Here is a 56,714-nt window from a genome sequence, read left to right as displayed (position 1 = left end):
TTTAGCGCATGTGGCGCGTTGAATCGAACCGGTTCGACACCATCTATCCTCTGCGTAACGCGACAAGCCCACAACCTGGCCGAATGGCCAACGCGAGCCTTCCACCGGTCAGCGGCGCCTGAAAATCACACTCGAAATCATGGCTTTACTGAACATCCTCAATTACCCGGACAAGCGGCTGCACAAGATTGCCAAGCCGGTCGAAGCGGTCAACGACCGCATCCGCCGCCTCGTCAAGGACATGGCCGAGACCATGTACGCGGCGCCCGGCGTCGGCCTCGCTGCAACCCAGGTGGACGTGCATGAACGCGTGATCGTGATCGACGTATCGGACGACCACAACGAACTGCTCGCCTTCATCAATCCTGAGATCGTCTGGTCGAGCGACGAAAAGAAGCTCTCGGAAGAGGGTTGTCTCTCGGTGCCGGGCATTTACGACAATGTCGAGCGCGCGGAGAAAGTGCGCGTCCGGGCGCTCAACGAGAAGGGCGAAACTTTCGAAATGGACTGCGAAGGCCTGCTCGCGGTGTGCATCCAGCACGAAATGGATCATCTGATGGGCCGCGTGTTCGTCGAGTATCTGTCGTCGCTGAAGCAGACGCGCATCAAGAGCAAGATGAAGAAGCTCGCCCACGCCATGTAATGCGCGTTCACCTCGCCTACCGCCCCCGTTCATGAGTCATTCGTTGCGCGTCATCTTTGCCGGTACGCCGGAGTTCGCCGCGGCCGCGCTGGCCGCGATCCACAGCGCCGGGTTCATGGTGCCGCTCGTGCTGACTCAGCCGGACCGGCCCGCCGGCCGCGGCATGAAGTTGCAGGCGAGTCCGGTCAAGCGCTATGCGCAGGAGCATGGGCTCGCCGTTGCCCAGCCGCCGTCGCTGCGTCGCGCCGGCAAATATCCTACTGAAGCCGCCGCCGCGATCGAGCAACTGCGCGCCACGCCGCACGATGTCATGGTGGTGGCCGCGTATGGGCTTATCCTGCCGCAGGAAGTGCTCGATATCCCGCCGCTCGGCTGCATCAACATTCACGCCTCGTTGTTGCCGCGCTGGCGCGGCGCGGCGCCGATTCATCGCGCGATCGAAGCGGGCGACGCCGAAACCGGCATCACGCTGATGCAGATGGACGTTGGCCTCGACACCGGCGCGATGATCTCCGAAGCGCGCACGGCAATTTCCGGCGACGACACCACGGCCACATTGCACGACCGGCTCGCACAAGACGGCGCGAAGCTGATCGTCGAGGCGCTGGTCGAACTGGAGCGGACCGGCAAGCTGGCCTCGACGCCGCAACCGGCGGACGGCGTCACCTACGCGGAAAAGATCGGCAAGCACGAAGCCGCGCTCGACTGGCGCCGCCCGGCGGCCGTGCTCGCGCGCCAGGTGCGGGCGTTCGACCCGTTCCCCGGCGGCGTCGGCACGCTGGAAGACGGCACGTCGATCAAGATCTGGGCCGCGGTTCCCATTGATGCGAAAACCAACGGCGCACCCGGCACGATCACCGACATCTCTGCCGAAGGCGTGGTTGTAGCGTGTGGCGAAGGCGCGTTGCGCCTCACGCAACTGCAAAAACCCGGCGGCAAACGCCTGCCGGTGCGCGAATTCCTGGCCGGCTCGACGCTGGCTGTGGGACAACGCTTTCAACTTCCCGAAGCAAACTAACACCGTTGCGCATGACCTGAACATCGTCCGTTCGGCCGATGTTCAAGACCCCGCTAGACGATCCTGCCGCGCGTTAGAATCCTCCATGCAATAGCCTGGATTTCAAGGATTCCCATGTTTGGCATCACCCATTTCGAGTTTTTCGTTGTTGCGGTCTTTCTCCTGAACGTGACGCCCGGTCCCGACACGGCGTATATCGTTGGGCGCAGCGTCGCCCAAGGCCGCGGCGCGGGGCTCATGTCGGCGCTCGGCATCTCGGCAGGTTGCTGCGTTCACTCGCTGGCCTGCGCGTTCGGTTTGACCGCAGTGCTGGCCGCGTCGGCCACCGCATTTACCGTCATCAAGTTTGTCGGCGCTATTTATCTGATTTATCTTGGCGTGCGCCTCATATTCGCCAAACCGGCCGCCGACCAGGCAGCGGGCGAAGCGCGCGCGGCCGGTGCGCCCAAGTCGCTGCGGCAGCTTTTCCTGCAAGGCTTCTGGACCAACGTGCTGAACCCCAAGGTGGTGCTGTTCTTCGTATCGTTCTTCCCGCAATTCGTGACGGCCGGCAGCGACCACAAAGCGCTCGCCTTCCTCACGCTGGGCGCGGTGTTCGTCGTGATGAGCATGGTCTGGAACAGCTTTGTCGCGTGGGTCGCGGGCAGCGTGACGCGGCGTTTCTCCGGGCAGCCGTTGGTGAAGCAGTGGCTGGATCGGGGCGTCGGCAGCGCTTTTGTTGGTTTGGGTATCAAACTCGCCACCGCATCAAGATGATTGAATTTTCCTTGTGCGCCCATATCTAACAATTCGCTTACAATCAGGCGCCGCGATTCTCGCGGTGCAGATATGAACCCCGCGTCAGGGGCAAGGAGTTGCAGACATGTTCAATTGGGTCAAAACCGCGATGTTGATGGCCGCGATCACGGCCCTTTTCATCGTGATCGGCGGGATGATCGGCGGGTCGCGCGGCATGACGATCGCGCTCGTGATCGCCCTTGGGATGAATTTCTTCTCGTACTGGTTCTCAGACAAGATGGTGCTGCGCATGTACAACGCGCAGGAAGTCGACGAAACCAGTGCGCCGCAGTTCTATCGCATGGTGCGTGAGCTTTCGACGCGTGCAGGCCTGCCCATGCCGCGCGTCTACCTGATCAATGAAGACGCGCCGAACGCGTTTGCCACCGGCCGCAATCCGGAGCACGCGGCGGTTGCTGCCACCACGGGCATTCTGCGCGTGCTTTCCGAGCGCGAAATGCGCGGCGTCATGGCGCACGAGCTCGCGCACGTGAAGCATCGCGACATTCTGATTTCGACCATCTCGGCCACCATGGCCGGCGCCATTTCCGCGCTGGCGAACTTCGCGATGTTCTTCGGCAGCCGCGACGAAAACGGCCGGCCCACGAATCCGATCGCGGGCATTGCCGTCGCGCTGCTCGCGCCGATCGCCGGTGCGCTGATTCAGATGGCGATTTCGCGTGCGCGTGAGTTCGAAGCCGACCGTGGCGGCGCGCAGATTTCCGGCGACCCGCAAGCGCTCGCTTCGGCGCTCGACAAGATCCATCGTTACGCGAGCGGGATTCCGTTTCCCACCGCCGAGCAGCATCCGGCCACCGCGCAAATGATGATCATGAATCCGCTCAGCGGTGGCGGCATAGCCAGCCTGTTCAGCACCCATCCCGCGACCGAAGAACGCGTGGCTCGGCTCATGGAAATGGCGCGCACTGGACGTTTCGACTGATTTCAGGCAGACCGGATGGGCCAGGATCAGGCACAAACCCCGGTATCCCTGCTGCTCAAAACTTAGGCGTTGCACCCGCCTTTGCACCGCTTTACCCCGTTTTACCGGTATCCGGGCGGTATCCTGGGATCCTCGGATGACCCAGGATACCGGATCCGGCGTATCATTCGTGGACGGCACGAACGAGACGCAGAGGACGGGGGATGATCGACAGCGAACCCACACAAACGGAACAGGCGGCGCGCAATGCGCCGAAGGGCAAGATTCCGTTCAACGACAAAACCCTGCGGCTCATCTACAGCCTCCCGTTCGACCAGCGACCGGTGGGCGTCACGGAGAGCGGTGAGATCATCACCGAGGCGGTGCCCGCGTCCATGAACGACTACTTCGTCAGGGACGCAACCCTCCCCGGATTCAGCCTGCGCATCCAGCGTTCCGGCACCCGTTCCTTCGTCGCTGAGAAAAAACTTGGTGCGCGACCGTGCCGCTACAAATGCGGGGAATACCCGAGCACGTCCCTGACCGACGCGCGCGCCAAAGCGAAGGCGGCGCTGAACATCATGGGGTCCGGCCGGGATCCAAACCTCGAGATCAGAAAGGCCAAGATCGCGACGGCGAAAGAGCAGACGGGGCAGCGGCTCACCTTCTACCGCATGATGCAGCGGGACGCCGAACGGCGCGCTGCGGGCGCCGAGGGCAAGCGTGACACCCCGAACACCGCGCGCGATCGTCTGAACACCCTCAAGGTCGTGAAGCGTCACCGGATCGCTGCGATGCCGGTGGGCGAGGTCAACGCCAGCCACCTCGACACGTTGATCTCAACCATCCGCAAGAAGCACCCGACGACGGCGATCAAAGTCTGGCGTTACGCACGGGCGGCGTGGACCCGCCTGGCGGCGGACGAAGCGCCCGACGTCAACCCGTTCGATGAGTTTTTGAAGAGCCATGAAACAAGCCTGCCGCGACCGAACCGCGTCACGCGGGTGCTACCGCTGAACGAGGAGCGCGGCCGGGAGTGGCTGCGGCGCATCGCGGCACAACGTTTCCCCGAGACGGCGTTGAAGACGGGGCACCCGTGGACGCGCGGCGTGATGGCGGATTACATCCTTTGCACCCTGTGCTGGGGCGCCCGGAAAATGGAAGGGATGGCCCTCAAGTGGACCGACATCGACTTCGACCGAAAGATCGTGACCTTCCGGGGAACCAAAAACAAGACCGACCACTTGTTCCCCCTCACCCGAGGTGTTGAGGCAATCCTCCGCCGGCGACAGGTCGAGAACGCGAAGCCACGAGGACGGGACGTCGAACTGGCGAAGAAGGGGGCGATCATACCGGTATCGGAGTACGTGTTTCCCACCGAGCGGCGCACCGCCAAGACCGGGCACATCACCGCGGTTGATTCGCTCATGAAGCACGCCAGCAACGAAGGCGAGGTGCGCTGCACCCTTCACGACCTGCGCAGAACAATGGCCGGCGAGGTGGCCTTGGACGTGTTGAGCGGGGACCAGACGGGCCGCGGCGACTTCCGGCTGGTCAAGCTTGCCCTCAACCACGCCGAGGCCAACACCGACATCACGACGACGTATTTGATCGAACACAAGCTCCGCGTGCTGGCGCCGATCTACCAGGCGCACGAGCGACGGATCCTCGACATCGCGGGCATTCCCGTTCCGGGTGTCGCGGCACCGGCGGACGACGTCGACGCGCAGGTCGCCGAGGCGGTGGAGCAGGTAGGAAGCCTGACGGCGAAGGATCCGGCGGCGCGCGCTCGGGCGAAGGCAAGACTCGAAGCGTTGCTGGCGAGCCTCGACCTTGAAGAAGCCGCAGACGAAGATGTCGAGGCACCCAGCGAGGACGCGTGACCCGCCCGACCCGGGTGCTCTGCACCGGGTCTGCCCATCCTCGGGCATCATGCCGGCGTTGTTTCAATAAGCCATCGACGTTCATTTAACGTTCCATTGAAAAAATAAGACGCTCTTATTTGAACAAGCGTGGCATAATCGTGCCCGCTCAACAATAAAAGGGAACGCAACATGGAACGGCATCGGGAAGCGCTACTTCGCCAGGCTTTGGACCAGGTCTGGCTGACCGGCAGCGTCTGCATACGCTGGGACGAGTTCTACCTCTGGACCGGCGTCCAGCGAATCGCCAAGAAGCCATGGCGCGAAGTCCATCGGCTTTGGGAAGAGCTTTGTACGGAGTGGGGCTACAAGACGCTCCCCCTGGAAATCGTCTCGAAGGATCACTTCGTCGTGTTCCGTCGCAAATGGGACGCTGAAGAGAAGGTCAGCCAGTTGGAGGATTTGGTCTGATCGACAGGCAGCACAGAAGGCGCACCCGGTCGCGCAGGTGACCGGGCGAGAGACCAACGCTGTACGACGGGGATAGCAATGACCGAAAACAACGACGAAGAACGCAAGGCGACCATCCATACGGCGGTTCTGGACCCAGATCGACGTGACAAAACCGGGCTCAAAAGCGGGGTGATCTCTGAAAAGGACGCCCTCTGGATGGCCTACTACAAGGGCATCCAGTATTCAGGAGCGGGATTCAGCGGGTTCACGTCGCTTCGGCTTGGCGACGAGATCACGTTCTACGAGGTGAGCTTCAAAGGCAGGATCTACCGTGGGCTGGCGCGCCCGGTCCCGGGTCAACCTTCGAACATCCGGGAGGACGACGTGCGTTACGAACTGGCGCGGTCATGCGCGACCGGCTTGCGCGCCGACGGGTGGCTGCTCGATCCGCCGACGACCATCCCGAACACGCCCCGAGCGCTGCTGGCCGAAATGCAGGAGGTCTTGCAAACGGACGCGGCCGACATCCTGGCGAACGCATACAGCATCCTGAACTACCGGCGGCACAACGGCGCGCAGTACCCCGAGACGATGGAGCCTGCGGGTTACCGTTTCGACCAGATCTTCCTCATGCGCGCCCGGGAGGATGGGACGGTCAACTGCCTGTACGAAACACCGTCGGGCGTCTCACCGGAAAAGTGGACGTTCTTCCTCCGCGACCTTGACCGGCCCTCGGCACGTGAGCGACTGGGACGTTATCTTGCATCCGGCATGGCGGAACGTGACTTCGGGAAGGACGGCGCTTCCGCGATGCGGGCGGCGGTCATTTTGCGAAACGGCTCGTTGGGGGCTTACGATCCCCTGCCGTTCGGGCATTTCACCGACGTGTTCAAGATCGGGGAGTACGAAGTAAAACTGGAACGCCGCGTCGGCGGTGCACGTCGCTGAACCTGCATCGGAGCCATTAGAGGCTAAGGGATGGGGTGCAGCGTCACCCAGCGCGACGAACTGAACGAAACCGCCAGACCCCTTCCGGGAAAACCTCCTCCGGAGGCGATGGCACCCACCCCGCCGCGGCCTGGGGCATGTTGGCGGGCTCCTCCGAAGGACACAGCGCGCAGCGGGGTCGCCCAGCGGCGTTAGCCGCCCAGGTTGTGGGGTGGCGGAGCACCCAGCACGCCCATGAAGCGGGAGGTCACCGCAAACCTTCTCGGTGGTGTTCGCGCCGTCCGTGCCGGTTTGCAGATCCCGTCCCGGGCAGAAGCCTACCACCGACACAACGGGGCGCCGAAGCGCCCCGTGTCATCCGGCGACGTCCCGCTCACTCCTTCGGGAACATCCGGCTCAGCAGGTCAAGCGCGGCCGGCGCATAAGCGTCGTCGAACGCATAGCCCACGCTCTCGAACGTCGAGCGATGCGTCACGCCCAGGACGCTGTCCTTTGCGTCCCATTCGGCGTTCAGATCGCCTTGCACCGTGGCGGGACCGTAGACAGTCGTGATGCTCTCGCGAGCGCGATCGAGGTCGGTGACCGCCGGGCCCAAGGTCGTCAACACGACCCGCACCTTGCCGGCCTTGTCCACGCCGACCGTCGCGGCGGTTTCGCCGGCAGAACCCAAGGGGGCCAGCCCGGTGATCATGTAAGCGGTCAAGTTGCCGACCGGACCGACAGCGCTGGCAACGCACGGACCGGTGGCGATTGCGTCGCAGGCGGCGGGCAGAGTCTGACCCAGTCCGAGGCCGTGCACGAACAGGGGTTGTTCAGCGTGAGCGACGCCGGCGGCGAACAGCATGGTGAGAGCGAGCAGGGATTTACGCATGGTGATGGTCTCCTCTAGATATGGCCTGGCGACGCCGGGCCTCGTACTGCCCCAACCGCCTTGCGGCGGTCACGGCTGGGGTGTGTTGCACCCAGGCAGCGTCAAAAACCGAGCTTGACGGGAAGACCGATTCGGGCCTGGAAGCCGACGAAGGGAGAAACACCTTCGCTGCGGAACGGCGGCACAAAGATGAGGTTCACACCCCACTCGTGGTCATGTTCGTAAGAAACGAGGAAACCGGCGGCTGGCATGAAGCCGCGGGGCTTGTATTGGGTCACCATCAGATCCGCAAAGTAGGGCTGCTGTCCAGCAGGATGGAAGAAGTGCTGTCCTTCGTTCACGGTGTAGCTTTTCTCGTAACCCGACAAGATCCCCGCGAGCAAGCCGATGTTCACGCGATCCTTCGACGTCAGGTCGAACTGAACCGGGGTATAGCGGCCGAGCACGTACCACGAGCCTCTCCAGATGCTGTTGTGGTAGTAACCCGCCATCACCCCGAGAACGTCGTTGGTCAACTCCAGACCACCGCCAAAGTTGTTCTCGTTGTAGTGGTTCGCGTGAGCTTCAGCGCGATCGAAATGGTATGCGTGCAGATTCGCATCAACGTAGATATGCCAGCCGTGCTCACCGGTCGGCTGGAACGACAGCATCGGGCGGGCGGTCGCTTCCTGTGCGACCGGCGTCTGGACGTACGAGGTCGTGGTTTGCGCAGAGGCTTGATCTTCGAGCGACTGGGCATGAGCAGGCATCGAGGCAAGCATGAGAAGCGTCGCGAACAACCCGACGCACGTGGACTTGGTGAATCGCAGCATGGTGGTCTCCTCCGGTTGGTTTATCGGGGCCTTCACGGCACCCCTCTTATGTACATAACCGACCCACGAAGACGCGCAATAGCTACAGACGGAATCCTTGAAATATTTTTGCAGGTGCTTCGCCACCCAGCAGAAAGCCCCGCAACGGCGAGGCTTTGATCGCTTTCGCGAGACGGGCGAACGTCACTTGCTCAACCGTGCCATCGCTTTCCAGCCGTCCTCGACCAACTGCGGCAGCGACGGCGCAGCATCCTTGCTGTACACGGCGGCGTAGAGCACATGCTTCGGGTTGGGCCCGGCGAAAACGGGCAAGACGTTGTCCTCGTAGTCGTAGACCAACTTCGCTTGCGCACCGCTCGGCAGGTCCCACACCGCTTCAGTGTCGCCCAGCGTCATCGACGGCCCCCGTCCGAAACGGTAGAGGAAGCCCCGCGTCGCGACCCGGGCAAGGCTGTCCACGGGAGTTAACGGAACGACGATCGCCGTGATACGCCCCGATGCGTCCGTGCTCACGAAGGCTTGCCCGTAAACGAGGTCCCCTTCGATAGGGTCCGGCAGGCCCTTCACAACCGCACCACCTTTGAACGAGTCGGTGATGGAGCAGGGCTTGTTCACCGGCTTCGGTGCGCCGGTGATGACGCAGGCGGGAGCCTGGTCGAGCAGGGGAGCACCGATGCGCAGACCGACGAGGCTGGCGCTCGGCTCGTAAGTGAGGGGGTTCTCCGAATCCGATTTGCCCTTGAACGTTTGCCCGTATTCGTACGTGTAATCCTTGAACGAGAACGGCAGCGGATTCGATGCGGGCGGATCGCTGTGGAACAACGAAGCGTGAGCGGTGGCGGCAAAGCCGACGGCTGCGAGCGATGCAGCGACCAAGGCTGCGGCAACGGTTTTCTTCAACATGGTGTCCTCCTGGGGATCGTTGAGGGTGAAGGACCGTTTCGACGGCCCATGCTTGTACGAATACAAGACCCAGAAATGCTGTCAACGCCAAACAGAACATTTGGTGCAAAAATACCTGATGGCATTGTCCGACGGTGAGGAAAGAGAAAGCCCCGCACGGAGCGGGGCTTGGCGCATCGCGTGAACGTCAACGCGGTGGATCACTTCGTCGCGGGGACGACCGACCAGTCCGCGTTCAGCAGCGCGGAGACGGAACCTGCGCCGTCTTTGCTGTACACAGCAGCGTAAAGATCATTCGAAAGGGTCGCGCTGTGCGCTTTCAGGTAAACCATACGATCGACCTCATAGACGAGCTTGACTTGCACACCACCGGGTAGATCCCACACGGCCTCGCCATCGGTCAGCGAGGTGGGCAAACCGAAGCGATACAGGAAACCTTGCAGGGCGACGCGAGCGAGGCCATCGCTGGGGTGCATCGGCACGACGATCGCGTTAATGCGCCCGGAGGTGTCCGAACCTACGAGAGCTCGTCCAAGCGCACCTTCCTTCACCTCCAGCGAGTCGGTCGGCACACCGGGCAGAACGTAGCCATCGAGGTTGAGACGATCCGGCAAACCGAGAACGATGGCGCCGTCCGCCCCGGATTGAAGGGTGCAGGCGCTGGCGACCACCTTTTCGCAGGCGGGGGCCTGGTCTTTCAGCGAATCACCGATGCGGAGACCCAGCAGGGTCGCGCTCGGCCCATACGCGAAGGTGTTGGTGAACTTCGCCTTGCCCGCATAGGTCGTCGAGGTCATACCATTGCGATACACGTCCTTGAACGACAGTGGGGTGGGAGCGGGCGGATCGCTTCCGAACCACGAAGCATGAGCAACGGTGGCGATCGCGGACACAGCGATCAGTGCGGCGGCGGCAACAAAGGTTTTCTTCAGCATGGTCATCCTCCTGGTGGTTGAGATCGCGGGGGCGATCGGGCTGGGCCGTTTCGACGGTCCTCACCTACAGCAATAGATGATCTGGCGAGCATGTCAACCGTCCGGGACGGACGACGATCGACCGCGAGGTGCAAGACACCCCGGCCTGCCCCGTCACCTTCAAATATTTCGCCCGGTGCTATTGCTTTGCTCTGGGCTTGAGCTAACCTGGTCTTAGAGGGCGCACACGAGCGACACCTCACCGGAGACCACCATGACCACCACCCAAACCCTCTCGATCACCCTCCCCGATCACTTCGACCCGCTCCCGTCCTTCACCACGGAATCGGTCCGTGGGCACCTGACGGCGCTGTGCGGCGTCCTCAAGGCAATGCGCAGCAACCCGCGCAACGGTCACCTGAACGAAGAGGGCGTGGTGCTCGACCTCCTGATCGGTCGCATCGACAACGCACCGTCCAACGCCGACCGGGATTACCTGATCGGCTTGCTGCGCGAAGCGACCAGCGCGATGCAACGCCGGGACAGCATGAACAACGACGAGGCGGCTTACAGCGCGGTGGCGGACCCGGCATTGACGGCGACCGCCCGGCAGCAACTGCGGATGAAGCAGGTCCGCGCGGACCGTCAGATGCGGTTGAACTGGGCGCGTCAGACCCGGGAACTGCTCGAAGAGAACGCGCAAAGCATCGAGCGTGAGACGGCGGAGCGCGAAGCGTCGTTCAAGGCCATCGAGGGCATCCTCGACGCGGGGATCGCAGGGATCGAAAACGAAGTCCTGATCGCTCGCGCCAAAAACACCGGGACCGTCGCCGTTCCGGACATGATCAAGCTCATGGACAACATCGTGAGCATCGCAACAGACGGCCCGACGATGCGCCCGCGCGCACGCATGGGCTTCTGAGCAGCACCCCACCGCCCACGGTCATCCGGCCCGGGCGGTTTCCCAACCGTTGCCCCATCACGACCCGCCGGAAGAGCGGTAAAGGAGGCGTTTTACCTGGAGGACCTTCCCCATGCTTCGCACCATCCGCATCTTTCAGCGAGCGGCGATCGCGCTCACGACCATCGTGTTGACGATGGGCACCGCCCACGCGATCCCGCATCGGACATCGTTTCGCAACAGCATCGCCATGACCCGCCAGGCGCCGGCAACGACCAGCGCCTACTGGCGGACGGCGTTCGACCAACGCATCACCGCCGTGGTCGTCGTTCCCATGGCCACCCCGCAAGCGATCGGCGTCGCGTCCTACGTCGCCCCCGAGGCCGGCACGTTCTACGCGCAGGACGAACGCAGCGAGACGTCGGTCTTCGACATGGGGGACCAGTGGCAATACAACGCCTGGCAACCCGTCGCACCACCGCGAGCCCTCCCTTCCCTGCGGCCCGGCTTTGCGACGCTCGCGCTGGAAGCGGGACCGGTTGGTCTACCGCCTCCCGTGGCACTCCCCGCGGGACCGAAGGTCATCCCCAGGAACTGGCGTGCGCGGATGATCGAGAACGCAAAAACCTTCATCGGCATACCGTACGTGTGGGGCGGCAACTCCCCGGACCAGGGGCTGGATTGCTCAGGCTTCGTGCGGTGGGTGACCGCCATGACGCTGGGCAAAGCACTTCCTCGCCTCGCGAGCCAGCAGAGCGTCATGGGGCACGAGGTGCAGAAGGAGGATCTGCAACCCGGCGACCTGGTGTTCTTCGACACCGACCGCGGCCCGGCGACGCACGTGGGAATCTACGTGGGGCACAACGTCTTCATCAACGCCCCGCACACCGGCGCGAAGGTGCGGTTCGAGAATCTGACCAGTGACTACTGGGAAGCGCGGTGGCATGGGGCGCGACGCATCGGATGATCGAGCGTCCCGACCAAGAGCAAGGGCCCCGTTTGGGGCCCTTGGTTCGTGAGGTCATCGGGCGGGCCCGACGGATCACTCGGCGGAGCGCTCGGTACGCCGCGCTGCTTTCGATGCGTTGAAACTGTCGAGCCAGGCCTTGCGCGCTTGCGTCAGCGTCAGACCGGACAGACGGAGCACGCCGTAGCCGGCGGCGAGCAGAGCGATGAGAACAACGGCGGTGGTCATGATGGGTTCCTCCCTTGGTGGTTGCGGCCTCGTTGGCCGATGACCCACGTTACCAGGCGTCGGGCAGAGGTCAACCCTCCGGGGCAACGAACGTCGCGCCGGGTGGAAAGCACCCAAAACCGAGACGGCGAACACCGTGGGCACCCGGCCCCGTGACCGCCTGAGGCGGTTGATGCGGGGCTCATGGCCGAAGGCAACGGCGCGTGAGCGGACCGCCCGGACGCACAAGCGTCCCAAGAGGTTTTGGGGGGTTCAGGTCATCACCGCTCGGCCCCTTACATCGCCATGCGCATCAACGGCCGCAGGGAGCGTTCACCGTCGAGATCCTGCGCCGGCTTCTCCGAAACCAACGCCAAGCGCTCCCACGGATACGGTTCGACCTTCACAGCGTGGGCGCGTGCGAGGTCCTGCGCGAAGCGTTCCGCCACCGCGCGCTCGTCGAAATCCTGCACATGGCTGGCATGGCGCTCCCGGTCCCGCACGTACACCGCCCAGTCCGTCGTGCTGCGGTTCGGGCCGTCGTGCTGCACCGTGACGTTCTCCCCGTCATCGACGACCGGCACCACCTGAACGCCGGTCACGGCGTCCTTCAGGGCGAGCGCTGGTTCGATGCCCAACGCCTGACGGAGCACCTGCCCGTGGATGCTTTGCGCATCACGGACGTAGGGGCTCTCCCGCAGCGATTCCACGGACGCGCCGGCGTGCTCGAGCTTGGCCAGCACGGTGGGGATCCGGGCGGCCATCGTCTCGTCGTAACACTCCGTGTCCGGGCGGAAATCCGGGGTGCGCACAAAGGCTTCGAGCCACAGCGGAAACGGCGATTGTTTCCGGTCGTTCAGCATGTCGGGCGACGTGTGCTGCAGCACCAGATCAAGCGCCCCGTCGTCGCCCATCACCCGCGAGCGGTTCAACGTGCTGGGCACCAGGTGCGGCGCGGCAGCGAGCAGGGCGTCCACGGCGGGCAACGGATCCTCCTCCCGGCGCAGCGCCGCGCTCACGGTCTGCTCATCCGGCACGACGCCGGATTGGAGCCACGCTTCGACGACCAGGATCGGAGCGGTCTCGACCGCCACCCTGAGTTGATGCTCACGGTGCAGGTCGCGGATCGAGGGAATGCGCTCGTCCGGGTGCGGAAAAGAGTTCGACGGCTGGGCGTTGGTCATACGGATCTCCTGCTGGGTGCTCCGGCACCTGGGTAACCCAAGGTAGCAACCCGGCGCGAATGACTCAAGCCCTGACCTCACCGGCGCGGGCGTGGAACAGCCGTTTCTGCGCGGCACGATTCCCCGCACCGGCGGAGCGGACGAGGTGGGTTCGGGCCCGCTCCATCAGTCCGGAGGCGACGAGCGGGTCCTCGCTGGATTCGGCGGCTTCCTCTGCGGCGATGCTGGCGAGGAACCCGGCGTGCACCGGGCGGTGCTCGGCCAGGGCTTCGAACGCGCGAAGCGCTGCGGCAGGATCCGGACGTCGGGGCTCGTGCGCCATCCCCGAGAGGGCGTCGATGGCGTCCCACAGCACGGGCTCGCGGGGTGCGGCGCGGGCAGCGTCCCACGCGTCCTTCGTTTCATGCTCCAGTTCGATGGTCGGGTCGTCCGTGGGCGACCAGAACGCGGCGGTGCGGTAGACCAAGGACAGGCGGTTGTACGTCCTTGCCGTCCGGCCGTCCTGACGCTCGTCCGCGTCCCGGGCGAGTTCTTCGAACACGTTCGACAGCAGCAAAGCCGATCCGCCGTGACCAAGACGCGCAGCGTCGCAGAGCAGCGGGATGGCGCGCTGGGGATCACGCGGCGTGTCAGGATCACCGAACCAGGCCCGAAAGCCACCGAGGAAGGCGTCGAACCACGGCTCGGACCCCGGGCGGGTCGATGGGGGAGCGGCAGGGACGGTGAGGGGGATGGCGCGCAGCATGATGTACCTCGGAGCGAGACGGGGCGTCAGGCGGGTAACAACCATGGCGTTACAAACCGCACGAGTCAATCCCGTACGGGAAAACGGCCCCCGCGTTGCGAGAGCCGTGCACGGCAGGGTGGAGGGCGGAGGATCAGCCGGCGACGAACGAGCGGCGGTTCTTCGAGACCATCGAATGCCACGACCAGGCGCGCAGGCCGCAGACACCGGCGATCAAGCCGGCGAAGGCGGCACCGTGGACGTCGCCGGCCGCGAGCATCAGCAGCGCGGTCATCACCTGCAACAGCCCGAACACCTCGGCGGTGCTCACCGTGGTCGGTGGTGCGGAGGTGGACAGGAACGCCGGCACACGCCAGGCGGTCCATGACCAGGAGGCGAACGACAGAGCACCGATCGCCAGTGCGATGGAACCGTAGACCACAGCGCTTTCGAGACGGAGCAACGAGGCGAGCAGCAACCACCACATCCACGGCGCACCGTCGGTCATCAGAGGGGCGCGGAAAACGGGAACACGGATCGAACGCATGACGGTGCTCCCGAAGATCAGTGGAACATGCCCATCAGGCGGGCCCCGAGACCGGCGGGCTCTACCTTCCGAGCAGCGGGCTTGACGGCGCGCGGAGCGTGCTTCGCGTTGGCTTGCGCGATGCGGTCCTTGCGGGACCAGACATCGACCTGGCCGTACCCGCCTTCGTCGTCGTAGACGTAGGCGTATTGCACGTCGTCGAGTTCACGGGCCTTCATCACCGCACGGTAGAGTTCGGCGCCGACGGCCGCTTGGGCGTCTTTCACCTTGAGCACGCCTGCAACCACCTGCGCGAGAAGCTTGGCGGGCAACCCGAGGCGTTCCGCCGTCAGCACGATCAGGTCGGCGCGGGGCTTCGTGTGCTCGGGCTTTTCCGACAGGATGAGGTCCGCGACCGCGATGCGCTCACCCGTCGCAGGAACTCCAATGATCCGGCGGTCCGTGACAAGCGACTGGTAAGCGTCGAGCGCAAGGTCCATGGCGAGCCAGTGCAGCGGGGTCTTCAGAACGTCACGACCCAGCCCACGAAGGGCGCGTCGCACCGTAAGGACCTGCTCGGGAGTCTTCCGAGCGTCGAGCGTGGGGTATTTGGCAGTATCGGAAAAGCGAAGGGTGGTGGTCATGATCCGTGGTCTCCTGATGAGATCGGTCGTTCGCCGATCTTCTACAGCCAGGGTAGCTCAAGCCCAGCGCAATGCAATAGCACCGAGCGAAATACTTGAACTTTAGTTTGAGGTGCAAGAGCACCCGAAAAGGCTCAGCGTCGCCAGCGTGCCCGCGCAGGACGTGGGCACGATTTTGCGGCGCGCAGCATCGCAGCGAAGGCAGCGCCGCCCCCCGCAAGTACGGCAAATCCCTCGTGGTCGAACGCGTAGCAACCGATCGACGTTGCGAGGAGCAACGCGGTGGCAGGGCTCCAGACGAACAGGTCACGCACCCACCCTGCGGGCTCGCGCAGCACGGCCACGACGGCACGAAGCGCCGCCGGTTTTCCCGCCCACCGATCGACGCTCGGAGCGGGGGCATTGCTTTTGTTCGCACGACCACCGGCCCGTTGGTTTCCGCGGTCGTGGTGGCTGGGCAGCGCGGGCACCGCTTCCCCGAGCAGCGCGCGTTTGACGCGATCGCGGTCCGAACGGGTCCCGCACAGGGCGACGAGCGCATCGGTGTGCGCCAGGACCGCTGCGTTGCGCCACGGACGCGCGGCGCTGTTGGGGTAGTTCAAACGGAACCCGGCATAGTCCAGCAGGACGTTGAGCGAATCACGGGACGGCTTGTCCGACGCAGCGGTGGCGGCGACGAAAGCGTCCCATTCGCGGTTGCCGTCCCCCCATTGCTTGATGTCCCAGTAGAGCAGCGCGATCCAACCGCCTGCGGCCGGCACCTCGGCTTGTGCCTCGAGGTAGAACCCCCGTGCTTTCCGGCGCAGGTCGGACCGGGCGTTCGGGCTCTTGCCCTTGTCCCGGCTCATCTCGTGCGCGGCACGACCGGCGTAGTACGAGCCCCACACGGACCCCATCGACGACGCTTGGCCCAGCAGTTCGAGGGCGCGGGGCAGGTCCTTGATTTCCCCGTCGATCCCAAAGAGCATCGCGACGCCTTGCTTCTTCAACTGCTCCACGGCGCTGCGGTCGTGCGATTCCAACCCAGCGAGGTGCTTGAGCACCTTGACCGCGGTGGCGACGTCGCACCGGAAGAACTCCCGGTTGTTGTTCACGCGGTATTGAGCGAGGTGCACGTGCGCGGCGCGCTCGGCGCCCCACACGTCAGCGAACGCGGCTTCGAACGCGATCTCGAACTCGGTGGAGACGCCCGTTGCGCGGGACAGTTCGTTCCGGCGATGCTCGGCCGTTCGGGTCGTCGCGCCGACCTTCACCTGGCCCGGGATGCTCGGGTTGGTGAGCACGTAGACCATCCCGCGCTCGGGGGCACGACCGGTGTCGGTGGTGGACGTGAGAACGCGGGGGCCGGGCGTCGGGGCATCCTGGAAACGGACGGGGGCGGGGGCGTAGGGCATGGGGGTCTCCTCGTAGGATGAACGTTGCTATGAACCTAGCAAACGCACACCGCCGGTCAACCGAGCGCGTGCGAGGATCGGAGACCCTGCGGGCAACATCCCGCCGGAGGCGGAGGGCACGCACCCGCAGAGCACCTGCGGTGCGCAGGGCGGGCGAGGTGGCGAAGCACCCGACCACCGAACGCAGGCAGTGGTGGCGGGGCGATCACCGCAGGAGGCGGCGCGAAGCGGGGTGCCCGGAGCCGCCAGGCTCCCAGGAGTTTGCATGCGTCCGGCACCACAAGGGTCCCGCAGGGTCCGGGGGGCACAGGTGGGATAAGATCCCTGATACACAGTGTTCGACCTCATCGACAACGACAAACAAAATGAGCAAATACACAGCCCTCGGGGATTACCTTCGCCAGGCGACCGGCAGCGAACTGACGCTGAGCTTCGACCAGATCGAGGCGATCATCCGCGACGACCTGCCACCGTCCGCCCTGAATCACGACGAGTGGTGGCAAAACTCAACGCCCGGCGTCGATTCGCACGTGCAGGCGCTCGCCTGGATGACGAACGGGTGGCGCAAGTCGCGTGTCGATCGGACCGCGCGCTACGTGACCTTCAGCCGCGTGGGGACCAACCCGGACGTCGAGGCGTTGGAAAACCTGGCGCCGCGGCGAAAAGAGGTCATCTACGACATCCTGGTGCGCGCGAACATTTCGGTGGACGCTTGGCACCGGCGCAAGGACGGCAGCGAGGTCGAGGACTACCGGTCCAATCCCCAGTTTTGCTACAACTGGTCCTTCGGCTCCCCTGCGGATGGCTACGTGCTGTGCCTGTGGCACGGCACGCTGCAGGCGGAAGACGGGATCCCATTCTTCGCGGAGTCGGTGCTGGACACGGCGAACGAGTTGAAACGCATCGCCGACGATGCGACGCAATCGGCGTCCGCCAGGTCGAGGGCGATCGACCAGTCGGTTCGAGCGTTGAACCTCGACGCCGCGATCCGCGAGTCCTACGAACGACGAACGGCCGTGCACGTGATCGTGTGCGACGGCGACCGCCGGTCCCGCGACGAACTCGCCGAGAAGGCGTCGGCGGTGAGCCGGCGCATGTTGGACAGCGAACCTTGGTACGTCCACCGGCACAACCCTGTGACCGGCGAGTGCAAGATCGTGCGCGGCGTGAAGCCGGACCTCGACATCGGCCCGGATACCACGCAGTCCGACGATGAGGAAACCGACGACGAGGTGATCCAGCAGCGGGCCATCAAGACCCGGCGTGGCCAAGGTCCCTTTCGCGATGGCCTGCTCTCGGCTTACCGCCGCAGGTGCGCGGTGACCGGATCGATGATCGATGCGGTCCTCGAAGCGGCCCACATCACACCCCACGCCCAGAAGACGGACTACTCGACGCGCAACGGCATCCTGCTGCGGGCCGACATCCACACGTTGTTCGACGAGCACCTGCTCACCATCGACACGCGTTACCGGGTGAAGCTCTCGAAACTGCTCCGCCATTCCGAATACAAGGATTACGACGGCAAGCCGTTGAAAGTCCTGCCGGAGCGGTCCGAGGACCAGCCGTCCGTCGCGGCGCTGGAGCAACGCGTGTTGGCGTTCGACGCCAAAGAGGAGAAGCGCTGAGGCGACAACGCTCACAGCCGTCGGCGCTCGACCCCGATCACATCCCCGACTTCCCCATCCGCCACGGCGCGCAGGGATCGCCGTTCCTCCTCGGCCGCCGCCTCACGCACGACCTTCACGGCGTCGGTCGTCGCCCCCTTCGGGAAATCCGGGTGCATCACCACCCGCACCGCGCTCGCGCCGCGCTCGAGCAGAAGCCGCACGCACGCGACCTGATCGCACAGCGCTGCGTTCAGCAGAGGCCCACGACCGTCCAGATCGGCGGCGTTGACGTCCGCCCCCGCGTCGATCAGCAGACGCACCAGGTCGGTGGGATCCGCAGCGTTCGACGTCGCCTCGTGCAACGCTGTTTCGCCATGGTCGTCCGTTGCGTTGACATCCACCCCCGCGTTGAGCAACACGCGAACGGTGTCGATCGGCACGTCGTCGTAGCACGCCCGGAAGAGCGGCGTTCGTCCCTCACCGTTCCTGACGTTCACCCGGGCGCCGGTGGCGATGAACGCTTCGACCGTGTCGACGACCATCGCGTCGATCAGGAAAAGCGGCAGGATGCCGTTCACGTCCGGCGCGTTGGGGTCCAGACCGGCCGCGAGCAAGGCCACGATCGCATCGGCGCCGGCATTGGCCAGCGCGATGTCCAGCAGGGATTGCACCTCGACGCCATCCCCCTCGTGGTCATACGCGATCCGGTTCAGGTCCACCCCAGCGGCTTTCACCGCGGCGATGGCGGGGACGATCGCCCCCAACCCGTGGAGCGCGAGGAACAGAGGATCCGTGTCGTGCACATAAAACCAGCCCTCGCGCGTCGTCATGGTCGTCTCCCGGGATGTGGGTCAGGCCGCGGCGACCTGGTCGTCGTACTCGTCGAGCGCAGCGTCAGCGACCGCGGAGACATACCCGTGCAGGTCCTGCAGCACGGTCCGGCAGAACGACAGGTCGTAATCGCCCCCGGCACGACCGAGCGCGTCGAGCACGGCGGCGACCATGCGGTAATAACCGGAGGCGGCGAACTGCGCAGGCTCGTCGCTCGCCCACGTTCCGCGTTTGCGACCGTTGACCTCGCGATGGAACGTGACGACGTGGTCCTTCCCGTTGATGGGAACGATCACGTCGATCGAGACGGCGGACCCGCGGCCGGGACGTACCTCCCCGAGGCGCATGACGGGCAAAACGAGTTCGACGGCTGCGCGCATGGGGGTCCTCCGGACGTTGGTGCGATGCTTTGGCTCCCTCCAGGGAACCAGACGGGCGGGAAAAAGCAAGAGAGGCGGGGCGTACAGCAACGAAAAAGCCCGGCACGCGGCCGGGCTTTGCATGAAGGTTGGACGATCAGAACGCCCACTTCGCCTGCACGCCACCGGCAACACCGGTGTAACGGCTCCCTGCCTGAACGTTCACCTGGGCGTTGAGCGAGAGGCCCTTGGCGCGGTAGAGCGTGGCGCCCACGGACACGTCGGCGATGTTGCGCACCGGGCTCGCGCTCACGGTCGTGAACGTGGTCTCGCCCGTGGCGTCACCGTTGAACGTCGAGGTGGTGTTCGGCACGTTGCCCGACCACTCGTGCACGTAGCCCATCCGGACATACGGCACCACCGTCCCAGCCTTCGTTTCGAAAGCCTTGGACACCTTCACGCCCAGCGTCGAACGCACCGACGTGTAGCTCGCCCCGTTCACAGCGAGGCCAAGGCCGGAACCACCGTCGGTCTCGGTGTAGCCGCCGAGGTTGACGTGCTGCACGGTCAATCCGAACAGCGGGGTCACTTCGATGCCGTTCTTCCAGAGCAGCGGGAGACCGGTTTCCAGGCGAGCACCGTAGGACTGGCCCGAGAAGTGACCGCTGGCACCGCCGGCGCTCACGCCCGCCAGGTTGATCGAACGACTTTCGTCGAACTGGTGGATGCTGACGTTTTCCGCGAGGTCAACGTAGAAGCGACCCGGAGCGTAGCTCTGGGAGAGCGTGAACCCGAACGCGTTCACGTTCAGATCCTGACCGCTCGCATCGCCCGTGGCATTGCTCTGACCGTGGGCGTACGTGAACGCACCGCCCACACGCCAGTCACCGTTGCCGACCGCCTTGTCCACACCGACCGCCAGACCACCGTAGGTCAGGTGCGAACCGCTCACCTCGCCGAACGTCCCGCCGTCGGTCGATCCGCGTTGCTCCGAACCGCCGAACGCTTGACCCCAGGTCTGCACGCCGTTGCCCATCGCGGCACCTGCTTGCTTCGCAGCGCGCTGACCTTCCGCACGATCAGCAACCACGCCCAAGGCGCCGTCCGTGATCGCGAGCGCCGCGTTGCCGGCTTGCGCGTGCGGGATCGCGGCCAGTTGCGTGCCGGCTTGCGTCACCTGGCGCGCGGTCCCGTTCTGCTCGATGGCGAGCACGACGTTTTCAGCGTTCATCAGCCCGGCGCTGTTCCACCCGGTGTACCGCACGATCCCGTTGGACGCGGCGACCGAGGTCTGCGTGAGACCTGCGACGCTGTGCACCACCGGTGCAGCGGGCGACGTCGGGCCCGTAGGGCTCGTCGGCGAGGTGGGGGTGGTCGGATCGGTGGGCGACGTCGGGGACGTGGTGGTCGTGTCACCACCCGTGTCCGTCCCGCCGCCGGTCCCCGTGCCGGTTCCGGTGCCAGTACCCGTACCCGTGCCGGAACCGGTGCCCGTACCCGTTCCGGTCCCAGTGCCAGTGCCAGTGCCGGTTCCGGTGCCCGTCGAGGTTGAACCCAGCACCGCGTAGAGGTTGTTCCCAACCTGCTCAGCGGTCACCGTGCCGGAGTAGCCCAGTGCGCTGGCCGCGATCCCCGGCAGGTTGTAGCTCGCCGTGCCGGCGGTGCTCACCATCAGATACCGCTGTCCGTCCGCGAACCCGAAGGTCGTGTAGGGGGCAAGCGTCACCGTGGTAGAGCCGGCGAACGTCGAGTTGCCGGTGACGTTCCATTGACCGTAACCGGCGTCCAGACCGTTCACGACTTGCGACACCAGCCCCGCGCCGTCAGCAACGTTGAAGTTACCGTTGATCGCTACCGGCGCATGGGAGACCAGCGTGGCACCGGTGGACACGTTCACGTTGGGGGCGGTCACCGAATCGTTCAACACGGTGTACCCGGACGCGAACGTCACGTCGCCGGTGCTCTCGATGACGGACTGACCGAGTACGCCGGCGCCCGTGAGCAGGCCCAGTTCGCCGTTGACGCTGCTACCGTCGGTGTACGTGTCCGCACCGTCGATCACCAGCGGGTTCGACGACAGGTTCTTGATCGCACCTTCGATGACCCCTTGGACCTTGAAGGAGGTCACGGAGCCGGTGCTCTCGATCTGAACAGCGGTCCCGTTGCCCGTGTTCGCCACCAGCGCATCGAGGTCGAGCGCAGCGGTGCCCGCGATGTCGATCGTCGGCGCGGTGCCGTCGCCGGACGAGATGTCCGGACCAGCACCGGCGGCGCTGTACCCGGTTGCGGTGAGCGTCAGGTTGCCGCCTTGAGCGACCGTGATGGCGGACCCATTGCCGAGATTCGAAACCTGGGCGTTGCGGCCGACGAGCGTCAGGTTGAGGTTGCCGGCGGTGTTCACCGCGGAGCCAGCGCCAAACGCTTCGACGTTGGCGTTGTCGTTGACCGTCACGTCGGCCGTCGCGCCGGACGCAACGTTCACCCCGTTGCCCGAACCGTACGCTGCGATCGAGCCGAAACCTTGTGCGGTCACGGTCGCGTTCGCACCCGCGCCCACGTCGAGACCGTCGGCGGTCGCCCCCGAACCGTCGAGGACACCGCTCACGCTGACCGTGGTGGAACCGGCGTTGAGCGCAACCCCAGCCACCACCGTACCCATGACGTTGCTGCCTGCCCCAACGTTCAGGGTCGGCAGGTCACCGTTGTTCACGATGCCGGTCGTGCCCGAAATCGTGCCGCCGGTGCCGGTGGTGATGCCGTTCGTGACCGTGCCATCGTTCTCGATACCGACACCCGACGAGGCGGCAACGTCGCCGTTCACCTGGATGGACGACATGGTCGCGTTGGTGCCGTTCTTGATCACCGCGTTGAAGTCGTCCGTTGCGAGCGTCTGCGCGACTGCACCGGTCGTGACGCTCAGGTCGCCCATGACGCCTTCGTTGTCGATGACCGACGCTTCGGACGACGAGACCCAGCCTCCGATCGTCGCGTTTTGCATGGTGCCTTTGTTCCAGACGACAGCACCCTCAGCGCCGGACGACCCCAGGTCCGTGAAGTTACCCGCGGTCGCGCCTGCTTCGTTGTCGAACGCCGCGGTCCCGACGCCCGAGCCGTTCAGCGTACCGCTGGTTTCGACGGTCACATCGCCCAGTTGCGCGTAGTTGTGAATACCGTCGCCGGTTTGATTGCCGCCCTGCCCGTTCAGTTGGCCGCTCACATCGATGCTGGCGATCGATGCGGTGGTGTTCGTCGGCGAACCATTGACCACCCCGTCACCGCCCGCGCTCAGCATACCTGCGATGTTCACGTTCGTCGTGGTCCCTTCGTTCACGTAGCCCGGCGTGGTCCCACTGAGCGTTACCCGGCCCGTCGCGCCGATCGTGGCGTCCTGGACGGAACCCGTGGCGCCGTTGACGAAGAAGCCGGTCATCCCCGACATGACGCCGCTGAGCGTGCCATCTTCCTCGAACGAGCCGATCGCGCCGCCGTTCAGCACGTACGTTTCCCCGTTCATCAGGCCGATCTTTAAGCCACCGCTCTCGTCGATGATCGTATCGATGCTCGCACCCTCATCGTTCTCGATCGCGTACTGCGCGGCCATACCGCTACCGATGACGCCGCCGCTCTTGTTGTCGATCGCGCCGATGTGGCCCGAGCCGGTGTTCAGAATGCCGGCGTTGCCGGACATACCGTTCGGACCGATCGTCCCATTGTTTGTGATCGTGCCGATGTTCTGCGTGTTCGAGATCCCGTTCGTCTGGCCGGTCGTGGACGACCCGCTGCTGGTCGTGATGCTGGTGATCGAAGCGGCGTTGTCCACGCCGTTCGCACCGCTCGAAGCGTCCGTGCCCGAGTTCGTCACGCTGTCGATGACGGTGCTCCCGTCCGGTCCGAACTGCGCACCGGTGGCGCCGGTGATGTCCACGGACGGCGTCGACGAGGTGACGACCACCGATTGGGCCTGCGCGCCTTGGGCGGCGAGGGCGAGTGCTGCGAGAGTCGCGATGCTGACCGCGGAGCGGCGCAGGTTGTACGACGTGGGATTGAACGGCTTGCTCATGGGGGGGCTCCTCCAGAAGGTTGATAAAACGATGACAGGTGCAAGAGCACCTGACGTTTGCGAGGCTGCCCCTCGTTCTGCGCGGGGGGTCTCAACCCAAAGTAACCGACTGAAAGAGCTTGGCAAGCGCGTACGGGCGTGTACGGCAAAAAAAGGTCGCAGGGTGTGGCGCGGACCGCGACAAGACGTTCGGTGCCGGCAAAGGTGAGGCTTTGCGGGATGCTCGCAAGCGACGGGTGAGCCTTTACGGGGAGGGCTGCACGGCGACGAAAACCACTGGGGAGAGCAGGGACGTGGGAAGGGTTGAGCGGATCGGCGGGGCACCAAAACCTGGGCCGCATTCGCGTCCGGGCGACCCGCTCACGCGCCGTCCCCTGGCGTGGAAGCAGAGCGTCGTGTCCGAGGGAGCCCGGCGTCATCACCGGAGGTGCACCCGGGTGAGGGACCCGCGGCGTTAGCCGCTCCGTCTCGAGGAGTGCGCGAGGGTGCGCGGGGCAAAAAAATAGCCCGGCTCTCGCCGGGCAACTGTCGGTTGGATGTGACCGACAGAGGAGGAACCTTCGTACTATCACGCGGCCTGGTCGTACGCAATCCCCAAGCGATCGAGTTCATCGAACACCGTGACGACACCAGGCTGGAGCGACGCGAGGTCGCGGATCTGCTGGTTGGTCAGAACGCCGATGGACGCCATCACGTCCTCGCGCACAGCGCCACCACCACGCTTGAAACTCGCCACACACACGAAGTTGCCTTTGAGCAGCCCGTACCGGCGACTGTTGAAGAACGGCTCGATCGAGTTGTCGCCCGATACTTCGTCCTTCTCATGCGCGGAGAACGGGATCGGCGTGACGACTTTCTCGTCCTCGGTCTTCGTTTTGGCACCGCTCTTGCGCAGCACAGCGTGGTATTGACGCTTCACCCACGCTTGCAGCAGCACCAGGTCCGCTTTCATCGCACCAATGGCTTCCGGCACTGCTTTCAGAACCAGGTCCAACGTAAACATCCGTGCGAGGTGGGCGCGCATGTGCAGCCCCGTATGGCTCTTGTGCCCGTCATCGTCGAGTTCCTTCTTGTCGTCGTCCGTGAGCACGACGTCGGTCGGGTAGGTCAAGGCAAACGCGTTTTCGGCGTGGAGGCGCTGCATAGCGTCTTGATCATCCACGGTCGTCTGCGGCATCAACTTGTCGTGCGCAACGTCTCCCGCGTTCAGCCCTTTGAACTCGAAGAGGCGGTGCGTGCCGATGCGGTCACGCACCCATTCCTTGGTGCTGAGTTCGGCTTCGAAGGTGATGAACGAATTGAAGTTGCCCGCGAAGGCTTTGGCACCCGCCTCACCAAGACGGTTGGCGTACTCAGCGTACGATTGCGTGAGGTAGAACGCCACGCAACCCTTCGAGCGTGCCATTTGCAAAATCGCTTCTTCGGGGCTTCCCCCATCGCGGGAGATGAAACTTTGCGCTTCGTCCACTTCGAGCAGTACCGGGCGCTGGGCCGGATCCTTCGCCCAATCCGACGGACGCGACAGCATGGCGTTGAAGAACCGGCGCTTGGCGAGGTTCAGGAAGAACTGACCGGCCTTCTTGTGCTCCGTGACCGAGAGCGACAAAGCCACCATCCCACCGCGCATGCAGGCGGTCACGTCAGCCCCAGTCTCGAGTTGCAGCCAGTCGATCAGCGCTTCGCAGGTGCTGGCCGTGTCCAGCCACGAACCGACGGTCGCAAGAATGTTCTTGCGCGTTTCCAACTCCATATCGGGCAAAAACCGCGTCGCGTACTTGATGGCGGTGTCCAGCATAACGCCCTTCGCATCACCGGCTTTGTAGTAGTCCAGTTCCTTCAGTTGGGCGACGAGACCGCCCGCAGGCATCTTGGGCGCATGGCTCACGAAGCTCGTGATCTCCTTCCCGTTGCTGTCCAGCGGCAGTTTTCCTTCGAGGAACACCCGGTCCAGGATGAAGTCCTTGCACATGTCTTCGAAGTGCGGCCAGATCCAGATGAAATCGCGCTTAAAGGTGTCCCGAACCCACTGCGGCAGCGGCTTGCCGGCTTTCTTGTACGTGTCGAGGACGTGCTTGTAGCTCGTGTACCCCAGCACCTCACCCGTGATCGGGTGCTTCAGGTTCTGAGCGATCGCGTCCAGACGAACGGTCTGCACGTCGATGGCTGCTTCCAGCAGCGTGCCTGCGACCTGGATCCACTTGTAAGTGCTGGCCGTGAAGAACGGATTTCCGCCTTTCTCTTGACCTGCGATGTCGGCGAGGGCTTGCGCGAGGTCCACCGGCTTCTGCCCTTCGAGAATCGCCATCGGCACGCAACCGTCGCCGGTACCGATCTCGATCAACTCGATCCCGAGCTTTTCCATCGACATCTTGCGGGCGTCGCGAATCAGGTCACGGCCCAGTTCCGCCTTACCGTCCATGATGAACATCCCGCCGGAGTTGCGCCAAACGATTTGCTTCACCCCGTTGGCGATGATCGTCCTCTTCGTACCGAGAGCCATCCATTGCTGCGCGAACGGACGAGCGGTACCGTAGGTCTTACCGACACCGGTGCTACCGAAAACCGCCAAGTGCTTGCCAAAATCGCTCACCGACGCGCCCATCGGAGCCCCCTTATCCGGGGCGAACGGGTGGCCTTCTTCGCGGAAGCGGCCGGTGGCATACCCGAGCGTGATGAAAGGACCGTTCTTTTCGAGGCTTTTAGCCCCTTCGATTTGCTCGGCACGACGTTTCTTCTCGTCGCGCAAGTCGGGCGGGAAGTAACCCTGCACCGGCAGAGGACGGCGACCCAGCCCACGGGTCACATGGCGACCTTCAAGGAACGGACGGGCCAACATCGCAATGTTACCGACGATCAGCAGCGGGGCGACCCAAGACGGGGGCAACACCATGGCGAGCAGCACTTGCACCATCCCGATCGACACGGTGGTATTCACCGTTGGGCGCATGTTGTAGCGCCAGTTGCGCCCGAAAAGAGGGATGGTGAAATGCGCGTAGGCGGCTTGCGCCCCCAGGAAGAACGCAAGTCCGAGCAGCGGAGAACCGCCGAACAGGAACGCGACGATCAGCATCGACGCGAGCGTGAAGAACGGGTGCGAATAGAAAATCAGGCTCTCGACCAGGGACGAGCCACCGTGGGCGATCTCGTCCTCGTCGCCTTTGCCGTTTTTAACGACCGACGAGATGGGCGCGAGGTTCGACGTGACTTGGCTCCCCGATTGCGTGTCGCGCAGGTCGTGCGGAACGTCGCGGGGGTCGTCCTCGCGCACGCCAAGGTGGTACGTGAAGTATTCGACGTGCTTGGCATGCTGATCATCGCGGATGGCTTCCAGGTCCTTCGCGTAAGCGCGACCGAGAACACCGGTTTCGATGGGTTGGCGGCTCGTGGGATTCTTGCTCATGGTCTCCTCCTGAATTTTTAGAAACGTTGCAACGACGCGCCGATAAGGCTGGCGGCCGATCCCGAAAACAGATGGATCGGGGTCATGTGCTGCACAAAACGCGGCGCGATGAGTGCACCGAGCAGCACCACCACGACCCCGTACTTCGCGGCTTTCTTGCTCAGCAGTTCGCGTACACGCACCCGAGTCTGGTTGTCGTGCACGTTCTTCGCAGCGATGTCCCGGAAGACTCCGACCTTGTGGCGGCGGTCGCCCGGGACCATGAAGAAATCCAAATGGCACTCCATGTCCTCGGGGGCGAAGAACACTAGGCGACCGATGCGATCGAACAGACGGGAGCGCTGCGAAAGCTCCTCGCGGAACAGGACCTCCTTGCGGGGGTCGTTGTTTTTGTATCTGCGAAACGTCGGGTAGGGCGTCCCGTTTTCCATCAGGATTTCCTTCCCACGGTTGAACGCCCACCACAGCGCCAGGCATTCCTTGGCCACCGAGAACATCGAACGGGGTTTGGCTTGGTTTTCCATGTCTTCTCCTGATTTATTGGCCATGCCGTTGCACGAGCGACATAACGTTGAAGCCGACCCGCATCAGCGTGTAGGCACGCACCCGGACGAACGCCGCAGCGTCTTCGTCACGGCCCGGGTACATCGAACGGCACGTGTCCAGGTAAGCGTTGACGCGCCGGGTTTCCGCCCCGTTCGGGTTTGCGAAGACGGGCAACGCGGACGCTTGAACAAGGTGATTGACCAGAGCGGCGTGGTTCGTGAACATCGTCCCCATCGCTGCAACCGGTCGTCCCGGAACAAGCGTGGTCAAGGTGAACGCCATCGAACGCAGTTCGTCGTTCGACAGCCCGTCGAGGTCAGCGGCCGACGGGTGCGACAGCATCGTCAGCACGGCCGGCGCGTTCAGATTCAGGTTCATGCACGCCTGACGGCTCACCAGCGCAGGGTTCGCCTTGATCGACGCTTGCACGTCCTCCTCCGGCGTCAGCACATGCACGGCGGGGGCAGAGGGCGCCGATCCCACGAACGGCACGTTCGGCAGGCTCACGTCCCCGTGACCGAGGCGAAGCCCCACATAGCCGACCACGGCCAGCCCGGCGACGAGCGCCCCGAGCTTGATCAGCAGGCCCTTGGGGGAGACGGGCGTCGCGCCCTCGTTGTCGAAATGGCTCATCGCTGACCTCCGGTGAACACGTTGATCCCTTCGCTCGCGGCGTCCTCAGCGCTGTGCGCGACACCGGTCGCGTTCGCGTTGACCTTGGAGCCGAGGTTGAAGCACAGGTTGGAGTCCGGCGATGCGCGTCCCAGACGGGGATGCACGACCGGCGTGGCGTCGGAGCAGTCGTAACCGCCCGCGACCTGCCATGCGGCTGCGTTGAACACCACCAGCCACGCGAGCGCCACGACGAGCGGCAACGTCAAAAGCGTCAGCGACGTGTGAATGAAGCCCGGCGCCGAGACGGTCGAACCGTCGTCTTTCGACGACGTTGCGAACCGCACCCAACGCAGCACGAAAATTAGCAGCGGCAGCGCAAAAACGATCAGCGACGGCACGCCGATCATCAGCATCAGTGAGGGGTCGTAAATCGGCAGGTTGGGCTGCGCGGAATACTGCGCGAGCGGCACGTAAGCGGCGGCTGGGTTCATCGGTTCCTCCATCAAGTTCTGTCGTTGTCCCTCCATAAAAACAGACCTGGCGGGCGTGTCAACATCCACCAGGGTGAAAAACACCTGCACGCTGAAAAAGAAACGCCCCGCGGGAAGCAGGGCGTTCCGGAAGGCTAGGTGGGTCACTCGCCGAGCTTCTGGCGGAGTTGATCCAGCGCCTGATTCGTCTCGTGCATCGTCGTGACGTGCTCATGCTCGACGAGGTGGGACGGCTTGCGGACCGTCGGCGTCGGCGCGACAGCGGGCGTGGGCTTCACCATCGCTGGCTTCACAGGGGCAGGCGCAGGGCGCACCGCAGGAGCGGCCGACGCCGGAGCGGGCACGACCGGAGGCGCTTGCACCACCGGAGCGGGAGCAGGTGCCGCAACCGGCACAGGCAGGGGCACAGGCTCCGCCCGGTGAAGGTGACCGATGAAGAACGCTGCCCCGAGGACGAGGACGGCCGCACCGCCGGCGAGGGCGTAGAAGTGCTTGTGCAGGAACGCCATCGGGCCAAACGGGGACTGGGCGTCACGAGGTGCAAGCGGGTCGCTGGCGTGCGTGACGCGCGGCAACGGATCCTCCTGAAACAGGGCGTCCATCGGGTCCTGATCGTCCGCCTCGTCGGGGAGTGCGTCGGCAGCGTTGCTCGTGGCTTCGGCTGCTTCAGACAGTGCGAGCGACTTCGCGACAGCATCGTCGTCCGGCATGGCTTCGGCCTGCGCGAAAGCGGCTTCGGCCTCGTCCAACGTCCGAGCGGGAAGGGGCGCGTCCGTGGCCTGATCCAGCGGTCCAGCGACGGCCTTGCTGACCGGCGGGCCCATCTGCTCCAGCGGGATCGGCGCCAGGATTTCATCGTCACCGGCACGAATAGCATGGTCGGTCGTGTCGGACTCTGACGTCGCCGGAGGGACCTGCGGTTCGGTGTTTTCGACGGGCAGGGCGGACTTCGCAGACGCAGCAAGCGCCCGTTCGAGCTTCGCTTGATGGGTCCTCTGCCACGTTTCGACCGCGGACCAGTCGCCGTCCAGCGCCCGCTCGTAAGCGGCGGCGAAATCGCCCATGGACGTCAGTTCTCCGCGCAGGACCTTCATGGCTTCGTTCAACGTCGCGGCCGATTCGCGGGCCTGTTGATACTCGGTTGGGAGAGACAAGGCGGTCCTGTTGAAGCGTGCATTGCGCTCATCGAGCGCGTGCGAAACGTTTTGCCTCGCAACCAACCACGCCTGGTGCGCAGCGGCTAACGCTTCAATCTGCGCGTTCAGCGAGACAAAAGGATCGATGTTGAACGCCTCGCCCGTGCGCATCGCTTTATACAGTTCAGAAGAGGCTTCCATAATCTCGGCCCCCTTGAAACGTTCCACGGTGTATTTGGGCAGGCTGAAAACTGAGCCAAAAATCAGACGTGCACCGTCGAGCGTGCGGTTCATCCCATCGACCATCGTGAACAGGCCGGCTTCTCCTTCGACGGAACGAAGTACGGCCTCTGACGCTGCGACCAGCGCGGCACGTTTTTCGAGCGCGTCCTGAACGACAGGGCTCAAGCCCTTACGCACAGGGACCGCAATACCAGCGGTTTCGACCGATGCAACCGCTTGCTCGGGCGCCAACGGACCGCCCGGATCGCCGGCAACGTCGGCAACGTCGGCGAGCATGGCGGCGAGCGCGGGATCGTTTACGTCTTCTACGTGGGACATGGTCTTCCTCCTGTTTCGTTGTAGGAACGGGGCGGCGGACCGCCCCGTGATGCACGGCGCTTACTTCGCGGCCGGCTGGTAGACCGTGCCCGAAGCAGGCGCGGTCGTCGTTGCGGCAGGAGCCGGATCCGGGATCGGCGTCACGTCCAGGTGCGGGTTCTTCGTGACGATGTGCGTCGCGAACATCACCTTGGTGCCCTGCAGGCCAGCGTTCAGCGCATCGCTGTACGCCTGCTCGTCCGCCTTCTTCACGTAGACGTCGATGTGCGGCACCTTCTTCGACGCGGCGGTCAGGGAGGCGACCTTCTTCAGCACCGCTTGCACGTCCGGACCGTGGCCCGGAGGCATCGGCACGACGGTCTTGTTCCACGCTTCCATTTTGTGATTCTCGGCAGTCTTCTCGTCGCTCGCGACCTGCTTCGTGTAGACCACCGCCGCCAGTTGGGCGTGATACTGCGCGAGGGTGGCGTTGATCTGCTTCTGCTGCTCCTGCGCTTCCTTCAGTTGTTGCTGGATGCTCGCTTCACGGCTGATGAAGCCACCGGCGGCGCAACCGCCGGCGAGGCCGATGCCGGCCCCCACCCAGCCCTTCGCGAGGCCGCCCGCGAGGGCACCGGCGAGACCACCAACGACGCAACCGCCCACGGTGGACGCCGTGGTGCGGTCCTGTACACCCACAGCGTTACCGATCGACTGAGAGCCCCCAGCGATCGACGCGCAGCCGGACATGCCCAGCACGCTCACAGCAACGGCGAGAATGGTCGCGCTGGTGCCAGCGCTCTTGTAACGGATCTTCATGATGCGTTCCTCCTGGGGTTGATCGGGCAAGGCGCCCATCCTTCGTACATACAAAACCTGGGAAGGAAGTCCAGCGTTTTGGGGTGAAAAGCACCTACTTTTGTGGCGTGGGCGCCAAGGCGTTGGCCGTCAGCGTTTTAGAGCAAAAGACGGAGGCTGCAGCGGTTGACATTCGCCAACCGTCTGGTTCACTGAACCACACACAACCACTTATCAGGGGGACACCATGACCACTTTTCTTTGGATGCTGTTTTTGGGGATGTGCGGAGCGCTCAACGGGTCGATCCGACACGTGAAAGCGCGTCTTGCGCACAGCAGGGAGAACGCTCAACGGAGCACGCCCACCGCGGACGACATCGAGTACATGGACCTGAAGTTTCAGCGGGACATGGCCTCGGCCGATCGTCGCATCGCCAGCGAGCAGGCACGCATGGCCGAGGATCCGGAGGGTGCCCGGCGGCAGATCCGGATGACGGAACTGGCGAAGAAACAGTGCGTGGAGAAGCACGAGAGCGCACGCAAGGAGATGCAGGCACGGATGAACGACACCAAAAAGCCGTCATCGAAGGGCATTCTTCTCTGGACGATCTCGGGCTTGGCCGCTGGCTTCATCATCGGCATGTTCAGCCACTGAATCGCCGCCTCAACGTTCGTCCGAACAGGCGGAGCTTCGGCTCCGCTTTTCGTTTCCGCTCATCAAGCGCGGACGCGGCGAACGCCTTCCCCGTCCCGTTGGAAACCTGGAAAAGAGGGCGGTCACCCCGCACGGCGCCGAAGGCCGGAGGCGGGGCCAGCGCACGGCGCAAACGTCAAAACCGCTCCGCCAGGAACGGCGCGAAGCGGGAGTGCCCAGCGGCGTCAGCCGCCCAAAGGTTTGGAGGGTTTTACGCCGCGCGTTGCAGCATCACCGCGTTGCACCGGGGCGGCTCGATCACGCGCACCGCGTCCTGGTCGATCTCGGCCCAACGGTCGTGCGTTCCCTGCCCGTTCGTGTAACGCCCGTTCACCAGCGCGCGGGCGATGTCGGCGTTGGCCACAAAGCGGGGCTGCATGTCGGCGAACACGAAGGCGTGGACCCCGTTCGCAGCGTTCTCGGTGTGGAAAGACCGGCGATCGCTGTGCGACACGACGAAGTTCGTGTCGTTGTCGTTGTTGCGCTTCTTCACTTCGACCGTCATTCCGCAGCAAAGGCACACGCGGTCCGGTCGGCGGATCCGCTTGTCCTTCGAGCGGATCTCGAAGAACCCCGGCGTCTCGCACGCACCCTCTTCGAAGGTGTGTCCCGCGGTGTCGCGCAGCAGGCGCGTCACAACACGCTCTGCTTTCTCGCCGGCTTTCGCACGCATCGCGAACTGACCGTCTTCTTTCATCGTTCCCCAGCCGTCCGACGGGGAAGCACCGACATAACGCACGTCGATCCAGAACGCCTCAATCGGATGGCTCCCGTCTTCGACATGGGGGAGCACCACCGCGTCGATCAGGTCACCGCGTTCGATCACGCGCTCGAAATACGCTTTCGCGGTGATGGTCTCCGGTCCAAAACGCATCGTCCGGTTTTGCTCAACGCTGAGCACCAGATAATCCGTTTTGATTCGGAGAAAACCGTCGGGGGTGAACGCGGCGTCGAGGACTTTCAGACGGCGGACGATGGCGGGGGCGTGCAGGTATTTCGCGATGGGGGCGGGGACGTCTTTCAGTGACCGCTGGCGAATGGCTTTGGGCGTGTAGCGCGGACCGGTGATTTTCTGGGAGGCCTGCAATCCGAAAAACAGTCCTGATTCAGCGGGACGAGGCGTCGAGGACGCGTTGAGCGGATCGTTGGAAGGTGTCCGGTGGAACGTGAAGCGGCGCATGGTGCGTCCCCTGATTGATTACTCCATTCCAGGAAACCACATTAAAAACTTTAGTCAACGGCTGATCGGAAAATATTTAGGGTGAAATGCACCCGGGTATCGATCATCAGAAAGCCTTGAATAAGCCCCGCCGAAGCGGGGCTTTTCGAGAGCGGAACAACCGATCACAGGGAGTGACGGTGCCGCAGTCGCATCCCCTCGCTCGGCGCCTGCGACTGCGCGACCAGTTGTTCCAACGGGGCAACGTCCTGCGTGCTCGCGAGCGTCTGTTCGAGCGCACGCGATGTCGCGAACATGCGCTCGATCGACGACGACAGCCGATTCAGCCCTGGGATCGCCTCGGCGTTGAACGCTTGCACGTCGGCGTTGAGCTTCGACGCAAACGCGGCACGGTCCGGCACGTTCGCCGGCGCCTGATGATTCACCTGTTGGTCAGCGACCGGTTGGGCCGCCGGCTGCGCAGGTTCCGGCTGAGCTTGCGCTTGCACCGGGGCAGGCTGCTCCGCCTTCCGCGCGTCCGCTTGCTGCTCGACCGGAGGACGTGAGTCGAGGCGTTCACCGAGGTTCGCGAGGTTGGGCACGACCGGACGCGCGGCGCTCTGCTCCTGAGCGGCTTGCGCCACGGCCGGGGCTTGCACCTCAACCTCGGGCTTCATCGGCTCCTGCGCTTGCGAAGGGGCCGGCACGGGTTGCTCCGTCGTCTGCCGGGCGTCCACGCGTTCCCCGATGTTCGCCAGGTTGGGCACGACCGGACGCGCAGCGCTCTGCTCCTGGGCGGCTTGCGCCACGACGGGGGCCTGCACCTCGACCTCGGGCTTCACCGGTTCCTGCGCGGGTTGCTCCGACGTTTGCCGGGCGTCCACGCGCTCACCGATGTTCGCCAGGTTGGGCACGGCCGGACGCGCAGCAGCCTGCTCCTGGGCGGCTTGCTCGACGACGGGTTGGGCCTGGTGATGCTCGACCGCAACGCCGGGGACCGCGACCGCTCCGGCATCGCCCTGACGCTGGGACTTGCCCTCGTCCTGCTGGACCTCGGCCGCACGGGCGTCGAGCTTCGCAGCAAGGCCGTTCCGGTCCGGCAAGTTGGGGATCCCCACGACGTAGCCGTCGCGCTGAATCGTGTCGATCGCAGAGCGTTCGACGTAAGCGTGCAGTGCGTCGTTCATGAACGACCGGGTCTCGTCGTTCACCGGGTGACCGAGGGCCTGCTCGAGCCGGCCACCGTCGGACGACGTGAAGGCGTCGATGGCATTCGGCTGTTGCTGCTTGCCCAGTTCGATCGTTTCGGGATTCCACGCGGCGTGGCCATTGACGGCCTGGCCCCCGACCTTGAAGTCGAAGTACACGTTCTGCTTGTCGCTCGTGAAGCCCGTGCGCATGGTCGTCCCGGCGGCGTCCAGCGTGTCGGCGAGGACCTGCTGGTCGCTCTTGTGCTGCGTGAGCGCTTGCACGTGGGCGTCCTGCTGCGCGGGTGCGGCAGCAGCGGGCTGGTTCAGCCCCAGGCGCTGATCGCGCTCGTCACGGACGCGGTCGACCTCCGCCGCCATCCCTTCCCCAGCCGCGGCGGGGTTCTGCTGCGCTTGCGCCGGTGCTTCGGTCTTCGGAACACGTCCCAGGATCTCGTCCAGGCGACGTTGAGCGCGCGTCGCGGCACGTGCGATGGGCTCGTCCTGAGCGTCGGCACGGGGCACAGCGGGCGCGTCCAGCATGTCCGAAAACCCTTGCAGCGTTTTCTGTTCCGTCGGATTCCGCGCTTGCCACGCTTCCGCTGCGACCTTGAACGTCTCGAACCGCTTCGCTTCAGCGGCGGTGAACTCGTCTTTGCGAACGACCTGCGCGGCATCGTGCTCGGCTTTCTGAGCCTGATCGTGCGCTTCGAAGTCGTGGGGCTTGGCGACCCAGCGACCGCCCTCGTCGATGTTCATCTTCCGCAGTTCGAGGGTGTCGCCGACGCTGATCTTGCCCGACTGGATGGCCTTCGGCACACCAACGCCGAAGACCTTCCAGTCCTCGCCGTTGCGACCTTCGATTCGCGCGTAGGGCGACATGCTGGTCGGATCGTCGGGACGAACGAGCGCTTCCCCGGTCTCTTTCAGAGTCCCCCGGTAGAACCGCTCGCCCTCGTCGGTAGCGCGCGGGCGGTGGTCCGGTTCCGGCTGGAACGCCTGCTCTTTGAACTCCCGCGGCTCGAACGTGGGCGGCATGTCCTTCGCACGCTCAGCGGCGCGGGCTTCCGCCTGTTTCTGCTGTTCCACGGCGTGCGCCGCATCCAGCCGGATGGCTTCGCGGACGGACACGTCCACGTCGTTCGCCGGGCGGGGCAGGGGCTCGATCTGGCGGATGGCCACGCCACGGTCGCTGCTCTGAGCGTTGTACATCAGCGCCTCGTACTCTTTCTGATCGTACAACGCGCGATCGGGCTGCTGACGCTTCCCGTCCTCTTCGCTGTCGCGCCCGTAGAGCCAGTTGAACCGTTCGCGGTCCGACAGCGGGGCTTTCTCGAAGTCCCGATCCGGGTTCGCGATCGGATGGTTGTGCGCGTAGTCGTACGCTTGCAGGTCGGCGAAGCGATCCTTCGCTGCTTCGATCCGCTGGTCGGCGTCGGGCAGGTCGCGCAGACGTCCCATATGTTCCTCGACGGACGCGCGCTCGGCATCGCTCAACAGCGAAAGCCGGACGTGATCCGGCCCGGTGGCGAAGCGCAACGCGCTTTCAAGCGACTGACGGCGTTCGGTGTACCGCTGCTGCAAGTCCGCGGCGATCAGGCCGCGCAGCCCGCGGTCGTTCATGCCGGAGTCGGCGTGCGCCTGGCGCAGTTGCTCGACCTCGTGGCCGGCGTCGAAAAACCCGGAGAGGCGTTGACCGTCGGCGTCCACGGGAAACCCGTCCTGGACGTCCTTCGCAGCCTCGAGGGGCGACATGGCCACGTTCACCGTCCGGTAACGCTCCTTCCATTTTGCGTAAGCCGCGTCTTGATACTGCTCCGGAACAGTTTCCCACCGGCGCTTCGAGCGCTCGCGTTGATCGACATCAGCCATGATGGTCTCCTCCTGAAAATGGCGTGGAACCGCGCCCGTGCACGGCCTGTACCTCTGAAACTAGCGGTTTCACGAAACAGCGCAAGAGCCCGAAGGCCCTTGGCTGAAAAAAATCAGTAACGGCGCGTAACAGGGTGCGTTGCACCCAACGTGTCGCAAAAAAGTCAGTAGGCGAAACCCAAGGTCCGGTCCACGCCGGAACGTTTCAGGGCCGCGACGCTGCGCTGGCGGGCTTTGCGCAGGTCAACTTTGCGCGATCGAACATCGTCCTCGCCGGCGTGGCGGGCGATCCCGTGGGCACGGCGCAAAGCGCCTTGCTGGACCTCGCCCAGGATCGGGCAATACGGACGGGCGGGCGGGGTGGAAATGTCGAAGGGGCGGTTCATGATGGTTTTCCTCGGTTGTCGCCTCGCTGTCGTCGTGGAGGCCATGAACCACCGTAACTCGAGCCAGCGCTTAAGCAATAGCTACGGGCGAAATACTTGAACTATTTGTGAGGTGCTGATGCACCTGCCAAATGAGCACGACGCCGGCAGGACCGGCGCTGCTCGCCGCGAGGCGTTCCGGATCCCCCGACCTGCGCTGCACCCCCTTCACGTCCGACCACTCCGGGACCTTGGCACCGGCGTCTGCGCGATCAAGGCGCGGGGAACCGGGTGGTCGTTCGCTCCGCTCCCTCCGGCCCGCACCACCTTCCCCGCTTGATTCCTAGACCGCTCACCCGCTCGTCGCCGAACCCAGGCCCGGGTCGGACATGAGGAAAACGGTGCAGCACACCAGCAGGGCACTGGCTCTCCGGAACAACGGCAAGGTCCACAGCGGGCCGCCACCAGGAGCCGGTGCATGTCAAGGCAACACAACGCAAGGGGAAGAGCATGTTTGTCACGCGAGGCTACAAAGGGCATTACATCCACGTCAACGCGCCGGACCGCGGCACGGAAATCATCGAGGTTCAGATCGTTCACGCGGACGGTGGGTTCGACCTGATCAAGCGCAAGACGTACGCGGGCGCCCAGCGCTTCATCACGAAGCACGTGGAGCAGGCCTGGCAGAAAGCCATGTTCGCGGCCGGCGGCACGCTGACGAACGTCACCCGGGCATCGCAGGGCAGCGCGGAGGCACGGTCATGATCCCCATCGACGAAGCGACCGATTACCAGCGGTGCATCTTCCCGTGGGTGTTCGACCGGATCGAGGTCACCGGTTCGCGCTTCACCGGCCCGGCGACGGGCACCCACCTGCGGGCGGACTTCGACCGCCCCAGCGAACCGGTGGCGTTCTCCCTGCTGGGCGCGTTCTGCTGCGATTTTCAGGGCGGTCCGCACCTGGCGGTGCTGGCGAGCCTCGCGGCGGAGATCGTGGGCGGTGGTGGGTTCTACGGCATGAAAAGCGGGAGGCGGGTGGCCCCTTGATCCGGCAAACGCGGGGACGGTGGGAAAGGTTGGGAACGTCGAACCTGCGGTGGAGCACGGTGGGCCTAACCGGACCCCTGCGGGAACCCCAACACCACCCCGCCGGAGGCGTGGGCACCAACACCGCCCCATGGCCACCGGCAGCGAGGCGGGGCGCCCCAGGTGCTTTTGGCCCCGGCAGGCGCACGCCACCGGTCTTCGGCGCTTCCCTGATGGTGATGCAAAACGTCATGGGTTGATGTTTTGTGTTGATTCTCGCATGACAGCGTCCTACACTTGCCGCGAGCGGCCGGTGAGCCGCGGGACGCCGCCGGACGAAACGGGCCGGCCGACGTTGAACACGATCAAAACAAGCAACGAAGAAGAAAGGACGTGAAGCAATGAAAACGCATAAAAAGCAAATCGCTTTGGGGGCGATGGGTGCGATCGGGGTTGTTCTGAGCCTTGCGCTCAGCGGGTGCAGCGGGGGTCCGTCGAAAGGGGATCTGAAAGACGGTCTGGCGGACTACTTCAAAGCGAAGCCGCAGGAAGCGTGTTGGAGCGTGCAGAACAGCCAGGCGGTTCAGTGGCCCATCCGGATCCCGTTGCAAGGCATGGAGAAGGACCAGGTGGCGATCCTGAACGGGTTGAAGTCGAGCGGCATCGCCAGCATCGCGGAAGCGCCGCAGGTGCTTCCCGGCGGTGGCATGGGCACGGTGCTGACGATCAGCCTGACCGACAAGGGCAAGGACGCCAAGGCATGGGACGCGCAGAAGGGGTTTTGCGTGGGTACTCGCCAGGTGCAGGACGTCACAGAGTTCACCGTCCCGGGGAAAGACACGGAAGGTCTGACGGACGTGAAGTTCACGTGGCAATACACCGACCTGCCGGGATGGGTCGATCGGGACAAGTTCAAGCTCGTCGGCATGGCCGCGCCGGTGCCCGACGAAGCGGTGATGCAGAAGACGAACAACGGCTGGCGCGTGCAGTAAGACGCCCACGGCCGAACGATCAACGGAAGTGCGAGGGACCAACCCATGAAAACAAGCACCATCACCACGCGCGCTGCTCACGCGCTCACCCTGCTCAGCGCCACCGCGCTCACGATCGCCCTGTCCGCGTGCGGCGGAGGCGGGGGTGGCGGATCCAGCAACACGGGCACGGGCACCACGACGACCGGCACGACCGGCCAGTCGCTGCTCGACACGTACACCGTCCCGGCCGCGATCGCGGCGGAGAAAACGGCGAACTACCCGACGGCGTTCGACGCGAGCACCACGTACCTGCAATCGAACTGCCAGGCGGGCAAAGCCAGCACGACGGTCTACGTCGGTCCGAACACGCTGGTCTACGCCACCACGGGTGTCAGCGACAAGGCGCAGGCCTTGGCGGCGGACTACGCCGAGCAATCCATCGGGGCGATCAAGTCGTACTTCGGCCTGGACACCTCGGTCGTCGGGTTCGACGGCACGAAAGTCCAGGTGTGCGCGGACAACACGCTGGGCGCGAGCGTCGGGGACGACACGACGGGCGTCAGCGGGCAGGGCGCGTTCCGGGCGCTCGACGTGATGAGCGCGGATTCGGCCAACTTCGCGGCGCGGTACCCGGGCGCGACGAGCTTGAACGCCCCGGTGGGCACGAGCTACTTCGACCTGTACCGGCACGAAATGACCCACGTCTACGCCGAGACGGCGGTGGGCGCGATCGCCTCGGGCTCGCTCGAACGCTGGTTCAACGAAGGCCTCGCGACGACCGTCAGCCAGTTGCCTGTGCCGTCGAAAGCCACGGTGCTGGGCTACGCGCAGCAGGACCTGATCGTCCCGATCACGACGGCGTCGACCGACATGACCGTGTACCCGGCTTACGAAGCGACGATTCAAATGATCGTAAGCACGGACGCGGCCGGGCTGAAGAACGGCGTGGCCTCGATCCCGGCGTTCCTGTCGGCGTACAAGCAGAACGCGGTCACGGCCTGCTCGGTCGCGATCCCGTCGGGCATCACCGAACCGGCGTACCTCACGGACGGGATGCCGGCGGGCACGTACAACGGGTGCTACGAGCCCAACGGCGGGTCGTCCACGTTGCTGGTCCCGGTGTTCGACGCGACGTTCCGGCAGGTGTTCCGGGAGGCGGACGGGGTGACGCCGTTGCTGCTGCACACGGCGGACGGCGGCAATGCGTTGGAGCCAACGCTGGCGTCCAGGCTTGCAGCGTTCCTGCCATAAAGGATGGGTAATATCACAGCGTAATGAAACAGCGCGACGGCCCTTTGGGAACGCGGTGTGTGTTTGAGGCGACCCGCCAGGGGTCGCTTTTTTTTGGTCAGGGCCTGGCGAGGCGCGCGGGGATTGCTGGCCCGAGCGAACACCAAACCCGCAACCGGCCACAACCGGACGGAGCCTTCGGCCCCCACTCACCCGGCGCGCACCTGCGGTGTCGGAGGCGGGCAGGGTGCTATTTCAACCCCTCGGTCGCAGCGCGAGCGGAAGGCAGGGGGCAGGCAGGGTGCGAGGCACCTTGGAAAGCGGTGCACCCGGATTCATGGGGCACCGCATCAGGGAACCCGTGATCGTGGCAAAGGCTGCACCGTTCGGCGTCAGGTGGGTGTTGGGAAGCGGACGGGGTGTTATTTCAACTCCCCGGTCCCAGCGGGAGCGGAAGGCAGGGTGCGATGCACCCTGATTCATGGGGCATCGCATCAGGAAACCCGTGATCGTGTCAAAGGCCCCGCGTCGTTCGCCGCCAGGCGAGTGCGGGGTGAAGTGCCCCGCGGCGATAGCCGCCCGGGTTTTGGGTTTCCCGGAGGGGATGTGGAATCCCCTTCACGACCAAAGGTCCCGAGCAAGACCGCGTTGTTTCTCCGCTGTGGGTTCGGGTGAACCGCCCAAAGGCGGGTTCACCCGAGAACCCTCCCACGATTTTTCTCTAGAGTTTTCCTCTTGATACCTTGGTACAGGGGGGGTGCGCGCCCCTGCCGGGGCGCACCCCCTGTAGTCTTTAGTACTGTACGGGGCCGAAAATCGCGCTCAAACCCTTATCTGGCTTGGGTTTCGCGTTTTGGAAAAAACTTTCAAACCCGCGGTTTCGACGTTCCGCAACTTTCAAACCCGCGGTCGGCGAAGCGAGGGAGGACGGATTCGGAGGGAGGCGACCCGTGTGGCAACTTTCAAACCCGCGGGTGCTCGCTCAACCCCGATGGCACGCAGCGGGAAGGGCTTCGCCCAACTGTCCAAAATATTTCCGAAAAAAGTGCCGGAATATGACGCTGTTGTTTGACGACCGCTGTCGGTTTTGGTTTCCTGGGGTATGACCTTGCAGGAGACCACCATGCCTCGCCTCACCACCCACTCGCCGAGCGTTGTTCACCCAAAGTTGCCGAACGCCATGGTCCAGCAGTTGGACGCGGTGGCCGACACGTTCGACATCATCCGGGCACGCGTCACGCGGGTGATCCTACGTGAATGCCTAGCCGACGCCTCCCTCGGCGCTCTGATCCGTAAGGAGATCAAGCGTCAGCAAAGCGCCCGCCTCACCGGAGAGTCCACGATGGTCAGCGCGACGATGAACAACGACACGTCCGCGGCGTTCGCCGATCTGGTGGCGACCACAGGCGCCCGCGGCACGGAGATCGCACGGGCGATCTTTACGGTAGCTTGCGACGGACGTCTGTCCCGGTTCAAGAAGGCGTTCATCGCTGAAGGCCAACGGCGCGACGAGGTGCTTGCACGGCAGCGTGCGGACATCATCGAAACCGCCAAGCGTTTGGGTCTTGGCATTGAACTGAAGGTGCTCGCATGAACACGACGACCCGCCAATCGGCTTTCCCGCACCCGTCGGCACGGGCATCCACGCCGGCCGCGCGCGCCACGAAAAAGGCACGTTCCGGGATGAAGGCTCCCACGCGCGGCAACATCACGCCCGCGACCGACCTCGGGATCAACCCGAAAGCGCAACAGGAAGCGGCAATCGTCGCACCCAACGGCACCAAACCGTGGCCGGGTAACTTGAACATGGTTCCGAACGCAATGGTGCGCAGCGCGCTGTTCGGTTGCGCGCGGATTACAGGGGACGCTCGCAACATGGTGCGCGAGCGCGTTCTGCTGGAATCAGAACAATACTATGTGAAGTATCGTGGGCACGATATGGATCAGAACGATTGTGAGGTGTGGGAACTGGCGCTGGCGTGGTGCAGGCAGTCGGGCAAGCCCATCGGCGCTCAGGTGCATTTTTCCTTCAACGACTGGTGCCGTGTTCTGGAACGCCCGTTGAGCGATGGCAAGGGCAACGACAACATCATTGAATCGCTCAAGCGTCTGATGACGGCGTTTCTGATGGTCAACCCCGGGGATGGCAAGGAGCGGTGGGTCCACCTGATCAACGACGCAGGGCGGGAAGCCAATGGCCGCGCCTACGTGGCGATCAATCCGCAGGTGTATGAGTGGCTGACCCAAGACCTGTGCGAGATCGATTTGAAGCGCAAGGTTTCGCTCCGGGCTGACATTTCACGCTGGCTCCACGACTACTACTCCACGAGCAGCACGCCGTTTCCGATGAACCTGACCACCCTGCTGGAACGCAGCGGCAGCAACCCCGACACGCCGATGACCAACTTCCGTGCTCGGGTGATCAAGGCCGTCGAAGAGTTGAAGCAATGCGACCCTCCGCTGTTCGCACCCGAAAGCCGGGTCGAGAAGAAAGCGAACGGCGACTATTCGTTGATCGTTGTGAAAGCGACGAACTCCCGGATCGTCCCTCCGAAGCGAACCGAAGAGGCAGCACCGGTGATGGCAGCGCCGGCACCGGTGGCGCAAGCAACCTCGCAACCCGTCGTTGCGGTGCGAGCCGACTGCGCACCGGCATCGCGCGTGCCGCAATCGCCCCGCGATCGCGTCCAGGTGAACGAATATGGCGAGGTGGACAGACGATCGGCCGCGGAGAAAGCGGCAGCACGTCAACGCGCCTATGTTGCGCTTTAACACCAACTGGAGAGGCATAGGTGCGTTGACAACTGAATCGCGCGCCGCACCGCCGACCGATCCACCAGGCCAGCGCCTGACCCACGGCCCTTCGGGGCCGTTTTTCATGCGCCCTGCATTCGCGCAACTTTTTGCGCATTTCCCGCAACATTTTTCCGACGTTCGGCCTACTGCACCTGACGTACGTGCTTGTCGGTCCGTGCCGACCTCGGGCACACTTCCTCCACCACAACGGACGAGGGACGACGATGGGCGACAAACAGGAAACTTTCATGCTGACGGACGCGCTGGTCGAGGCGGTGCTCACCAGGGCTAGGCACAAAAAACCCAGTCAGAAGGAGGTGCAAGACCTGACGTTCTCACTGGTCAACTCGATGCTGACCACCCAGCAATACGTCGATCGGCGCTGGCCAGGAGTAAAGATCGTCATCCCGGAGGGCATGACCGTCCGTGAGTTGATCAAGGGACGACCGTCTTGGGACGAAGGTTTGCCGGAGTCGGTCGTCGCGATCGACGTCAACCTGGTGGAAGCAGACCTCCTCGATCCGAGGAACCACGCCCTCGGGCCGTGGCGTTGGCTCGGGATCTACCATCTGCTGAGTGGCCTCGCGAAAGCGCTTCATGGGGACCTCGACCCGCAAACCTGGAACGAAGCCATGGAAACCGTGGCGAGCCTGGCAGGTCTGATCAGGCCCGCGTACAAGAAACTGACCGAGGTGCAGATCGCATTGATGGCGGTGGCGCACGACGCAGAAGGGAAAGGCATGCCGTGGGAGGACTGGCTCGACCAGGTGAACGACTACTTGAACGGCTGGCAGAGGAACACGATCGAAATGCCGAAGCTCCGCCGCGAGGTTGCTGATTTCAGGGAGAAGGGCTTTGTCGTGCACGATGACGGCATCATTTTGCGGATCCCCACGAGCCTGATCGTGATGTCCATCAAGCGCCTGCAAGAGATCATCAAAACGGTCCGGCCGTGACATCCAGAGGCGGGCGCCGCGCTTTTTGACGGCAATGGCGGCAGGCGAAATATTTCGCCTTCCTCCATTGACCTAGGAGGGGGACCTGGTAGTACTGGAGGTGTAAGCCGCGCCGATCGAGCAGCGGCACCCCAGGAGGAAACCCCACCATGCGTCTCGCCCAAACCCTCGTTCTGTCCACCCTTGCGCTCGGCGCCGGCAGCGCCGCGCTGGGCTCCACCACGGGCTTCACGATCCCGACGTCGCTCTCGGACGTTCAGCAGGACGCCACCGCGGTCTGCGATCGCATCCCGTCCTCCGCGGATGCTGCGGGGGTTCCCGCGTTGACCGCTTCCCTCTCGAACACGTGCTACGGAGCAGTGGCCACCGTGAACGGCCGGCTGAGCGCAGGGCTGGGCGACGGTGGGAGCGCGCTCGTCGTTCCGGACGACGGGCGTCCGATCCTGATGCGTGTCGCGGCGATGACGGAGAACGTCGGGGCCCGTCTGCGCAACGTGCGCTGAGCGAAGCAGGGTGCAAAGCACCTGATCATCGGGGAGCCCGAAGGGGCGTGCAGGGGGCCGCAAGGCCCCCATCTGCTTTGGGGGTCGCGCAAGCGCGTCCGAACGTCCCATGCTCGCGGCTTGTTGCAATCTTCGATCGGTCGGTTACGTTGAACCTCTGGCCACGACCGTGCCAACCCACGACCAACACGAGGAGACAACCATGACCATCCCAAACACCACGACGTCACCGACCTCGAGCGGTGCAAACCTTCCATCGGACGACGACCAGCACCAGCGCATGACGCTGGAAGATGCGCGCGTCGCGCTCGGCTTCAGTTCCCGCCAGGGTGTGCGCGACCTGGCGAGCAGGGGTCAACTGACCGCGATCGCGTCCCCGCGCGGCAGCATGACCTTCGACCGAACGGAGGTCGAGACGTTGGCCGCGGCACGCGCACGTCGGCTCGACAGCCGCCAGGCGTTGAAGCGCGCCGGCATGGTGGAACTGCGATCGTTCAAGCGCTGGCTGGCGCTGACCGGCGGAACCGTCCATTGGCATGGCCAGCGCACGGCTTACGAACCCGACGATGTGGACGCTGTCCGCCGTGCGTATCGGCCGGACGATGCGATCAACCTGACCGAAACCGCCAAAATGCTCGACGCGACGGTGGAGCAGGTCCGACGCCTCGTACACCGTGGCGACCTGCCGGCGCTCACAAAACCGCGGGGAAGCACCGGCTGGCGATTCGATCGCGCCGCGGTGGAGCGTTACAAACAGGAGCGCGACCGCGCTGCGATGCGATCGGTGGTCGAACGCTGGCCACGGCCCGACCACGACGGCATCGAACGCTCCCCGGGCGGCGGCTGGGTCTACCCGGCCAAGCTCCACAACGACCGCGGATCCCCGCCTTCGACGGTACCCGACGCGTGGAGAGCCTGGTGAAGCGGCGAGCGGACAAGGGAGCCGGGCGATGCCCGGCTTTTTCGTTGGGATGTGCCCGGCACGTTTGACTCCGCCCGCACGTCTGGTATCCAGGAAGGACACCAACCTCAAACCGACCGGAGGAGACCATGCGTCGCACCACCAACAACATCATCGCATTCCTGGCGTTTCTCGTCGGCGTGTCCATTTTTGCCTGCATCATCGCAGGTATCTGCCACTACCTTGAGTACGGCGGGATCATCCACCGACTGCTCTACTTCTTCGCGAATGAACACCCCGCCTTGGGCATGGCGCTCATCATCCCGATTGGGGCTTACGTTCTTATCTACGGGATCACCGCTGGTTTCCTCGTCCTCGTCTATGCCTGGGTAGTCTGGTGGTGGTTGATCGTCGCAACGTTCGACCTGATCGGGATGCTTGTCCGGGCACCGTTCAGTTGGCAAGCCCGCTCCGAACTCCGGACGCTTGATTTCCTGAAGCATCCCTTGCGGGGAAGCGGACCCGCTCCGACGAGCGACATGAGAAGCTACGCGCAGGACCTCGCGGACAGCAAGGGAATCACCTTGTCGCAGGACACGCTGGCCTCGTACAGCCGCACGCGAGACTTCCTGAACGCGCACGGCGGCCGGAAGATCTGAGCGGAAATGGCCCGCGGGGACCGTCCCCGCCGAACGCTCACCCTCCAGTGGGCGTTTCCCATGGCGGGATCGCCACGCTTCCCGTCCCATGCCGGCGATGGCCGCCTTTTCTGAACCGACGTGTAGCTCTCCCATTCCCTGCTGGGCGCAAGGCAACGCTGGCGCGCGGTGGTCCTCTCTCCCGTTCCCCTCACAGGTTCGGCGCGTGCGGCATCCGGCACCGTCCTGGCACCCGTGAACGGTCTCCCTGTTTCGACGTCCATGGCGGCTCACCGAGCAGCACAGACAGGAGAAACAGCATGGCTTACTACCTCCGCATGGGAAACGACGTTCTGAACGACGCGGTGAAGCACACGACGAAGGCCGACGCGATCGCGTCCTACCGCGACACCTCCGACGACCTGGACCGCTTCGGGCAGTCCATCACCGGCTCGATCCACATCGCGGATTCGATGGACGACATCGTCGAATACCCGGACTTCGTGCTCGAACGTGGCCCGCGCGGCGGCGTGAAGGTCGAACGCGCGTGAGCGCGACGCCCACCACTGGGTGGGCTTCATCGATCCCCTGCGGGCAAACCCAACCCCTGGAAAGGCGGGCACGCACCCGCGCAGCACCTGCGGTGGCACAAGGCGGGCTCCCAGACCGCCGGGTGCGTTTCACCCTGGCCATCGAGCGACGGGCGCGAGCCTGGAGTTGACGCGCCGCTCGATTGCATTAGCTTGATCCTGTCGGCCGTCCGTCCTCGTCGGGACGGAGCCTCACCAGGAGGAACACCATGTCGAACCTTTCGCTCAGCGCTGGGGACAGCCGTACCAGCAGCACGGTCCTGCGCAACGCCTATTTGCTGTTGGCCCTGTCGATGATTCCCACAGCCCTCGCCGCGTGGTTCGGCATGGGTTCCGGCTTCAACGAGTTCAGTAACGCCCACCCGTGGATCGCCTCCGCCAGTTTCCTGATCGTCGGCATCGGGCTCGTCGTACTGATCTGCGCCACCAGGGAAAGCCTGCTTGGGGTGGTTTTCCTGCTGCTGTTCGCAGCGCTCGAAGGGATTTTCCTTTCGCCGATGCTGACCCACCTGCTTCACAACAGCGTGAACGGTGCGCAGACCCTCGCGGTCGCGGCCGGTGGCACCGGCGTCGTGCTGGTCGTCATGGCGATCGCGGCTTCGGTGACACGCAGTGACCTGTCGGGCATGGGCGCCTGGTTGTCAGCCGGGCTTGCGATGTTGATCGTCTTGACCGTCGCCAACCTCTTCCTCGGCATCCACGCGCTGGAACTGGCGCTGGGCACCGTGGGTTGCTTGGTGTTCGCCGGCTACATGCTCTACGACGTGAACCAGGCGGTGCAGGGCGGGGCGACGAACAGCATCGTCGTCGCGCTGAACCTCTATCTGGACGTGATCAACCTCTTTCTGAGCGTCTTGCGTCTTCTGGGAGACTGAGCCGACACGGCATCCCTCGAACGCCCTCCCCGGAGGGCGTTGTCACGTTACGCCCAAGGTTTGAGGCGCATCACCCTCGCTCCGCGAGGCAGCGGCGCGAAGCGGCGTGCCCAAGGACGCGCAAGCGTCCCAAGTTTTTCGCCTCCCCGAGGCTCGACCTTACCCCGAACCAACCGCCTCACCCCAACGTCCAGTACACCCGCGGCGCTCCTCGCCACGTACGCGACGCGTTCCCACGTCGATCGTTGGCCCATTCCCCGGTGGACGGAGCCACCGCGTCTCGCCTTCACCGACGCATAGCCCTTCCGACACCGTCCAGGTCAAGGGTGCGTTGCACCCCGTCGTTCACCCGTTCCTTTCCTCCTGCGTCGTCAACGCGTGCGGCTTCCGGCCGGTCCCTTGCCCCGGTGACGGCAGGTCTGTTTATGCGTCAGGCGAAACACGGCAGCAGGCACATCCACCAGGAGGAACACCGTGACCAACGATCAACAACGCACCACGGACGGCAACGGCATGAACCGCGGCAGTTCCTCCGCCCACCTGGCTCCCACGACTGCAGATTTTTCCACCACCACCACGAAGGAGAACACCATGGCCATGAACGCCAACGAACTGCGCGACGCCCTCAACCAATGCACCGGCAGCGAACGACTCTACGGCATGGGCCCGCTGTTCCGCGCCGTCATCACGGACGGGGTCAAGCTACTCGCCGACGAAGCCCAATGCTTCTGGTTGCTCACGGACGCCCTCGCTTGGGTTTGCCAGAAAGTGCCGGGCAAGAACTACGACGACGGTTTCATGGTGATCGAACTGAAACCGGCGGACGACGGCAGCGCGGAACTGCGCATCACCACGGGCAACGACGGCGTACCGGCCCTCTACACGCAACGGTATGAGAGCCATTCGTTCCCGCTCCCCGAAGGGATCAAGCTCTACGCCGTCTGGAGTCAGGCGTCGGAAGAGCGCGGGCAAGAGTGGCATTTGATGATCCCGTCCGAATACTGATCGACCAACGCCCCGCACGCTACGGTTTGCGGGGCACCTCCTCACCGCGCAACGGAACATCACCATGAACACCCTCACGATCAACACCGCCGACCTGACCGGCGCAGCGCTGCACTGGGCGGTGGCGAAGGCCATCGGCAGCACCGACACCACCGCGCCTTTTTCGACCGAGTGGAACCTCGGCGGTCCGCTCCTCCACGATCACGGGATCGGCGTCCACCGCAACGGCAAGCGGGTCTACGCCAACGACGCCAAGCGATGGGAAGCGAATCGCACCGTGAACCAGGACGAAGCGCCGATCCTGCGGCACGGCTACCGGGCCCACGGTGAAACACCGCTCATCGCGTCGATGCGTTGCCTTGTGCGCAGCAAGCTCGGGGAAACGGTGGACGTTCCTGCGGACCTCATCGCAGCGTGATCCTGGGGGAGCGGCCGGCACGGTTTTCCGTGCCGGTCATCACGGCTTGATTTTTTCCCGTTACCCGTTAGGTTACGTCGATCGCATGACCGGGTCATGCAGCCAACCTACGGAGACCTAGCATGGCCAACAAACGACGTACGCCCCAGGAGATCGTCCTCGGGTTAAAAGAGCAGATCCGCAAACTCGAAGCGCAGAGCCGCGAGCGTGAGAAGGCCGCGGACGCGGCGAAGCAGCGCCGGCTGGTGGACCTGGTGAAGCGCGCCGGGCTCTACCACGAACCCGAGGACGTGATCCTGGGGATCCTGATCAAGGCGCACACCTCGCTGCAGGACCCGGAGCGGGGCGAGGCGGTGCGGTCGGAGGCGCGCGGCATTGCCGCGTTCGGCGACCCAGCAACGCTCGACGGCATGATCCAGCGGGCATTGCAGCCCGTGGTGCCAACCGTGCCCTCGCCGCAGCCCGAACGTCCGCAGGCCGGGACGGTTCTGGCGGAGGCGCCTGCCGGCAGCGTGTCCACGACCGAGGCGGCACAGATCACGTCCCGTTCGCCCGCGAAGGTTCTCAGCGCGGTCCACGACGGAAGGCTGTACGCGGTGCGTGTTCCGGGCCCGGGTCGAGCAGGATACTCCTGGCGGTTCGATCGCCGGGACCTGGAGGCGTTCCTGACGAAGACGGATTCGCGCCACGCCTAACCAGCACGCCAAACGCGATCAATCAGCGCCCACCTTCGCGGTGGGCGTTTCCATGTCAGGTCCTTCGGCACCTCGCACTTCAAATATTTCCCGGGGCGCTATTGCGTTCCTACGTACTCGAGCTACCGTAAATCGAGCAGGTCTTCGGCGCCTGCGCATCCCACAGACCGCGCAGCGGCGCCACCGAGGAGACCACCATGTTGACCTTCCTGAATCGCATCCCGTCCTACGTTCGGATTCCCTTCTTCACCGTCCTGTTTCTTCCCGTCGCGATCGCGATCGGGTTTGGCATGGCGCTACTGATCATGCATCCGACGATGTTGGGCGCCTACCTGCATCACGACTCCGGCAACATCAAGCAATCCTTGATCGGGTACGACAAGCACAACCACCTGACGCTGAACGGTGTTCCCCTGGGCGTGCCGGTGGACGTCGCATTGCCCGCCTGCCAAGGCGATCCCGAAGTGTCGAAGGTGCTTTGCCACGGACCGTTATCCAGGGGGCTCGGGGGATTCGGGCATAGCCTGATAGCCGACCTCTACGGCTTCGACGCGGGAAAGGATCGTGATGGAAAGCCGGTCGTCAAGGCCATGTCGATCGAAACCGTTGCGTTGAACGACATGACCATCGCGCAAGTTGTCGGGGAAGTCGCTACAACGTCCGCGCTCCCAACGATCGTGAACACGACCGAAGCGATGGGATCGCCCACCATGTCGTCCAGCGATGATATGAAGCACGTGGACTGGGGGGAAAAGGATGGCAATAGGTTGTGGATGACCCAATGGCTCGACACGGACCACGCGAACATGTTCCTGGAAGCCCGCTGACCATACGTCACCAGCACCCCATCCAGACCGAGCGAACAACGCTCGGTTTTTCTCGGCGCCCGCGATACGCGCACGTCGCAAGCGAAAGACCGGCGGACTCTGAAATATTCAGGTGCATTTCACCCTATACGTGTTGACCTCGTGTTCCCGTTTGGTATGTACGAAGGAGGAGACCAAACGGCGGGGACGGGACGATGGCACCAAGGGAACCGTGGCGTTCATACGATGAAGCGAGCAAGTGGGCGCAAGCGCATGGGATCACCAGCGCGCAGACCTGGGTCGCTCGTTCAAAAGCTAAAGCCATCCCGTCGAATATCCCATCGAGTCCAAATAGCATCTACAAGGACGACTGGACGGATTGGGGCACTTTCCTTGGGACCGGAAGGATCGCGAATCGCAATCATGTCCACAAGCCGATGGCGGAAGTTTCTGCCTGGGCACAAGCGCAGGGCATTACTACGGCCACCCAATGGCATGCTTACGCGAAGAGCAACGGTTTGCCGGATGGCTTTCCATCGAATCCAAATCGTGCGTATCAGAAGCAATGGTCAGGGTGGGGCCACTTTCTTGGGACCGGTCGGATTGCGTCATGGAACCATGTTCATAAACCATTGGCTGAGGCTTCTGCCTGGGCGCAGGCTCAAGGGATCACGACGCGCGAACAGTGGATCGCTCGCGCCAAAGCAAATGATCTCATGGAGGGCATTCCCAAGGATCCCTACAAGGCGTACAAAGATGAATGGGCAGATTGGGGCACATTCCTTGGAACCGGAAGGATCGCAACACAAAAGCAAGTATTCAAACCCATGGAAGAGGTCTCTGCGTGGGCACAGGCAAGGGGGCTTACGAGTGTATGCCACTGGCTCGCTCACACCAAACGAGAAGACTTCCCCGATGGCTTTCCGGTGAATCCTGATCAGATGTATCGGAACGAGTGGCAAGGCTGGCCCGCCTTTCTTGGAGTTCGCACAATCAAGGGACAATCCCGAAAGGAACTGATCCTCAAGCGGGGACTTGGTGCCGTCTTGAACCTCGACGATAAACGTCGAACCACGGTTGATCCGAGCGATGGCGGACGATCGATCCAGGTGGATCTTGTCGATCGCACAAGGATGATTGTCATCGAATACGACGGAAGCCTTTGGCATAAGAACGGCGATGCTCGCGATCGGCGCCAGACCGAACGTCTTACCAAGGCGGGATGGACTGTGATTCGTGTGAGGGAAGCACCGTTGCCGCTTCTTGATCCGCTTTGTGACATCCAGGTGGCTGTATCAGATGTTGAGTTCTGGCCCATGATCGACGTCGTGCTCCGACACCTCGAATCGCTGGTGGCTCTAGGCATCTTGGCAGACGCCGGGCTGGTCAGCGCGATTCAGCGAGTGATGTCAGGTCCAAGTGACGAAGCGGACTTCGCGGACGTGTGGTCGATTGGTTGGCCTCCCTTCGAGGAAGTGCGCGGATGGGCTCGCTCTCAAAGTATCCAAAGTTCCGACCAATGGCGCAAGCGGACGAAGGAGCAGGACTTCCCGGAAAACTATCCAAAGACCCCCTACCTCGCGTACCGCGCAGAATGGACAACGTGGGGCGACTTCCTGGGCACCAATCGCGTTGCGGCGCATCTCGCTGGATTCATGCCGATGGCCGAGGCATCCGCATGGGCGCGAGCGGAGGGGATAACGACGCAAAAGGAATGGAAGGATCGCGCCAAGTCTGATGATTTTCCAGACAGGCTCCCAACAAATCCATGGAGGTCCTACAAGCAGGAATGGACAACGTGGGGGGATTTCTCGGGCACCAATCGCGTTGCTTGGCATCTTGTCGTTTTCAAGCCCATGGCCGAGGTATCCGCCTGGGCGCGAGGCGAGGGGATAACGACGCAAAAGGAATGGAAGGATCGCGCCAAGGCTGATGACTTTCCCGACCGATTCCCAGCGAATCCACAGAAGACCTACAAGGAGGAATGGACGTCGTGGGGTGATTTCCTTGGGACCGGGCGAATCGCCACTCGAGATCGTGTCTATAAGCCCTTGGCTGACCTGTCAGCCTGGGCGAAGGCGCAGGGCATCCGATCATCGAAACATTGGCAAACCCTCGGCGCATCAAAAGGGCTTCCCGACGGATTTCCGAGCGCGCCAGATGCCGTATTCAAAGATGAATGGACCTCATGGTGCGATTTTCTCGGAACAGGGCTCAACCCACTCAGAGCAAAGCCAGCGTCCCTTCCGTTCCCCTACATCATCCGACTCGCGAAGCCCGGCGAAAATGTGGCAAACGACTGGATCGCCGACGCAGATTTCGCCATGCCAAGAGCGGCATAACAGACGTTGCGATTGACGTTGCAATGGGACCTTCCGAAGTGGCCGAGCGTCACCCGATGCTCGGTTTCCCTTTCGGCTCCCGCTATTCGCGCTCCCCGTTGAGCGCAGCGCGCGTACGCTGCGGTTCCAGCAACACCTCCACCACCTGAGTGCTTCAACCCACCGCGGCGTTTCTCGCCACGGTCGTGCTGATCGAGGCGCGTTGATACGTGGTCCCATTCCCGTTCGTTGGTTCCGCTGCTCCGTGTCGCCTTCAACCGACGTGTATGACCGATTCACCCACCGTTCAGGGCAAGGGGTTCGCTTCGCGCTTCCTCTCCCGTTCCCCTTTCTCCCTCTGGTCGTTCGGCGCGTGCGGCATCCGGTGAGCCCCCTTGCCCTTGTGGTCGTTCGGTCCTGTTACCCGTCCAGGCGATGACGGCAGCAGCAGGAAAAACCCAACCGAACGGAGAGAAGAGCCATGACCACGAACCAACCGATCAGCACGAACAACCACAACGCAGACCGCGCGTTCCTCGCACCCCTGGCTCAAACGACTGCAGATATGAACACCCTCTATGCAAATCCCTTCGACGGCGAGTCGCGAGGCTTTCGGTTCGTCTCCCTTGACGACTACAACGAGAAGTACGCGGCCAACCGCAACGCATGGGGCGGCGTGGTGGAGGAGTATTCCATCGAGTTTCTGGACGGCAGCGACGAAGACGCGGACCTCTTCGCACGGCTTCGTGTGGACCAGAGCACCCTTTCGACGTGGTTCGATTTGATGGACCGGGACCTGAGCGATGCGGAGAAGGCGGCGCTGGCGTGGCTGGTGGGCGACCGGGGCGCAAAGCTCGACGACGCGATCGACCAGATCGACGACGTGATGCTGCAACAGGGCGACATGAACGACGTCGGCGCGGACCTTTTCGAGGAACTGTATTCCGAGGAAGTGCGGAAACTCCCGGAGAGCCTGCGCGGCTACTTCGACACCGACGGGTGGACCCGTGATGCAAAGCTCAACGGGGACTTCGACGAGATCACGTTCGCAGGCGTGAACTGGGTGATCACCAACGCCAACCAGTTCTAACCCTTCATGAACGCCTTCAACGAACAGCAAGCGGAGGCGTCGTTCGGTTCGGACGCCGCTTTCGGGATCCTCTTCGAGGACCAGCAGGGCAAGCGCTACACACTCGACGAGGGGCGGGCGATGCTCGCCACCGGATCCGGTCCGGAACTGTCCAGCGTCTTCCCGGACGGCTCGAGCGCCATCACCTGCACAAACTACGCACGGCACGTCGTGGCAGCGCTCCCCGGCCGTGCGCGAATCGTGGGGTTTTTCGTGGAGGACAACCCGGCCTCGCGCCTTGCGCAGATCGCCGGCGGGCACGACTTCGCGATCGTGGACGATCGGTGGATCGTCGATCCGTGGGTGCGCCTCGTCGAATGCGAATCCGGGCGGATCTGTTTTGACCTCGCAAGCCCCGCCGACCGGGCGATCGTCGAAGACCTTTACGGACCTCAAGAGCGGTAGATCGACGCCGAACGGCCGGAGCAGAACGATCCAGCGTAAGCCAACGGCAAAACGCCCGGTTCCCCGGGCGTTCCCACGGGCGGTACGCCCTTACTTCTTCAGGCAACCGCCCGGCTTGCCGCAGTGCGCGGCGAGGAAGTCCGCGAAGCTCCGGGCCTGATACGCCCCGACCGTCCCGGGCGCGCGCTTTTCAGCGTCCGCCGCCATCTCTTGCGTGCCCTTGAGCCACGCGTCCCGCTTCTGGTCCAGTTGTTCCTGCGTGAACATCTTCGCCGTGTCCGGGGGCAGCGGTTGCTGCACCGGGGCGACGGGCACGAAGGACGGCGGCGGCAACGCCGTCGGCGGACCGTACACCACGTCCTGGCGACGCGGGAACGCGTGCTGCACCAGCACCACCACCGCGAGAGCCACGACGGCGGTCCACACCACGCGCTTCACGCGGGTCGGGGCCGATACGCCGGGCGCGAGGTAGTACGCACGGACCCGCTGGGCGAACCCGCGAATCCCGCGGGCGGGGGCGACGGCGGTCGCGTTCCGCGACGTGTCGAGCGACGAAAAGTCTTGCATGGCGATCCTCCTGGTCGGCGTTGTGCCGTGTCGGTCCTGATCCAGCCAGCGTACAGGTACTGGCGCGCCCGTCAACTCAAGAGGGTGCGATGCACCCAGGGCCACGAACGGAGCGCCGGGAGGGTCGCCAAGGCGGCAGAGCAAAGACCGGCCTGCCGACCTGGAAAACCGCCGGAGGCGAACGGCACGCACCCGGCGAGCACCTGCGGCGACCGGGCCGGGCTCCCTCGATCACGAACGCTTTCCCCCTTCCGAAGGAGACGGCGCGAAGCGGGTCGCCCAAGAACGCGCAGCGTCCCAAAAGGGGTTGAGCGCCGGTTCCGGGGTTCTGCGCAGCGCCTCGCTCACCTCAGACCATCAAAAACCCTGATCGGGGTGTTTTGCACCCGCAGCCCGTTTGACAGCCGCGATGGGTCGGATAGTTTGGCGTAAGCACCCGCTGACGCTTCGGCGTTGGGCGGGCACCGACACATAAGCAACGAGGGGGAGACCATGAACGGCACGACGATCGACAAGACCAGCGACGGGAGCGGCGACGCGCTGATGACGGCAGCGGCAGCGGCGCGCCTGATGAACCTGAAATCCAGCGAAGCGGTGGCGTATCACGTCAAGCGCGGCCACCTCCCGTCCGTTCCGCGACGCTACAAGAACGGGGCGACGGGCTTCTGGCTGCGCAAGAGCGACGTACAGGCGTTCATCGACGCGAGCGTCGCGGCCGACGTTGGCGCATTGCTCAACACCGACGACGCGGCGCGCAAGCTCGGCGTGAGCACCCAGCAGGTCGTGCGCATGGTCCAGGCCGGGCGCCTGTCGTACGAAACGCAGACGCCGGCGCTGGGCGCTCTGGGTCGCCACGGGCTTTGCTTTCGACCGCGCCACCTGGCGCAGTTCTACGAGCGCGAAACCGACCCGGTGACGTCGATGACGGCCCCCGAGGTCCGGGTGGCGTTGCACCTGCTCGGGGACGATCAGGTTCTTCACCTGGCGCGCACCCGGGGCTGGACCCACCTCGTCCTGAGGAACGACGACGGCAGCGAGCACCTGTACGTACGGCGCGCGGACGTGGAAGCGTTCCGCGAGGCGGGGGACAACCCCTTGGCCGATCGCTACTCGCTCCACCAGGCGGCGGAGGTGATGGGCCACTCCGGTCCGTCGCAGGCGTTTCGCCTCGCACGCGCGGGAGCGTTGCGCGGTGTCCGGGACAACGGGCGCCTGTGGCTCGACGCGTCCGACGTGCACGCACGGCGCGACCGGCCGGGCCAGCGCAAGGGCAAGGGCAAGCGAAACCTTCGCACGTTGGGGGCGGTATGACCGACGACACCCTGAACAACGACGTCCACGGCGCGCTGCGCGACGAGGCGAAAGCGATCCCGGGGATCAACCCGTTCGCACCGCCGGACCCTGCGACGCTCGACTCGGCGCTACGACGCCTGAACAAGGCGTGCCCGGCGCGCAGCAAGGTGACGAACGACAACCATGCTGGCCCCCGGCGGCCGGCCACGGTGGTGCTCCGCACGCGCAAGACACGCTACATCGTCGCGGAGGGCGACCCTCGAATGTCCCGGCAGGCGATGGACCACGTGAACCTGAACGAGGCCATCGTCATCGCGGGCGGGCGGGACCGTCTGGTCAACGCGGTGGCCACCGGAGTCGTCCCGATGGTCGTGGCGGAAGGCGTTGAGCCGTGCTTCCGGCGGGACGACGTGATGATGCTGCGCGGCACCTACACCGATTACCTGGTGCCGGCCGAGGAGCCGCCGGACGCGTGGGGTTGAGCAGAGTGGCCGGGGCAACCCGGCCTCTTTGCTGTCCCCGCCAGGTGCTTTGGCACCTCGCGGCAAGAACGTTGTAACCTCGCGTTACATTTCGCTCAATCCCCCTTGCGCATTCCCGTGGGTTTCGTAACGTGGGTTGAGCAGTTCCACACCCAACGTGCGGGCGATCGGCCCGAGGAGACCCACCATGCCTTCCCTTCGTGAACTCTTCGCCGGTGTTCGCAACACGTTCTCGCGCGGCGCGCAGCAGGAATCGCACGATGACGTTGACCTAAGCGAACCGTCGATCGATGCTCCCCGCGTGGAGGACCAGCGCCGACCGCTCTACGCCATGGTGCGGGAGAACAAGCTCGACGACCTAAAGGCTGCGTTCGACCAGGACGCGGACCTTAGCACCACCAACATGCTCCACAACGCTCGGTCTCCCGACATGGTCGATTTCCTGGTCGGGAAGGGCGCGAAGGTGAACCAGGAGTACGACCATGGGGAAGGCATGAACTCTGATCATGGGGAGCCGACACCGCTTTGTTACGCGGCATCGAGCGCTAACGTCGAGACGATTCAGCGTCTCCTCCATCACGGTGCGAACCCGGACAGCGGGTGGGGACAGGATGAGTGCCCGCTTTTCGAAGCCATCGCACGGAACGATGAACTGCAGGAACCCGCCGTCCGCGCGTTGATCGAAGGCGGTGCGAGTCCGGATGGACCGAAGTATCTCCCTTCTAGCTTACCCAAAGCCGTCGAAAGCGGTGCAAGGATTGAAACCATCAAT

Annotated in this window: 56 protein-coding genes (1 of these 56 running past the window's edge); 33 read left to right on the top strand and 23 right to left on the bottom strand. The window is 64.2% G+C overall.

Annotation, left to right across the window (positions count from 1 at the left end; genetic code table 11):
• The first annotated feature begins 139 nt into the window (after positions 1 to 139).
• The 7 genes from def to AC57B1_RS04425 all read left to right on the top strand — a co-directional run bounded on the left by def (position 140) and on the right by AC57B1_RS04425 (position 6,623).
• Positions 140 to 643, top strand: a complete 504-nt coding sequence (gene def / locus AC57B1_RS04455) for a peptide deformylase (protein WP_408479344.1) — start codon at positions 140 to 142, stop codon at positions 641 to 643.
• A 31-nt stretch (positions 644 to 674) separates the two neighbouring features.
• Positions 675 to 1,661, top strand: a complete 987-nt coding sequence (gene fmt / locus AC57B1_RS04450; RefSeq protein ID WP_408479345.1) for a methionyl-tRNA formyltransferase — start codon at positions 675 to 677, stop codon at positions 1,659 to 1,661.
• Between the two features lie 114 nt (positions 1,662 to 1,775).
• Positions 1,776 to 2,417, top strand: coding sequence for a LysE family translocator (locus AC57B1_RS04445; RefSeq protein ID WP_408479346.1), 642 nt, complete (start codon positions 1,776 to 1,778; stop codon positions 2,415 to 2,417).
• 106 nt (positions 2,418 to 2,523) lie between these two features.
• Complete coding sequence (htpX, locus tag AC57B1_RS04440; protein ID WP_496416750.1) at positions 2,524 to 3,381, top strand: zinc metalloprotease HtpX; 858 nt, start codon at positions 2,524 to 2,526, stop codon at positions 3,379 to 3,381.
• A 203-nt stretch (positions 3,382 to 3,584) separates the two neighbouring features.
• Positions 3,585 to 5,243 carry a tyrosine-type recombinase/integrase gene (locus AC57B1_RS04435; protein ID WP_496416749.1) on the top strand — a complete coding sequence of 553 codons (1,659 nt, stop codon included), beginning with the start codon at positions 3,585 to 3,587 and terminating at the stop codon, positions 5,241 to 5,243.
• 171 nt (positions 5,244 to 5,414) lie between these two features.
• Positions 5,415 to 5,693, top strand: a complete 279-nt coding sequence (locus AC57B1_RS04430) for a hypothetical protein (protein ID WP_496416748.1) — start codon at positions 5,415 to 5,417, stop codon at positions 5,691 to 5,693.
• A gap of 78 nt (positions 5,694 to 5,771) precedes the next feature.
• Positions 5,772 to 6,623 (top strand): hypothetical protein, encoded by an 852-nt coding sequence (locus AC57B1_RS04425; protein ID WP_496416747.1) that lies wholly within the window; start codon positions 5,772 to 5,774, stop codon positions 6,621 to 6,623.
• Positions 6,624 to 6,996: 373 nt separating this feature from the next.
• Here AC57B1_RS04425 and AC57B1_RS04420 read toward each other — a convergent pair whose 3' ends face one another.
• The 4 genes from AC57B1_RS04420 to AC57B1_RS04405 all read right to left on the bottom strand — a co-directional run bounded on the left by AC57B1_RS04420 (position 6,997) and on the right by AC57B1_RS04405 (position 10,144).
• Positions 6,997 to 7,494 (bottom strand): hypothetical protein, encoded by a 498-nt coding sequence (locus tag AC57B1_RS04420; RefSeq protein WP_496416746.1) that lies wholly within the window; start codon positions 7,492 to 7,494, stop codon positions 6,997 to 6,999.
• Positions 7,495 to 7,595: 101 nt separating this feature from the next.
• A complete protein-coding gene (locus AC57B1_RS04415) occupies positions 7,596 to 8,342 on the bottom strand; it encodes a hypothetical protein (protein ID WP_496416745.1) in 747 nt (248 codons plus the stop codon).
• A 147-nt stretch (positions 8,343 to 8,489) separates the two neighbouring features.
• Entirely contained in the window at positions 8,490 to 9,209 is a 720-nt protein-coding gene (locus AC57B1_RS04410) for a hypothetical protein (protein WP_496416744.1), read from the bottom strand.
• Between the two features lie 200 nt (positions 9,210 to 9,409).
• A complete protein-coding gene (locus AC57B1_RS04405) occupies positions 9,410 to 10,144 on the bottom strand; it encodes a hypothetical protein (RefSeq protein WP_496416743.1) in 735 nt (244 codons plus the stop codon).
• A 253-nt stretch (positions 10,145 to 10,397) separates the two neighbouring features.
• Between AC57B1_RS04405 and AC57B1_RS04400 the strand changes: the two genes are divergently transcribed.
• Positions 10,398 to 11,045, top strand: coding sequence for a hypothetical protein (locus tag AC57B1_RS04400; protein WP_496416742.1), 648 nt, complete (start codon positions 10,398 to 10,400; stop codon positions 11,043 to 11,045).
• Between the two features lie 112 nt (positions 11,046 to 11,157).
• Entirely contained in the window at positions 11,158 to 11,991 is an 834-nt protein-coding gene (locus AC57B1_RS04395) for a C40 family peptidase (protein WP_496416741.1), read from the top strand.
• A 75-nt stretch (positions 11,992 to 12,066) separates the two neighbouring features.
• On the opposite strand, the gene AC57B1_RS04390 is transcribed toward AC57B1_RS04395, so the two are convergent.
• The 6 genes from AC57B1_RS04390 to AC57B1_RS04365 all read right to left on the bottom strand — a co-directional run bounded on the left by AC57B1_RS04390 (position 12,067) and on the right by AC57B1_RS04365 (position 16,670).
• Positions 12,067 to 12,219 carry a hypothetical protein gene (locus tag AC57B1_RS04390; RefSeq protein WP_496416740.1) on the bottom strand — a complete coding sequence of 51 codons (153 nt, stop codon included), beginning with the start codon at positions 12,217 to 12,219 and terminating at the stop codon, positions 12,067 to 12,069.
• 275 nt (positions 12,220 to 12,494) lie between these two features.
• Positions 12,495 to 13,382, bottom strand: a complete 888-nt coding sequence (locus AC57B1_RS04385) for a hypothetical protein (RefSeq protein WP_496416739.1) — start codon at positions 13,380 to 13,382, stop codon at positions 12,495 to 12,497.
• 64 nt (positions 13,383 to 13,446) lie between these two features.
• Positions 13,447 to 14,127: a hypothetical protein gene (locus AC57B1_RS04380; RefSeq protein ID WP_496416738.1), complete on the bottom strand. Its 681-nt coding sequence runs from the start codon at positions 14,125 to 14,127 to the stop codon at positions 13,447 to 13,449.
• A 133-nt stretch (positions 14,128 to 14,260) separates the two neighbouring features.
• Positions 14,261 to 14,653, bottom strand: coding sequence for a hypothetical protein (locus AC57B1_RS04375; protein WP_496416737.1), 393 nt, complete (start codon positions 14,651 to 14,653; stop codon positions 14,261 to 14,263).
• Between the two features lie 17 nt (positions 14,654 to 14,670).
• The gene (locus AC57B1_RS04370; RefSeq protein WP_496416736.1) at positions 14,671 to 15,276 is read right to left on the bottom strand and encodes a hypothetical protein; all 606 of its coding nucleotides are present in this window, start codon (positions 15,274 to 15,276) and stop codon (positions 14,671 to 14,673) included.
• 134 nt (positions 15,277 to 15,410) lie between these two features.
• Positions 15,411 to 16,670: a GIY-YIG nuclease family protein gene (locus AC57B1_RS04365; protein ID WP_496416735.1), complete on the bottom strand. Its 1,260-nt coding sequence runs from the start codon at positions 16,668 to 16,670 to the stop codon at positions 15,411 to 15,413.
• Between the two features lie 365 nt (positions 16,671 to 17,035).
• Between AC57B1_RS04365 and AC57B1_RS04360 the strand changes: the two genes are divergently transcribed.
• Positions 17,036 to 18,298 (top strand): HNH endonuclease, encoded by a 1,263-nt coding sequence (locus AC57B1_RS04360; protein WP_496416734.1) that lies wholly within the window; start codon positions 17,036 to 17,038, stop codon positions 18,296 to 18,298.
• A gap of 11 nt (positions 18,299 to 18,309) precedes the next feature.
• On the opposite strand, the gene AC57B1_RS04355 is transcribed toward AC57B1_RS04360, so the two are convergent.
• The 9 genes from AC57B1_RS04355 to AC57B1_RS04315 all read right to left on the bottom strand — a co-directional run bounded on the left by AC57B1_RS04355 (position 18,310) and on the right by AC57B1_RS04315 (position 31,077).
• Positions 18,310 to 19,110 (bottom strand): ankyrin repeat domain-containing protein, encoded by an 801-nt coding sequence (locus AC57B1_RS04355; protein ID WP_496416733.1) that lies wholly within the window; start codon positions 19,108 to 19,110, stop codon positions 18,310 to 18,312.
• A 21-nt stretch (positions 19,111 to 19,131) separates the two neighbouring features.
• Positions 19,132 to 19,491: a hypothetical protein gene (locus tag AC57B1_RS04350; protein WP_496416732.1), complete on the bottom strand. Its 360-nt coding sequence runs from the start codon at positions 19,489 to 19,491 to the stop codon at positions 19,132 to 19,134.
• Positions 19,492 to 19,627: 136 nt separating this feature from the next.
• Positions 19,628 to 23,530 (bottom strand): autotransporter outer membrane beta-barrel domain-containing protein, encoded by a 3,903-nt coding sequence (locus AC57B1_RS04345; protein WP_496416731.1) that lies wholly within the window; start codon positions 23,528 to 23,530, stop codon positions 19,628 to 19,630.
• A 568-nt stretch (positions 23,531 to 24,098) separates the two neighbouring features.
• Positions 24,099 to 26,798, bottom strand: coding sequence for a TraM recognition domain-containing protein (locus tag AC57B1_RS04340; RefSeq protein WP_496416730.1), 2,700 nt, complete (start codon positions 26,796 to 26,798; stop codon positions 24,099 to 24,101).
• Positions 26,799 to 26,947: 149 nt separating this feature from the next.
• Complete coding sequence (locus AC57B1_RS04335) at positions 26,948 to 27,454, bottom strand: hypothetical protein (protein WP_496416729.1); 507 nt, start codon at positions 27,452 to 27,454, stop codon at positions 26,948 to 26,950.
• A gap of 13 nt (positions 27,455 to 27,467) precedes the next feature.
• A complete protein-coding gene (locus tag AC57B1_RS04330; RefSeq protein WP_496416728.1) occupies positions 27,468 to 28,109 on the bottom strand; it encodes a hypothetical protein in 642 nt (213 codons plus the stop codon).
• Positions 28,106 to 28,582 (bottom strand): hypothetical protein, encoded by a 477-nt coding sequence (locus AC57B1_RS04325; RefSeq protein ID WP_496416727.1) that lies wholly within the window; start codon positions 28,580 to 28,582, stop codon positions 28,106 to 28,108. Before AC57B1_RS04325 ends, AC57B1_RS04330 begins: the two co-directional genes overlap by 4 nt.
• Positions 28,583 to 28,725: 143 nt before the next feature.
• Complete coding sequence (locus AC57B1_RS04320; protein ID WP_496416726.1) at positions 28,726 to 30,279, bottom strand: hypothetical protein; 1,554 nt, start codon at positions 30,277 to 30,279, stop codon at positions 28,726 to 28,728.
• 60 nt (positions 30,280 to 30,339) lie between these two features.
• Positions 30,340 to 31,077 carry a hypothetical protein gene (locus tag AC57B1_RS04315; RefSeq protein WP_496416725.1) on the bottom strand — a complete coding sequence of 246 codons (738 nt, stop codon included), beginning with the start codon at positions 31,075 to 31,077 and terminating at the stop codon, positions 30,340 to 30,342.
• 226 nt (positions 31,078 to 31,303) lie between these two features.
• Here AC57B1_RS04315 and AC57B1_RS04310 point away from each other — a divergent pair, with 226 nt between their 5' ends.
• Positions 31,304 to 31,711, top strand: coding sequence for a hypothetical protein (locus tag AC57B1_RS04310; RefSeq protein WP_496416724.1), 408 nt, complete (start codon positions 31,304 to 31,306; stop codon positions 31,709 to 31,711).
• A 250-nt stretch (positions 31,712 to 31,961) separates the two neighbouring features.
• On the opposite strand, the gene AC57B1_RS04305 is transcribed toward AC57B1_RS04310, so the two are convergent.
• The 3 genes from AC57B1_RS04305 to AC57B1_RS04295 all read right to left on the bottom strand — a co-directional run bounded on the left by AC57B1_RS04305 (position 31,962) and on the right by AC57B1_RS04295 (position 36,354).
• Positions 31,962 to 32,930: a hypothetical protein gene (locus AC57B1_RS04305; protein WP_496416723.1), complete on the bottom strand. Its 969-nt coding sequence runs from the start codon at positions 32,928 to 32,930 to the stop codon at positions 31,962 to 31,964.
• 164 nt (positions 32,931 to 33,094) lie between these two features.
• Entirely contained in the window at positions 33,095 to 35,968 is a 2,874-nt protein-coding gene (locus AC57B1_RS04300; protein WP_496416722.1) for a hypothetical protein, read from the bottom strand.
• A gap of 164 nt (positions 35,969 to 36,132) precedes the next feature.
• A complete protein-coding gene (locus AC57B1_RS04295; RefSeq protein ID WP_496416721.1) occupies positions 36,133 to 36,354 on the bottom strand; it encodes a hypothetical protein in 222 nt (73 codons plus the stop codon).
• A gap of 489 nt (positions 36,355 to 36,843) precedes the next feature.
• On the opposite strand from AC57B1_RS04295, the gene AC57B1_RS04290 reads away from it, so the two are divergent.
• From AC57B1_RS04290 to AC57B1_RS04200, 19 genes are all read left to right on the top strand, one after another.
• Positions 36,844 to 37,098 carry a hypothetical protein gene (locus AC57B1_RS04290; RefSeq protein ID WP_496416720.1) on the top strand — a complete coding sequence of 85 codons (255 nt, stop codon included), beginning with the start codon at positions 36,844 to 36,846 and terminating at the stop codon, positions 37,096 to 37,098.
• On the top strand, positions 37,095 to 37,379 hold the full coding sequence (locus AC57B1_RS04285) for a hypothetical protein (RefSeq protein ID WP_496416719.1): 285 nt from the start codon (positions 37,095 to 37,097) through the stop codon (positions 37,377 to 37,379). The genes AC57B1_RS04290 and AC57B1_RS04285 overlap by 4 nt, the downstream gene beginning before the upstream one ends.
• Positions 37,380 to 37,759: 380 nt before the next feature.
• The gene (locus tag AC57B1_RS04280; RefSeq protein WP_496416718.1) at positions 37,760 to 38,350 is read left to right on the top strand and encodes a hypothetical protein; all 591 of its coding nucleotides are present in this window, start codon (positions 37,760 to 37,762) and stop codon (positions 38,348 to 38,350) included.
• Between the two features lie 45 nt (positions 38,351 to 38,395).
• The gene (locus AC57B1_RS04275; protein WP_496416717.1) at positions 38,396 to 39,583 is read left to right on the top strand and encodes a hypothetical protein; all 1,188 of its coding nucleotides are present in this window, start codon (positions 38,396 to 38,398) and stop codon (positions 39,581 to 39,583) included.
• 1,102 nt (positions 39,584 to 40,685) lie between these two features.
• The gene (locus tag AC57B1_RS04270) at positions 40,686 to 41,156 is read left to right on the top strand and encodes a hypothetical protein (protein ID WP_496416716.1); all 471 of its coding nucleotides are present in this window, start codon (positions 40,686 to 40,688) and stop codon (positions 41,154 to 41,156) included.
• A complete protein-coding gene (gene trfA, locus AC57B1_RS04265) occupies positions 41,153 to 42,334 on the top strand; it encodes a plasmid replication initiator TrfA (protein WP_496416715.1) in 1,182 nt (393 codons plus the stop codon). The genes AC57B1_RS04270 and trfA overlap by 4 nt, the downstream gene beginning before the upstream one ends.
• 248 nt (positions 42,335 to 42,582) lie before the next feature.
• Positions 42,583 to 43,314, top strand: a complete 732-nt coding sequence (locus AC57B1_RS04260) for a hypothetical protein (RefSeq protein ID WP_496416714.1) — start codon at positions 42,583 to 42,585, stop codon at positions 43,312 to 43,314.
• 149 nt (positions 43,315 to 43,463) lie between these two features.
• Positions 43,464 to 43,817 carry a hypothetical protein gene (locus AC57B1_RS04255; protein ID WP_496416713.1) on the top strand — a complete coding sequence of 118 codons (354 nt, stop codon included), beginning with the start codon at positions 43,464 to 43,466 and terminating at the stop codon, positions 43,815 to 43,817.
• Positions 43,818 to 44,019: 202 nt separating this feature from the next.
• A complete protein-coding gene (locus AC57B1_RS04250) occupies positions 44,020 to 44,739 on the top strand; it encodes a helix-turn-helix domain-containing protein (protein WP_496416712.1) in 720 nt (239 codons plus the stop codon).
• A 128-nt stretch (positions 44,740 to 44,867) separates the two neighbouring features.
• Complete coding sequence (locus AC57B1_RS04245; RefSeq protein WP_496416711.1) at positions 44,868 to 45,377, top strand: hypothetical protein; 510 nt, start codon at positions 44,868 to 44,870, stop codon at positions 45,375 to 45,377.
• Between the two features lie 299 nt (positions 45,378 to 45,676).
• Complete coding sequence (locus AC57B1_RS04240; protein ID WP_496416710.1) at positions 45,677 to 45,907, top strand: hypothetical protein; 231 nt, start codon at positions 45,677 to 45,679, stop codon at positions 45,905 to 45,907.
• A 248-nt stretch (positions 45,908 to 46,155) separates the two neighbouring features.
• Complete coding sequence (locus AC57B1_RS04235; protein ID WP_496416709.1) at positions 46,156 to 46,821, top strand: Bax inhibitor-1/YccA family protein; 666 nt, start codon at positions 46,156 to 46,158, stop codon at positions 46,819 to 46,821.
• 474 nt (positions 46,822 to 47,295) lie between these two features.
• On the top strand, positions 47,296 to 47,826 hold the full coding sequence (locus tag AC57B1_RS04230; protein ID WP_496416708.1) for a DUF6876 family protein: 531 nt from the start codon (positions 47,296 to 47,298) through the stop codon (positions 47,824 to 47,826).
• A 64-nt stretch (positions 47,827 to 47,890) separates the two neighbouring features.
• On the top strand, positions 47,891 to 48,244 hold the full coding sequence (locus AC57B1_RS04225) for a phage protein NinX family protein (RefSeq protein WP_496416707.1): 354 nt from the start codon (positions 47,891 to 47,893) through the stop codon (positions 48,242 to 48,244).
• Positions 48,245 to 48,366: 122 nt separating this feature from the next.
• Positions 48,367 to 48,939 (top strand): helix-turn-helix domain-containing protein, encoded by a 573-nt coding sequence (locus AC57B1_RS04220; RefSeq protein ID WP_496416706.1) that lies wholly within the window; start codon positions 48,367 to 48,369, stop codon positions 48,937 to 48,939.
• Between the two features lie 197 nt (positions 48,940 to 49,136).
• Positions 49,137 to 49,766, top strand: coding sequence for a hypothetical protein (locus AC57B1_RS04215; RefSeq protein ID WP_496416705.1), 630 nt, complete (start codon positions 49,137 to 49,139; stop codon positions 49,764 to 49,766).
• A 194-nt stretch (positions 49,767 to 49,960) separates the two neighbouring features.
• Entirely contained in the window at positions 49,961 to 52,087 is a 2,127-nt protein-coding gene (locus tag AC57B1_RS04210; RefSeq protein WP_496416704.1) for an integrase repeat-containing protein, read from the top strand.
• A gap of 460 nt (positions 52,088 to 52,547) precedes the next feature.
• Positions 52,548 to 53,156, top strand: coding sequence for an antirestriction protein ArdA (locus tag AC57B1_RS04205; protein WP_496416703.1), 609 nt, complete (start codon positions 52,548 to 52,550; stop codon positions 53,154 to 53,156).
• 6 nt (positions 53,157 to 53,162) lie between these two features.
• Positions 53,163 to 53,600, top strand: a complete 438-nt coding sequence (locus tag AC57B1_RS04200) for a hypothetical protein (protein WP_496416702.1) — start codon at positions 53,163 to 53,165, stop codon at positions 53,598 to 53,600.
• A gap of 90 nt (positions 53,601 to 53,690) precedes the next feature.
• On the opposite strand, the gene AC57B1_RS04195 is transcribed toward AC57B1_RS04200, so the two are convergent.
• On the bottom strand, positions 53,691 to 54,167 hold the full coding sequence (locus AC57B1_RS04195) for a hypothetical protein (RefSeq protein ID WP_496416701.1): 477 nt from the start codon (positions 54,165 to 54,167) through the stop codon (positions 53,691 to 53,693).
• Positions 54,168 to 54,659: 492 nt separating this feature from the next.
• On the opposite strand from AC57B1_RS04195, the gene AC57B1_RS04190 reads away from it, so the two are divergent.
• From AC57B1_RS04190 to AC57B1_RS04180, 3 genes are all read left to right on the top strand, one after another.
• Positions 54,660 to 55,478, top strand: coding sequence for a hypothetical protein (locus tag AC57B1_RS04190; protein ID WP_496416700.1), 819 nt, complete (start codon positions 54,660 to 54,662; stop codon positions 55,476 to 55,478).
• Positions 55,475 to 55,942 (top strand): hypothetical protein, encoded by a 468-nt coding sequence (locus AC57B1_RS04185; RefSeq protein ID WP_496416699.1) that lies wholly within the window; start codon positions 55,475 to 55,477, stop codon positions 55,940 to 55,942. Before AC57B1_RS04190 ends, AC57B1_RS04185 begins: the two co-directional genes overlap by 4 nt.
• Before the next feature lie 187 nt (positions 55,943 to 56,129).
• On the top strand, positions 56,130 to 56,714 hold the 5' portion of the coding sequence (locus AC57B1_RS04180) for an ankyrin repeat domain-containing protein (protein WP_496416698.1). 567 nt of this gene lie beyond the right edge of the window; 585 of the gene's 1,152 nt are visible here — the first part of the coding sequence; the start codon lies at positions 56,130 to 56,132; its stop codon lies beyond the right edge, outside the window.

Source organism: Paraburkholderia sp. BGA-UO-ETr-F21, assembly GCF_059567925.1.
This window is presented reverse-complemented; position numbering and strand designations above follow the sequence as displayed.

Coding starts and splice junctions, on each gene's coding strand:
- AC57B1_RS04235 (WP_496416709.1), top strand. CDS start 46,156: ATGTCGAACCTTTCGCTCAGCGCTGGGGACAGCCGTACCAGCAGCACG.
- AC57B1_RS04260 (WP_496416714.1), top strand. CDS start 42,583: ATGGGCGACAAACAGGAAACTTTCATGCTGACGGACGCGCTGGTCGAG.
- AC57B1_RS04305 (WP_496416723.1), bottom strand. CDS start 32,930: ATGCGCCGCTTCACGTTCCACCGGACACCTTCCAACGATCCGCTCAAC.
- AC57B1_RS04430 (WP_496416748.1), top strand. CDS start 5,415: ATGGAACGGCATCGGGAAGCGCTACTTCGCCAGGCTTTGGACCAGGTC.
- AC57B1_RS04425 (WP_496416747.1), top strand. CDS start 5,772: ATGACCGAAAACAACGACGAAGAACGCAAGGCGACCATCCATACGGCG.
- AC57B1_RS04395 (WP_496416741.1), top strand. CDS start 11,158: ATGCTTCGCACCATCCGCATCTTTCAGCGAGCGGCGATCGCGCTCACG.
- AC57B1_RS04385 (WP_496416739.1), bottom strand. CDS start 13,382: ATGACCAACGCCCAGCCGTCGAACTCTTTTCCGCACCCGGACGAGCGC.
- AC57B1_RS04320 (WP_496416726.1), bottom strand. CDS start 30,279: ATGTCCCACGTAGAAGACGTAAACGATCCCGCGCTCGCCGCCATGCTC.
- AC57B1_RS04370 (WP_496416736.1), bottom strand. CDS start 15,276: ATGACCACCACCCTTCGCTTTTCCGATACTGCCAAATACCCCACGCTC.
- def (WP_408479344.1), top strand. CDS start 140: ATGGCTTTACTGAACATCCTCAATTACCCGGACAAGCGGCTGCACAAG.
- AC57B1_RS04255 (WP_496416713.1), top strand. CDS start 43,464: ATGCGTCTCGCCCAAACCCTCGTTCTGTCCACCCTTGCGCTCGGCGCC.
- AC57B1_RS04315 (WP_496416725.1), bottom strand. CDS start 31,077: ATGAAGATCCGTTACAAGAGCGCTGGCACCAGCGCGACCATTCTCGCC.
- AC57B1_RS04380 (WP_496416738.1), bottom strand. CDS start 14,127: ATGCTGCGCGCCATCCCCCTCACCGTCCCTGCCGCTCCCCCATCGACC.
- AC57B1_RS04195 (WP_496416701.1), bottom strand. CDS start 54,167: ATGCAAGACTTTTCGTCGCTCGACACGTCGCGGAACGCGACCGCCGTC.
- AC57B1_RS04220 (WP_496416706.1), top strand. CDS start 48,367: ATGGCCAACAAACGACGTACGCCCCAGGAGATCGTCCTCGGGTTAAAA.
- AC57B1_RS04400 (WP_496416742.1), top strand. CDS start 10,398: ATGACCACCACCCAAACCCTCTCGATCACCCTCCCCGATCACTTCGAC.
- AC57B1_RS04310 (WP_496416724.1), top strand. CDS start 31,304: ATGACCACTTTTCTTTGGATGCTGTTTTTGGGGATGTGCGGAGCGCTC.
- AC57B1_RS04325 (WP_496416727.1), bottom strand. CDS start 28,582: ATGAACCCAGCCGCCGCTTACGTGCCGCTCGCGCAGTATTCCGCGCAG.
- AC57B1_RS04345 (WP_496416731.1), bottom strand. CDS start 23,530: ATGAGCAAGCCGTTCAATCCCACGTCGTACAACCTGCGCCGCTCCGCG.
- AC57B1_RS04290 (WP_496416720.1), top strand. CDS start 36,844: ATGTTTGTCACGCGAGGCTACAAAGGGCATTACATCCACGTCAACGCG.
- AC57B1_RS04285 (WP_496416719.1), top strand. CDS start 37,095: ATGATCCCCATCGACGAAGCGACCGATTACCAGCGGTGCATCTTCCCG.
- AC57B1_RS04200 (WP_496416702.1), top strand. CDS start 53,163: ATGAACGCCTTCAACGAACAGCAAGCGGAGGCGTCGTTCGGTTCGGAC.
- AC57B1_RS04365 (WP_496416735.1), bottom strand. CDS start 16,670: ATGCCCTACGCCCCCGCCCCCGTCCGTTTCCAGGATGCCCCGACGCCC.
- AC57B1_RS04225 (WP_496416707.1), top strand. CDS start 47,891: ATGAACACCCTCACGATCAACACCGCCGACCTGACCGGCGCAGCGCTG.
- AC57B1_RS04405 (WP_496416743.1), bottom strand. CDS start 10,144: ATGCTGAAGAAAACCTTTGTTGCCGCCGCCGCACTGATCGCTGTGTCC.
- AC57B1_RS04185 (WP_496416699.1), top strand. CDS start 55,475: ATGACCGACGACACCCTGAACAACGACGTCCACGGCGCGCTGCGCGAC.
- AC57B1_RS04270 (WP_496416716.1), top strand. CDS start 40,686: ATGCCTCGCCTCACCACCCACTCGCCGAGCGTTGTTCACCCAAAGTTG.
- AC57B1_RS04280 (WP_496416718.1), top strand. CDS start 37,760: ATGAAAACGCATAAAAAGCAAATCGCTTTGGGGGCGATGGGTGCGATC.
- AC57B1_RS04390 (WP_496416740.1), bottom strand. CDS start 12,219: ATGACCACCGCCGTTGTTCTCATCGCTCTGCTCGCCGCCGGCTACGGC.
- AC57B1_RS04355 (WP_496416733.1), bottom strand. CDS start 19,110: ATGACGACGCGCGAGGGCTGGTTTTATGTGCACGACACGGATCCTCTG.
- AC57B1_RS04295 (WP_496416721.1), bottom strand. CDS start 36,354: ATGAACCGCCCCTTCGACATTTCCACCCCGCCCGCCCGTCCGTATTGC.
- AC57B1_RS04275 (WP_496416717.1), top strand. CDS start 38,396: ATGAAAACAAGCACCATCACCACGCGCGCTGCTCACGCGCTCACCCTG.
- AC57B1_RS04210 (WP_496416704.1), top strand. CDS start 49,961: ATGGCACCAAGGGAACCGTGGCGTTCATACGATGAAGCGAGCAAGTGG.
- htpX (WP_496416750.1), top strand. CDS start 2,524: ATGTTCAATTGGGTCAAAACCGCGATGTTGATGGCCGCGATCACGGCC.
- AC57B1_RS04190 (WP_496416700.1), top strand. CDS start 54,660: ATGAACGGCACGACGATCGACAAGACCAGCGACGGGAGCGGCGACGCG.
- AC57B1_RS04335 (WP_496416729.1), bottom strand. CDS start 27,454: ATGGAAAACCAAGCCAAACCCCGTTCGATGTTCTCGGTGGCCAAGGAA.
- AC57B1_RS04445 (WP_408479346.1), top strand. CDS start 1,776: ATGTTTGGCATCACCCATTTCGAGTTTTTCGTTGTTGCGGTCTTTCTC.
- AC57B1_RS04245 (WP_496416711.1), top strand. CDS start 44,868: ATGCGTCGCACCACCAACAACATCATCGCATTCCTGGCGTTTCTCGTC.
- AC57B1_RS04240 (WP_496416710.1), top strand. CDS start 45,677: ATGGCTTACTACCTCCGCATGGGAAACGACGTTCTGAACGACGCGGTG.
- AC57B1_RS04435 (WP_496416749.1), top strand. CDS start 3,585: ATGATCGACAGCGAACCCACACAAACGGAACAGGCGGCGCGCAATGCG.
- trfA (WP_496416715.1), top strand. CDS start 41,153: ATGAACACGACGACCCGCCAATCGGCTTTCCCGCACCCGTCGGCACGG.
- AC57B1_RS04410 (WP_496416744.1), bottom strand. CDS start 9,209: ATGTTGAAGAAAACCGTTGCCGCAGCCTTGGTCGCTGCATCGCTCGCA.
- AC57B1_RS04420 (WP_496416746.1), bottom strand. CDS start 7,494: ATGCGTAAATCCCTGCTCGCTCTCACCATGCTGTTCGCCGCCGGCGTC.
- AC57B1_RS04360 (WP_496416734.1), top strand. CDS start 17,036: ATGAGCAAATACACAGCCCTCGGGGATTACCTTCGCCAGGCGACCGGC.
- AC57B1_RS04250 (WP_496416712.1), top strand. CDS start 44,020: ATGACCATCCCAAACACCACGACGTCACCGACCTCGAGCGGTGCAAAC.
- AC57B1_RS04330 (WP_496416728.1), bottom strand. CDS start 28,109: ATGAGCCATTTCGACAACGAGGGCGCGACGCCCGTCTCCCCCAAGGGC.
- fmt (WP_408479345.1), top strand. CDS start 675: ATGAGTCATTCGTTGCGCGTCATCTTTGCCGGTACGCCGGAGTTCGCC.
- AC57B1_RS04205 (WP_496416703.1), top strand. CDS start 52,548: ATGACCACGAACCAACCGATCAGCACGAACAACCACAACGCAGACCGC.
- AC57B1_RS04215 (WP_496416705.1), top strand. CDS start 49,137: ATGTTGACCTTCCTGAATCGCATCCCGTCCTACGTTCGGATTCCCTTC.
- AC57B1_RS04300 (WP_496416722.1), bottom strand. CDS start 35,968: ATGGCTGATGTCGATCAACGCGAGCGCTCGAAGCGCCGGTGGGAAACT.
- AC57B1_RS04350 (WP_496416732.1), bottom strand. CDS start 19,491: ATGCGCGCAGCCGTCGAACTCGTTTTGCCCGTCATGCGCCTCGGGGAG.
- AC57B1_RS04375 (WP_496416737.1), bottom strand. CDS start 14,653: ATGCGTTCGATCCGTGTTCCCGTTTTCCGCGCCCCTCTGATGACCGAC.